We start from the raw sequence: 56183 nt of genomic DNA on the forward strand, positions 1-56183 counted from the left end.
CGACTCGATCAGCCAGGTCGAGCTGCCGCGCTGGTCGTCCGGCCGGGTGGTGCTGCTCGGCGACGCGGGCTATTGCCCGTCACCCGCTTCGGGTCAGGGCACCAGCCTGGCCCTGACCGGGGCGTTCGTGCTCGCCGCCGAGCTGGCGAAGGCGGACGGCGAACACACCGCCGCCTTCGCCTGCTACGAGACGGCCATGCGGCCGTACGTCGCGAAGAACCAGGCCTTCGGCCGGAAGATGGTCGGCGACATGGTCCCCGGCAGCCGGCTCGCCATCGCCTTCCGCAACTACGGCATGCGGACCCTGCGGTTCCACCCCGCCAAGGAGAAGGTGATCGACAAGGTCCTGGCCCCGCTGCACGAGGCGGCCGACGCCATCGTCATCTAGCCAGGGCGTGCTCCTTGCGGACGGCTTCGGCCAGGTGCGGGGGCATCGGCTCGTGCCGGATGTAGCGGCGGGTGAACGTGCCGGTGCCCGAGGTCAGGGCGCGCAGCTCCACCACGTACCGGACGAGTTCGGTCGCCGGGACCTCGGCCCGCACCACGCTGGCCTCGCCCGCGCTGCCGGATTCGCTGCCCAGCGGCCGGCCGCGGCGGCCGGAGAGGTCGCTCATGACCGCCCCGACGTACGCCTCCGGCACCCGGACCTCGATCTCGTCCACCGGTTCGAGCAGGGTGATCTGCCCGCTCTCGGCGGCCGCGCGCAGCGCCAGCGCGCCCGCCGTCTGGAACGCCGCGTCCGAGGAGTCGACGCTGTGCGCCTTCCCGTCGTAGAGCGTGACCTTCAGGTCGACCACCGGGTAACCGGTGGCCAGCCCCTTCTCCAGCTGGGCTCGGACACCCTTCTCCACCGACGGGATGTAGTTGTGCGGCACCGCGCCGCCGACCACCTTGTCGACGAACTGGAAGCCCTCGCCGCGGGGCAGCGGCTGCACCTCGATGTCGCAGACGGCGTACTGGCCGTGGCCCCCGGACTGCTTGACGTGCCGGCCGTGGCCCTTCGCCCCGCTGCCGAACGTCTCCCGCAGCGCCACCTTGACCGGCTCGGTGTCCAGTTCGACGCCGCCGGCCCGGAGCCGCTCCAGCACCACGTCGGCGTGTGACTCGCCCATCGTCCAGAGCACCAGCTGGTGGGTCTCCGGGTTGCGCTCCAGCCGCAGCGTGGGGTCACCGGCGACCAGCCGGCCCAGGTTCTTGGCGAGCGCGTCCTCGTCGGAGCGGGTCTTGGCCACCACCGCGATCGGCAGCAGCGGCTCGGGCATCGTCCACGGCTCCATCAGCAGCGGATTGTCCTTGCCGGAGAGGGTGTCACCGGTCTCGGCGCTGCCCGACTTGGTGATCGCGCAGATGTCGCCGGCCACCGCCTGGCCGATCTCGCGCAACTGGGCGCCGAGCGGGGAGTACACGTGCGCCACCCGCTCGTCGGCGTCGTGGTCGGGGTGGCCGCGTTCGGCCATCCCGTGGCCGGAGACGTGCAGCGTCTGGTCCGGGCGCAGGGTGCCGGAGAAGACCCGGACCAGCGACACCCGGCCGACGTGCCGGTCGATCGTGGTGCGGACCACCTCGGCCACCAGCGGGCCGTCCGGGTCGCAGGCCAGCGGGGCGCGCGGTGAGCCGTCCACGCCGGTGACCACCGGCAGGTCGTGCTCCAGCGGCGACGGGAAGCCGCTGACCAGCAGGTCGAGGAGGGCGTCGAGGCCGACGCCGGTGCCGGCGCAGACGGGGATGACCGGGTAGAAGTTGCCCTTCGCGACGGCCTTCTCCAGGTCCGGGATGAGCGCGTCGGTGCTGATCAGCTCGCCGCCGATGTAGCGGTCCATGAGGGTCTCGTCCTCGCTCTCGGCGATGATGCCCTCGATCAGCGTGTTCCGGTCGTCGGCGATCGGGTTGAGGTGCTCGCGGTCGGCCTCCCGGGCCACCGGGGGATAGCCGGCGGAGTAGTCCAGCACCCGCAGCGTGACCAGGCCGATCAGGCCGGCGACCGACTGGCCGTCGTCGCCGAGCATCGGCTGGAAGACCGGCAGCACGTTGTCGCCGAACGCCTCCTGGCAGTCCTGCAGCGCCTCGTCGTAGTCGGCGCGCGGGTGATCCAGCCGGGTGATCGCGACCGCTCGCGGCATGCCGACCGCGGCGCACTCGTCCCACAGGGCGATGGTGGAGTCGTCCACCCCGTCGACCGCGGAGACGACGAAGAGCGCGGCGTCCGCTGCCCGCAGGCCGGCGCGCAGCTCCCCGACGAAGTCGGCGTAACCGGGGGTGTCCAGCAGATTGATCTTGACGCCGTCGTGCACGAGTGGCGCGCAGGCCAGCGCGACCGAGCGCTGCTGGCGGATCGCGGCCGGATCGTGGTCGGTGACCGTGGTGCCGTCGGTGACAGTGCCCGCCCGGGGGACCGTGCCGGTCGCTGCGAGCAGCGCCTCGGCCAGGGTCGTCTTCCCGGAGCCGGAGTGGCCGACCAGCACCACGTTGCGAACTCTGCCGGGGTCTGTCACCACCGGCGCGCCCGCGCCGGCAATCCCCTTCTCCGAAGTCTTCTGCGCCATGCCGAGCGCTCCCGTCGTGTCCAGTTCGTTACGCCGTTGGTCTTTGAATCCCACACCCGGCGAGGTAGTGGTCGCAAGGACCTTCAGCCCTGCAAAGGTGCCGGATGGTGACGATACGGCCACTGCCGGGGTCGGGCCGTACCACCACTGGTCGTGCGCCGTTATGGTGGGACGGCCATGGCAAAGATCGTTCAAAGTACGGCCCGCGCCGTCGTCGCGTACGGCGTCGACCCGCTCGCCCGTCTCCTGCTCCGGATCGGCGTGTCCCCCAACGCGGTCACCATCGCCGGAACCGTCGGCGTGCTGATCGGCTCCTATTTCGGCGCCCGCGGACACCTCTTCTGGGGCACCGTGATCGTAACCGCGTGCGCTCTCACCGACGTCCTCGACGGCACAATGGCCCGGATGCGGGGCGGGTCCGGCAAGTTCGGGGCGCTCCTCGACTCCTCGATGGACCGGATCGCCGACGGCGCGGTCTTCGGCGCCGTCGTCTACTACCTGGCCACCGAGGGCAACCCGTACAACGGCGTGGTCGCCGCCCTGATCAGCGTCGTGTTCGGCCAGGTCGTGTCGTACGTGAAAGCCCGCGCCGAGAGCCTCGGGCTGAACGCCGACGTCGGCATCGCCGAACGCCTGGAACGGCTGCTCATCGTCGGCGCCGGCGGCCTGCTCGGCGCCGCCGATCAGGACTGGGGCTTGCCCGCGGCGATGTGGGTGCTCGCCGTCCTCTCCGTGATCACCGCCTTCCAGCGGCTGATCCACGCGGCCCGGACCGAGGTGCCGGCGGCGTGAAGGACAGGCTGACCGAAATCGGGTACCTCGCCGCCTGGCGGCTGGTCCGCGCGATGCCCCTGCCGGTGGCGAAGAAGCTGTTCACCACGGTGGCCGACCGGGCCTACCGGAGCAACGGGCCGGCCACCCGGCGGCTGCGGAGCAACCTTCAGCAGGTGGCCGGACCGGAGATGCCGGACACCCTGGTCCGGGACGGCCTCCGGTCGTACGCGCGGTACTGGATGGAGGCGTTCCGCCTGCCGGCGCAGACCCGCGAGCAGTTCCTCGACGGGTTCTTCATGGAGCCGGAGAGTTACCAGCAGTTGAAACAGGCGGTCGCCGATGGCAACGGGGTGATCCTGGCGCTGCCGCACATGGGCAACTGGGACGCCGCCGGGGCCTGGGTGTGCTCGCACGACTGGCCGCTGATCACGGTGGCCGAGCGCCTCAAGCCGGAGGGTGTGGCCAGGCAGTTCCTGGCGTACCGGGAGAAGCTCGGCATGAAGATCCTCCCGCACGCCGGCGGGGACCGCCCGCCGCTCGACGTGCTCGAGGAGCACCTCGGCAAAGGCTGGGTGGTGCCGCTGCTCGGCGACCGTGACCTGTCCCGCCGGGGCGTCGAGGTGGAGTTCTTCGGCGGGCGGACCCGGATGCCGGCCGGCCCGGCGATCCTCGCCGCCCGTACCGGAGCGCCGGTCTTCGTGGTCGACCTCTGGTTCGACGAGCAGCGCACCGTGTCCCGGATGCGCCCCATCGTCCCGGCCACCGAGGGACCGCTCGACGAGCGGGTCAAGCAGACCACCCAGCGGATCGCCGACGCCTTCGCGGCCGGGATCGCCGACCACCCGCAGGACTGGCACATGCTCCAGAAGGTCTGGATCTAGGAGGGTTCGTGCGGATCGGGATCGTCTCGCCCTACTCGTTCGACGTCCCCGGCGGTGTGCAGAACCACATCATGGACCTGGCGGAGGCGCTGCTCGGCCTCGGTCACGAGGTGAGCGTCCTGGCGCCCGCCGACGACGACGCCGAGCTGCCGCCCTACGTGGTCTCCGCCGGCCGGGCCGTGCCGCTGCCCTACAACGGCTCGGTCGCCCGGATCGCGTTCGGCCCGGTCTCCACCGCCCGGGTCCGCCGCTGGCTGCGCCGCGGCGAGTTCGACGTGTTGCACGTGCACGAGCCGCTGTCGCCGAGCCTGTCGTTCCTGGCGGTGCTGTCGGCGCGCGGCCCCGTCGTGGCCACCTTCCACACCGCGATGACCCGGTCCCGGGCGCTGGCCGGCCTGCAGAACTTCCTGCAACCGGTGATGGAGAAGATCACCGCCCGGATCGCGGTCAGCGAGCTGGCCCGCAAGGTGCAGGTGGAACACCTCGGCGGCGGCGCGGTGGAGATCCCCAACGGGGTCGCGGTCCGCAAGTTCGCCGCGGCGCCGCCATTGCCGGGATGGCCCGGCGAGGGCGGCGCGATCGGTTTCCTCGGCCGTTTCACCGAGCCCCGCAAGGGCTTCCCCCTGCTGCGTACGGCGTACGTGTCCCTCGCCGCCGAACGGCCCGGCCTGCGGCTGCTGGTGGCCGGGCCGGGTGACCGCGACGAGCTGTACGACGACATCCCCAAGGAACTCCACGACCGGGTGGAGTTCCTCGGCCTGGTCTCCGAGCCGGACAAGGCCCGGATGCTGCGCAGCGTCGACGTCTACGTGGCCCCGAACACCGGCGGCGAGAGCTTCGGCATGATCCTCACCGAGGCGATGGCGGCCGGCGCGGCGATCGCCGCCAGTGACCTGGACGCCTTCCGCCGGGTCCTGGACGGCGGCCGGGCCGGCGCTCTTTTCCCTAATGGCGACGCGGACGCCCTGACCCGGCTGCTCGGCGAGCTGATGGACGACCCGGCCCGCCGGGCCGACCTGTCATCGTGCGCCCGGACCGTCGTCGGCGCGTTCGACTGGCCGAGGGTGGCCGATCGGGTGCTCGAGGTCTACGCGACCGCGATCGAGGCCGCCGACGGGCGGGTTTTCGACGAGGAGTGGTCCTCACCACAGGAGCGGTGAACGGCGGGCACTACGATGCCCCGCATGTGGTGGGTGGTGGGAGTCGTCGTGCTGGCCGCGATCTTCTCGGCGTACCTCGGCTGGACCGCCCAACGGGTGGAGCGTCTGCACACGCGGGCGCGGTCGGCCGAGCGCGCCCTGGACGCGCATCTGTTGCGCCGGGCCGCGGCGGCGGCGGTGGTCGCCGAGCAGTCCGACGCGGTCGAGCTGTACGCGGCCGCCCGTCTCGCCCTGGACGCCGAGCCGGGGGAGCGGGAGACCGCGGAGAACGACCTGACCCGGCAGTTGCAGGCGGTCGCCCTGGACCCGGCCGACCCGGCGGTGCGCACCCTGGCCGCGACCAGCCGGCGGGTGGTGCTGGCCCGGCAGGTGCACACCGATCTGGTCCGGGACGCGCTGAGCGCCCGCCGCCGGGTCTTCGTCCGGCTGCTCCGCCTGGCCCGCCGTTACCCCCGCCCGTACTACTTCGACATCGTCGAGCCGTCCCTGCCGGAGATCCCGGTCACGGTCCCGACCCCCGCCCCGCCCCCGGAGGACGTGCTCCCCGTCCGGGCGGTGTGAACCCCGGCCGGCCTTCGCGCCGGCCGGGATTCGAGGGGCCTCACCAGCCGCGCTCGGACAGGCGGTGCGGGACCGGCTCGTCCTCGACGTTGATGCCGACCATGGCCTCGCCCAGGCCCCGCGACACCTTGGCGATCACGTCCGGGTCGTCGTGGAAGGTGGTGGCCTTGACGATCGCGGCGGCACGCTGCGCCGGGTTGCCGGACTTGAAGATGCCGGAGCCGACGAACACGCCCTCGGCGCCGAGCTGCATCATCATCGCGGCGTCGGCCGGCGTCGCGATGCCGCCGGCGGTGAACAGCACCACCGGCAGCTTCCCGGCCTCGGCGACCTCCTTGACCAGCTCGTACGGCGCCTGCAGCTCCTTGGCCGCGACGTACAGCTCGTCCTCCGGCAGCGTCTGCAGCCGGCGGATCTCCGCCCGGATCCTGCGCATGTGGGTGGTGGCGTTCGAGACGTCGCCGGTGCCGGCCTCACCCTTCGACCGGATCATGGCCGCGCCCTCGGTGATCCGGCGCAGCGCCTCGCCCAGGTTGGTGGCGCCGCAGACGAACGGCACGGTGAACTGCCACTTGTCGATGTGGTTGGCGAAGTCGGCGGGCGACAGCACCTCGGACTCGTCGACGTAGTCGACACCGAGCGCCTGCAGCACCTGCGCCTCGACGAAGTGCCCGATCCGGGCCTTGGCCATCACCGGGATGGAGACGGCGCCGATGATGCCGTCGATCATGTCGGGGTCGGACATCCGGGAGATGCCGCCCTGGGCGCGGATGTCGGCCGGGACGCGTTCCAGCGCCATGACCGCGACGGCGCCGGCGTCCTCGGCGATCTTCGCCTGCTCGGCGTTGACCACGTCCATGATCACGCCGCCCTTGAGCATCTCGGCCATGCCGCGCTTGACGCGGGCGGTTCCGACGGCGGGCTGGTTCTCAGACATGGGGCTCGGCTCCTCGGTGCGGTTGGCTGATGAACGGGATCCTATGAACGGGTGAAGCGTGTTCCGATAGCCAATCGGCTCCCCAGTGGCCTGCTTGAACCCCTATGGCGAACCCCTGCCTATTGTGGGAGCCGTGAACATCGGAGTGCTGGCCCTGCAGGGCGACGTGCGCGAACACCTCTCCGCCCTGGCCGAGTCGGACGTGCTGGCCCGCCCGATCCGCCGTCCCGAGGAATTGGCTGACATCGACGGCCTGGTGCTGCCCGGCGGCGAGTCCACGGCGATCAGCAAGCTGGCGGTCACCTTCGGGCTGCTCGACCCGATCCGCAAGCGGATCGCCGACGGCATGCCGGTGTACGGGTCCTGTGCCGGCATGATCCTGCTGGCCACCAGCGTGCTGGACGGGCGGCCCGACCAGGAGTCGTTCCAGGGAATCGAGATGACGGTGCGGCGCAACGCGTTCGGCCGGCAGGTCGACTCGTTCGAGGCCACGGTCGCGATCGACGACATCGACGGCGGCCCGTTCCACGCCGTCTTCATCCGCGCGCCGTGGGTCGAGGAGGTCGGCCGCGACGTGCGGGTGCTGGGCCGCGTGGCCGAGGGTGCCGCCGCCGGTAGGATTGTGGCCGTTCGGCAGGGGAACCTGCTCGCCACGGCTTTCCACCCGGAGCTCACCGGCGATCTTCGCGTTCATCGGTACTTCGTCGAGATGGTCCGCCAGGCCCTTTGATCCAAGCGGAGGTTACGCATGTCCGGCCACTCCAAGTGGGCGACGACCAAGCACAAGAAGGCCGTCATCGATGCCAAGCGCGGCAAGATGTTCGCCAAGCTGATCAAGAACATCGAGGTCGCGGCGCGCACCGGCGGTGGAGATCCGGCGGGTAACCCCACGCTCTACGACGCCATTCAGAAGGCGAAGAAGTCGTCGGTCCCGAACGACAACATCAACAACGCGGTCAAGCGCGGCTCCGGCCTGGAGGCAGGCGGCGCCGACTGGCAGACGATCATGTATGAGGGGTACGGCCCGAACGGCGTCGCCCTGCTCATCGAGTGCCTGACCGACAACCGGAACCGGGCGGCCACCGAGGTGCGCACCCGGCTCACCCGCAACGCCGGCACGTTCGCCGACGCGGGCTCGGTCTCCTACCTGTTCAACCGCAAGGGCGTCGTGATCGTCCCGAAGGGCGAGCTGACCGAGGACGACCTGATGCTGGCGGTGCTCGAGGCCGGCGCCGAGGAGATCAACGACCACGGCGACTCGTTCGAGGTGGTCAGCGAGCCGAGCGACCTGATCGCGGTGCGGACGGCGCTGCAGGCTGCCGGCATCGACTACGACTCGGCGGAGTCGCCACTGGTGCCGACGATGTTCGTGCCGGTGGACGAGGAGGCGGCCCGCAAGGTGCTGAAGCTCGTCGACGTCCTGGAGGACTGCGACGACGTCCAGGAGATCTACACCAACGCCGATATCTCGGACGAGGTAATGGCGCTCATTGACGAGTGACAGGTTGATACGGAGCTAGTAGAGTGAGGGGGTGTTGACCGCCATGACTGAGATCAATAGGTCATTGTTCGAGGACCTGGATGTCGAAGACCTCATTCACCTGCCCGAAGGTCTTCGCTACGAGCTGCACGACGGAAACCTTGTCATCATGACGCCGTCCACGTTCTGGCATAAGGACATTTCAGGGCGTCTCTACTTCATGCTCCGTGTGGCTGGTCTCCGCGTGTTCCAGGACCCTGGAGTGCGCGGAGTCCGGCCGCGAGACTGCCGCCTTCCGGATGTCGGTGTGGTCACGCACCTGCCGGCGGGTGCGACGGACTACTCGAATCTGCACCCCTCGTTCTACTCGCTGGTAGTCGAGGTCGTCTCGCGGAGTTCTCCCAACGGGGAATACTCCGACAAGAAGGCCTGGTACGCCGAACATCGCATCCCGGAATATTGGATCGCTGACGAGACCCCGGATCGGTCAGACGATGACGCGGTCGTCACGATCTTCCGCCTGAACGAGTCCCGCGACAAACCGGACTACACCAAGGTGCGGTCTCTCTTGCTGTCCGAACTCGAACTGGAGTACCGCGGCTAGAGCGGGTCGGTGCTCAGCCAGGCCAGGTACTGGATCATGGTGAGCACCAGGAGCATGCTGCCGATCGCATAGGCGAGACCACGCCGCCACTGACTGCGGAGGTACGCGTGCACCCACGCGATCTCGGCGTCCGCCAGGGCGTCCAGGGAGGCTCTGGCCGTACCGGGAAGGACCGCGGCCTTGCGCAGCGCCAGGCTGCCGCCCGGCCGGCTGACCGGAACCACCGGGGACGGTGGCCGCAGCACCCGTACCTCGACGTCGTAGACCTGATCCTCGCGCCACTGCTTCGTCCGTGCCGCCAGGCGCTGCCGCATGCAGGTCTCGGTCCTGCCGAGCCACCGCAGCCGCCGCCACCGCCCGGCCAGATCGGTGAGCACGTCACGATAGATCTCCTCGAACACCGGCGCCCCGCCGACCAGGCGATACGCCTCGGCGCGCAGCTCCTGCTGGTGGGACGTGACGAAGGCGACGTAATCCGGTGGCGGCTCGTCGTCCATCGGCGGAATGAGGTGCATGGCGGACCTCCCGCATCCATCGTCGAGGCGTGTCGCCGGAAGCCGCAAGTGATGCGCGTACTAGGGTGTCGAACACACGTACGCGAGGGGAGACAGTTGGTGCGCGTGCTCGGCATCGACCCGGGGCTGACCCGATGCGGCGTCGGCGTCGTCGAGGGGGTGCCGGGCCGGCTGGGCAGACTCGTCGCCTACACCGTCGTGCGCAGCGAACCGGACGAGGACATCGCCCAGCGCCTGCTGCACCTGGACCGCTCGCTGGCCGCCCTGGTCGCCGAGCACCAGCCGGAGAGCGTCGCCGTCGAGCGGGTGTTCTCCCAGCACAACGCCCGGACCGTGATGGGCACCGCGCAGGCCAGCGGGGTCGCGATCCTGGCCGGGGCGCGGGCCGGGCTGCCGGTGCAGACCTACACCCCGAGCGAGGTGAAGGCGGCGGTCACCGGGTCCGGCACAGCCGACAAGGCGCAGGTCACGTCCATGGTGACCCGCCTGCTGAAACTGGACGCCCCGCCGAAGCCGGCGGATGCCGCCGACGCGATCGCCATCGCCATCTGTCACATCTGGCGCGGGGGCACCCGCGCCCGCCTCCAGGCCGCGGCGCAGGCCGCCGCCGTGTCCGCAGCCCGGTCCGCCGCCCGCAGGAGCAGCCGATGATCGCCAGTGTGCGCGGTGTGGTCACCGCGATCCTCCACGACAGCGCCGTGGTCGAGGTGGGCGGTGTCGGCATGCGGGTGCTCTGCACGCCGAACACGCTCGCCGGGCTGCGCACCGGCACGGAGGCGCGGCTGGCGACCACCCTGATCGTGCGGGAGGACTCGCTCACCCTGTTCGGTTTCGCCGACGAGGACGAGAAACAGCTCTTCGAGCTGCTCCTGACGGCCAACGGCGTCGGCCCGCGGATCGCGCAGGCGGTGCTCGCGGTCCACCAGCCCGACGTGGTACGCCGTGCGCTGGCCAACTCGGAGGTCGCGGTCCTGACCGCCGTCCCGGGCATCGGCAAACGGGGCGCCGAGAAGATGATCGTCGAGCTGAAGGACAAGATCGGCCCGCTGGGCGCCGCCGGCGCCGGGCCGTCCGGCCTGCTCAACGGCGCCTGGCAGGAGCAGGTCCGGCAGGGCGTGCTCGCGCTCGGCTGGACGGCGTCGCAGGCCGACCAGGCGGTGGCCGCGGTCGGTGAGACGATCGACGGCGAGGCGCCGCCGGTTCCGGTGCTGCTGCGCCAGGCGATCCGGCTGCTGGGCAAGACCCGATGATCTCCCCGGAGGGCGACGGCCTCGTGTCGCCGGACGCCTACGACGAGGACCTGGACGCCGAGGCCAGTGTCCGGCCCAAACGGCTGGCCGACTTCATCGCCCAGCACCGGGTCCGTGACCAGCTGGAACTGCTGCTCAAGGCGTCCCTGGGCCGGGGCACGCCCCCCGACCACATCCTGCTGTCCGGCCCGCCCGGTCTGGGCAAGACCACCCTGGCGAACATCGTCGCCGCCGAGCTGGGCACCGGGATCCGGACCACCAGCGGCCCGGTGATCGAGCGGTCCGGCGACCTGGCGGCGATCCTGACCGGTCTCGCCCCCGGCGACGTGCTGTTCATCGACGAGATCCACCGGATCGCGAAACCGGCCGAGGAGCTGCTCTACAGCGCGATGGAGGACTTCCGGGTCGACGTGGTGGTCGGCAAGGGTCCGGGCGCCACCGCGATCCCGCTCGACGTGGAGCCGTTCACGCTGGTCGGCGCGACCACCCGGGCCGGTCTGCTGTCCGGGCCGATGCGGGACCGGTTCGGTTTCGTCGCGCACCTCGACTTCTACTCCCACGAGGACCTGGACGCGCTGCTGCACCGGTCGGCCCGGATCCTCGGGGTGCGGATCGACCCGGACGGCGCCGCCGAGGTCGCCCGCCGGTCCCGCGGCACCCCCCGGATCGCGAACCGGCTGCTGCGCCGGGTGCGCGACTTCGCCGAGGTGCGCGCCGACGGCGTGATCACCGAGGCGGTCGCCAAGGCCGCCCTGCAGGTGTACGACGTCGACGCGCTCGGCCTGGACCGCCTGGACCGGGCCGTGCTGCGGGCGCTGATCGAGTCGTTCAAGGGCGGGCCGGTCGGGCTGTCCACGCTCGCGGTCGCGGTGGGGGAGCAGTCCGACACCGTGGAGGAGGTGTGCGAGCCGTTCCTGGTCCGGGCGGGACTGCTCGCCCGTACCCCGCGGGGCCGGGTCGCGACCGAGGCCGGCTGGGCCCACCTGGGGAAGACGCCGCCGTCGGACGGCCGGGGCGGAGTGTTCCAGGGCGACCTGTTCGCCCGGGACACATGACCTCCGACCGGCGCTTACAGCCCGTCACGGGAGCCCCGGCACAGGGTTTTCCCTCGTGATGTGAACGTGACGTGTGCCGCATTCGTTATCTCCAGGTTGACCTATTAGACTCGCCGCCGTTCCAACCGGAATCTGCATATCGCCCCGGCGCCCGCCCATCCGTCGCGCCGCGGCCTACGGAAGGCTTTCTTCGTGCTAGTGGCAGCTGACCAAGCGAGCGGCGGCAATTACTCCTTCCTGCTGATCATCGCGCTCCTCTTCGGGTTCATGTACTTCGTGATGATCCGCCCGCAGCAGAAGCAGCGTCGCAAGGCGGCGGAGATGCAGAACTCGCTCGGTCCGGGCGACGAGATCGTGACGATCGGCGGCCTGCACGGCACCGTTCGCGGAGTCGCCGACGACGCCGTTCTCCTGGAGATCGCGCCCGGTGTCGAGGTCCGTTTCGCGCGTCCCGCGATCGCCCGGGTCGTTCAGAAGTTCGACGAGGTCGTCCCGGAGCCGGACGCCGCCCCGCCGGTCGCCGACGTGGAGACCCCGGCGACGACGCCGGAGAGCCCCGTCACCGAAGTGCGCAAGCAGGACTGATCCGGATACCCCCACGCACCGGCCGGCGATGATCACGCCGGACCGGTGCGTCAGCCCGCCGTTCGACCGTCGACGGCCGGTCACCGACAGATAGCGCCGCGCGGTCGCGCGGCCGGAACACAGGGAGACCAAGAACCGTGGCACGACCACCACAGGGACAGATGCATCCTGGACGCCAGCTAGGCGTGCTCGGTCTGGTCTTTGTCGTCCTGTATCTGGCCGTCTTCTTCGCCGCCGGCGCGAAGGGAAGCTGGAAGGACCGGCTGGAGCCGAAGCTCGGCCTCGACCTGATCGGCGGCACGCAGGCCACCTATGTCGCCTCCCAGCTGGGCCAGCCGCCCACGAAGGAGGCGATGGAGACCGCCCAGGAGATCATCGAGAGCCGGGTCAACGCTCTCGGCGTCTCCGAGGCCGAGGTGGTCATCCAGGGCAACAACACCATCGTCGTCTCGCTCGCGGGCAAGGCCGACGACCAGCTCAAGGACCTGTCGAACGCGGCGAACATGCGGTTCCGCCTGCTCACCGGCGTGACCGGGGACGTGGCCGAGCCCGCGCTGAACCCGACGACCCCCGCCCCGAGCGCGTCGGCGAGCGGCAGCGCCGCCCCGAAGCCGAGCGGCAGCGCCGCGGCCCCGGCCGTGAGCGGCAGCGCCGCACCGAAGGCGTCGACCGGTGGACAGGGCGGCGGCCAGGTCGCGCCGACCCCCGGCGTCACCGGTTCCGCCGCCGCTCCGGCGGCGTCCACCTCGGCCGGCGCGCCGGCCCCGGCACCGTCCGCGTCCGCCGCGGCTCCGGCCCCGGTCACCCAGGACGTCAAGGAGCAGCGCGCCGCGGTCGAGAAGAAGGTCGGCGCCGCCACCTGGGCCGCCGCCGAGAAGCTGACCGCGCCGGTGGACCTCAGCACCGACCCGAAGGCCGGCCTGCCGTTCAAGGCGTTCGCCTCGCTGAACGGCGTGGAGGTCAACGCGCTCGGCCCGCAGATGCAGTTCAACATCCCGACGATCAGCTGCGCCCAGCTCGACCAGCGGCCGAACGGCGCGATCGACGCCGTCGACTCCGAGGTCGTCGCCTGCTACAACGGCGTCAAGGTGAAGCTGGACAAGGCCGAGGTCGTCGGTGACGACATCGCCGAGGCGAGCCACCAGCTCGACCAGACGACCAACCAGTGGGTCGTCGCGCTCGACTTCAAGAGCGAGGGGCAGAAGAAGTGGGCGGCGCTGACGCGTAAGGCGTACGAGGCCACCCAGACCGACCCCTGCTTCGTCGCCGCGAGCATGCTCTACAGCAGCGGCAGCGCCGAGCACTGCTCGGTGGCCGTGGTCCTGGACAAGACGATCATCTCGGCGCCGACCATCCAGGCCGTGCTCACCGGCCAGTCGCAGATCACCGGCGACTTCAACGCGGCCACCGCCAAGGAACTCGCCGACCAGCTGAACTTCGGCGCCATCCCGGTCACCTTCACCGCCGGCCCGGCCCAGACCGTCTCCGCGACCGTCGGTGGCCAGCAGCTGGAGGCGGGTCTGCTCGCCGCCGCGATCGGCCTGGGCCTGGTGGCGGTCTACTCGTTCTTCTACTACCGCATGCTCGGCCTGGTGATCTTCCTGAGCCTGGGCCTCTCCGCCCTGCTCACCTTCGGCGCCCTGGTCTTCCTGGGCCGCTCGATCGGATTCACCCTGACCCTGGCCGGCATCGTCGGTTTCATCGTCTCGCTCGGTGTGGCGGCGGACTCGTTCATCATCTACTTCGAGCGTCTCAAGGACGAGATCCACGAGGGCCGGAGCCCGCGCGCCGCGGTTCCCCGCGCGTGGACCCGGGCCCGCCGCACGATCATCTCGGCGAACGCCATCACGATCATGTGTGCTGTGGTTCTCTACATCGTGTCGATCGGCCAGGTGCAGGGTCTCGCCTTCGCGCTCGGCCTGTCGACCGTGCTCGACCTGCTCGTGGTGTTCCTCTTCCGTCACCCGATCATGACGATGCTCGCCAGCACGAAGGCGTTCCTGTCGCCGACAGTCAGCGGCCTCGGCCGTGTCCTGCGCCGCAGCCAGACCGAGGAGCCCGTCTCCTCGCGCGTGAAGGAGGCCTGACATGGCCCGTCCCGGACTCGCCACCCGTCTGTACCAGGGCGAGGCGAACCTCAACATCGTCGGCCGCCGCAAGATGTGGTTCACCATCGCGGCCACCATGGTGATCATCGCGATCGGGGCGGTCCTGATCCGCGGCTTCAACCTCGGCATCGAATTCGCCGGTGGCAGCGAGTTCGACATGCCGGGGCAGGTGGCGGGCAAGACGCTCACCCAGGAGGAGATCACCCGGGCGGTGACCGAGGCGGTCGAGTCGGTCAAGCCGGACGCCGAGGTCAAGACGGCGCAGCAGGTCGGCGACGGCGCCGAGGTGAGCTTCAAGATCCGGACCGCGGAGCTCAGCCCGGACGAGATGCAGCGGGCGAAGTCGGCGCTCGCGGCGGACCTGGGCGTGGAGGCCGGCCAGATCAGTGACCAGCAGGTCTCCTCGGCCTGGGGCGGCACGGTCATCAACAAGGCCATCCTCGGCCTGGTGATCTTCCTGGCCCTGGTCACGGCGTACCTGGTCGTCCGGTTCGAGTGGCGGATGGCCGCCGCGGCGTTCGCCTCGCTGCTGCTCGACCTGACGTTCACGATCGGTGTGTACTCGCTGGTCGGTTTCGAGCTCACGCCGTACACGGTGATCGGTTTCCTGACGATCCTCGGTTATTCGCTGTACGACGTGGTGGTCGTCTTCGACAAGGTGCAGGAGAACACCCGCGGCATCACCGCGGGCAGCACCCGCACCTACGGCGAGGCGACGAACCTCGCCATCAACCAGACCCTGATGCGTTCGCTGAACACCAGCCTGGTGGCGATGCTGCCGGTCGGTGGCGTCCTCTTCATCGGCGCCGGCATGCTCGGCGCGGGCACCCTGAAGGACCTCGGTCTGGTCCTCTTCGTCGGCATGGGCATCGGCGTCTACTCGTCGATCTTCTTCGCCGCGCCGTTCCTGAGCTGGCTCAAGGACCGCGAGCCGAAGATCAAGGCGCACAACGCCCGGGTGCTGGCCCGCCGGGCGCAGCGCTCGGAGGACGTGTCCCGGGGCGAGCGGAGCGGTCGTGGCGCCAACCTGACCGCCTCGGACGAGGTCCCGGCGTTCGCCGGCAGCACCGCCCCGCGGCCGGGCGCCCGCCCGGTGCAGAAGCGCAACGTCAACCGGCCCGGGGGCAAGCGTCCCTGACCGCTGACGGTCCGGCGGCCCGCCACCCCACCGGGGTGGCGGGCCGCCGTCATCTAGGCTGTCCGCCGTGAGTAGCGAGAACCCGCCGGTGACCGGCGACAGCGGCCCGGAGCTGGCGGCACTGGTCGCCGGTGGCACCGTCGACGTGCTGGACTTCCCGAAACCGGGCATCGTGTTCAAGGACCTGATGCCGTTCTTCGGGGACGGCCCGGCGTTCCGGAGGGTCGTCGACGGCATCGTCGCGCACTACGGGCCGGAGTCGTTCGACGTGGTGGCCGGGGTCGAGGCGCGCGGGTTCGTGCTGGCGGCCGCGATCGCGTACGCGACCGGCCGTGGCGTGGTCCCGGTGCGCAAGGCCGGCAAGCTGCCGCGGCCCGCCTTCTCCGCCTCGTACGCGCTGGAGTACGGCGAGGCCACCCTGGAGGTGCACGAGGGCGCGTTCACGGCCGGACAGCGGGTTCTGGTGGTCGACGACGTGCTGGCCACCGGGGGCACCGCCGCCGCGACGATCGACCTGGTCGAGCAGGCCGGCGGGGTGGTGGCCGGGTTCACCGTGCTGATGGAGCTGGGCTTCCTGGACGGCAGGGAGCGGCTGGCCGGGCACGAGGTTCACGCGCTCTTGACCGTTTGATCCGTCTTCGATGTCATCTGCCCGGCCGGGCCTGCTCATTCGTAGGTTCGGCCGGGGCAATCAGCTGGGCGGTGCGGGTAGGATGGGCGTTCCAGGCAGGCAAGAAGATCCCGGCGAACTGGTGAGGAGGCCGGTGTCCAGCGACGTCGCCCCTCCGGCGGAGGGCACGGTGCAACCGACCCAGGACCCGGGCGATGTGACGCCCGGCGATCTCGAAAGCACGCAGCCTCTTGTCCCGGCCGATGAGTCGGGCAACGGCTTCGGCGGTCTCGCCAGCGCGCCGACCGGGCGCCGGGTGCGGGCCCGGCTCGCCCGCTTCAACGCCCCGTGGCAGAGCACGCAGGTCAGCGAGGTTCTCGAGCCGCTGATCGCGACTCACCGCGCCAGCCATCCGAAAGCCGACGCCCGCGCCCTGCAGAAGGCGTTCGACGTCGCCGCCCGCTGGCACTCCGGGCAGTACCGCAAGTCCGGCGACCCGTACATCACCCATCCGCTCGCCGTGGCGACCATCCTGGCCAACCTGGGCATGGACACCACGACGCTGGTGGCCGCGCTGCTGCACGACACCATCGAGGACACCGACTACTCGCTGGAGAACATGCGCAACGACTTCGGCGCCGAGGTGGCGCTGCTGGTCGACGGCGTGACGAAACTGGACCGGGTCAAGCTCGGCGACGCGGCCAAGGCGGAGACGATCCGCAAGATGGTCGTGGCGATGGCGAAGGACCCGCGGGTCCTCGTGATCAAGCTGGCCGACCGGCTGCACAACATGCGCACCCTGACCTTCCTGCCCCGCGCCAAGCAGGAGCAGAAGGCCAAGGAGACCCTCGAGATCCTGGCCCCGCTGGCCCACCGCCTCGGTATGAACACGATCAAGTGGGAGCTGGAGGATCTCGCCTTCGGCACCCTCTTCCCCAAGCGGTTCGAGGAGATCAACCGCCTGATCGGGGAGCACCAGCCGCAGCGTGAGGCGCTGCTGCGCCAGGTGACCAACCGGGTCAGCCTCGATCTCAAGTCGGCGAAGATCAAGGCCGAGACCACCGGCCGCCCCAAGCACCTCTATTCGATCTATCAGAAGATGATCGTCCGGGGCCGCGACTTCAACGACATCTACGACCTGGTCGGCGTCCGCATCCTGGTCGACACGGTCCGCGACTGCTATGCCGCGCTGGGCGTCATCCACGCGAACTGGCAGCCGGTGCCGGGCCGGTTCAAGGACTACATCGCGATGCCGAAATTCAACATGTACCAGTCGTTGCACACGACGGTCATCGGCCCGACCGGCAAGCCGGTCGAGATGCAGATCCGCACGTTCGCGATGCACCGCACCGCCGAGTTCGGCATCGCCGCGCACTGGAAGTACAAGGAGCAGAAGGGCGCGACGATCGTCGGCCCGCCGGCGCACATCGACGAGATGACCTGGCTGCGGCAGCTGCTGGACTGGCAGCGGGAGGCGAGCGACCCGTCCGAGTTCCTGGACGCGCTGCGGTTCGACCTCTCCAGCCAGGAGGTCTACGTCTTCACGCCGAAGGGCGACGTGATCCCGCTGCCGACCGGCTCGACCCCGGTCGACTTCGCCTACGCGGTGCACACCGAGGTCGGGCACAAGTGCATCGGCGCCCGGGTCAACGGCAAGCTGGTGCCCCTGGAGTCCCCGCTGTCGAACGGCGACGTGATCGAGATCTTCACGTCCAAGTCCGCGACGGCCGGCCCGACGCAGGACTGGCTCGGCTTCGTCAAGAGCCCCCGCGCCCGGACGAAGATCCGCCAGTACTTCAACAAGGAGCGCCGCGAGGAGGCGATCGAGGACGGCAAGGAGGCGATCGTCAAGGCGATGCGCAAGCAGGGCCTGCCCCTGCAGCGCATGCTCACCGGCGAGAACCTGATGACGATCGCCCGCGATCTGCATCTGCCGGACGTCGCCTCGCTCTACGCCGCGGTCGGGGAGAACACCGTCTCCGCCCAGTCGGTCGTGCAGAAACTGGTCGCCGGATTCGGTGGCGAGGAGGGCGCGGTCGAGGACATCGCCGAGACCGCCGTCGCCACCCGCCCCCCGCGCAACCGCAGTTCCACGCAGGACCCCGGCGTGGTGGTGAAGGGCGTCTCGGACGTCTGGGTGAAACTGGCCCGCTGCTGCACCCCGGTGCCGGGCGACACGGTGTTCGGATTCGTCACCCGCTCCGGCGGCGTGAGCGTGCACCGGGAGGACTGCGCCAACGCCGAGGACCTGCGTGAGCAGTCCGAGCGGATGGTCGAGGTCAGCTGGAAGCCGACGTCGGCGTCCACGTTCCTGGTGGCCATCCAGGTGGAGGCGCTGGACCGGCACAAGCTGCTGGCCGACGTGACCCGGGTGCTGTCGGAGGAGCGGGTCAACATCCTGTCCGCGACGGTCACCACCACCCGTGACCGGGTGGCGGTCAGCCGGTTCACGTTCGAGATGGCCGACCCGAAGCACCTCGGTCACCTGGTCGCGGCGGTGCGCAAGGTCGACGGCGTGTTCGACGCGTACCGGGTCACCTCGGGCGCCTGACCGAGCGTACGAAAAAGGCCCCGGGATCTCCCGGGGCCTTTCGCATGGCGTTCGTTACGCCGGGGTCATCGTCAGGGTCTTGATGTTGACCTCGGTCTTCGGGTGGCCGTCACCCTGGGCGTTCGAGTTGTCCGTGCCGTCCTTGCCGACCTTCTCCACGATGTCGAGACCCGCGGTGATCTTGCCGAGGACGGTGTAGTTCGGGGGCAGGCTCTCCGCCGAGATGTCCTCCCAGACGATGAAGAACTGGCTGCCCGTGGTGGCTTCCATCTGGGTCCGCGCCATCGCGAGGGTGCCCTTCGGGTAGCTCGGGTTCTGGTTGGCCGGGAGGTTCTCCTCGGCGTACATGAAGTTGGGGCCGCCCTGGCCGTCGGTGTCGCGGTAGCCGTTGCCGGTCGCGAACGGGTCACCGCACTGCAGCACCTTGATGCCCTCGGTGGTGAGGCGGTGGCACTTGGTGTTGTCCCAGAACTTCTTGGAGGCGAGGTAGTCGAAGGCGGCGACGGTGCACGGCGACTTCGCCTTGTCGACAGCGGCGGTGATCTTGCCGAGGTTGGTGTCCAGCGTCCAGGTCTCCGCGCCGGAGTTCGGCACGGTGGTGGGCGGGGTGCCGCCGGTGTCCTTGACCTTGCCGCCGGTGGACTCGTCCGACTTGATCCAGTTGCAGGTGGCGCCGGCGGCGACCGGCTCCTTCTTCGGGTTCAGCCAGCGGACGATGAAGACCGCGGCGCCCGCGATGACGACCACAGCGAGCGCCGAGCCGATGATCGCCTGACGTTGCCGGCGTTTGCGGGCGGCCGCCGAGCGCTCGGCCATCTCCTTCTCGAGACGGGCCCGCGCCGCCGCGCGCTGCCGGTCCTTGGTCGACGACACGGTCTCCTCCATGATGCTTCTGCCTTTACGACTGGACGCTGGACGACGGGGCGGCGCTGGAGGCGGCCGGAGGGGCCGTGCTCGTGGCAGCCGTGCCGACGGTCAGGGTCTTGATGGTGATCTTGTCTTTGGGCTTGACCTTGTCGCCTGCCGAGTTCGCGACGGTCGGGATCTTGGCGATCGCGGCGACCGTGTCCAGGCCGCCGGTGACCTTGCCGAGGATCGAGTAGACCGGCTGAGCGGGGGCGAAGTCCTTGTGGAAGATCAGGAACTGGCTGCCGTTGACGCCCGGCGGGTTGCCGACCACGGCGACCGTGCCCTTCGGGTAGACCACGGCGCCGGCGGTGGCCGCCGTGCCGGGTGACGCCGAGGGCGCCGGAGCAGCCGGGATGTTCTCGTCGTAGTAGCTGTAGGTCGGGCCGCCCTGGCCGGTGCCGCTCGGGTCACCGCAGCGCAGCGCGCCCTCGGTGGTGAGCTCGTGGCACTCGGTGTTGTCGAAGAAGCCCTTGCCCGCCAGGTACGAGAAGCTGGTGGCGGCGCACGGGGAACTGGTGACGTCGACGCTCACCACGATCGGCGCACCCTTGTCGGTGGTGATCGTCATGGTGTCGGTGCCGTCCAGCGGGATGTCCTTGGTGGGCGGTGTGCCGGCCTCCTTGAGGTCGGTGTTGCTGGTCGTGCTCAGCGGCGACCACAGGCAGTCGTCGGCGGCGGTGGCCTCCGGGGCCTTCTCGTCGAAGGCGCCGCCGATCCAGGCGCCGCCGAGGGCGACGAGCAGGACGGCCACGGTGGTCGCGACACCCGCCGAGATCCGGCGGCGACGGCGCTCACGCTCGGCGCGGCGGACCTGCTGCCGGTCGTATTTGGCCCGCGCGAGCTTGCGCTGCCGGTCCTTGCTGGAAGCCACCGAACGCCTGTCCTTCCCTGTGCCCGTTTGATAAGGCCTTGTCTGTCAAGGGGTGCGGCACGCCACACGCCCGCAAGAGTGTACGGGTACCTCCTGAGAAAGTGGCGTGCGGCCGCCCGGCTAGGCTCGTTACGATTTGCGCCCGCTTGGAGGAAGGTTGCCACCGTGCTCGTCACCGGCTTTCCGGCCGACGCCTTCGGCACCAATTGCTACGTGGTCGCCACCGGCGTGGGCGAGCAGTGCCTGATCGTCGACCCCGGCATCGGCGTGCTGGACCGGCTCGAGGCGACGCTCGCCGAGCACCGGCTGCACCCGGCCGCGGTGCTGCTCACGCACGGGCACCTCGATCACACCTTCTCGGTGGCGCCGGTCTGCGGCGCCCGCGGGATCACCGCCTACGTGCATCCGGCCGACCGGGAGATGCTGGCCGACCCGTCGAAGGGCCTGAGCGCCGACCTGACGTCGATGTTCGGCGGCCGTCTGCAGTACACCGAGCCGGACGACGTCGCCGAGCTGGCCGACGGCGGGGTGCTGAGCATCGCGGGCCTGGAGATCACCGTCGACCACGCTCCCGGCCATACCGGCGGGTCGGTGCTCTTCCGGCTGCCCGGCGCGGGCTCGTCCTGGGAGGCGGAGCAGATCTGCCTCTCCGGTGACGTGCTCTTCGCCGGATCGATCGGCCGCACCGACCTGCCGGGCGGCAGCACGCGCACGATGATGTCCAGCCTGCGCGACAAGATCCTGCCGCTGGCCGACGACACCGTCGTGCTGCCCGGCCACGGACCCGAGACCACCATCGGCCGTGAGCGCGCGTCGAACCCGTACCTGCGGGAGCTGACCGCGGCGCCCGGCCGCTTCCTGTAGCGCTTCCTGTAGGAGAAGACACAAAGTGCCCATTTCCGGCTTCCCCGAGTGGCTGCCCCCGCAGCGCATCATCGAGCAGCAGATCCTCGACAAGATCCGGTCCACCTTCGAGCTGTACGGGTACGCCCCGCTCGAGACCCGTGCCGTCGAACCGCTCGACACCCTGCTGTCCAAGGGCGAGACCTCCAAGGAGGTCTACCTGCTGCACCGCCTGCAGGAGGACGAGAACACCAAGCGCGAGGACCAGCTCGGCCTGCACTTCGACCTGACCGTCCCCTTCGCACGGTTCGTCGGCGAGAACAACGGCAAGCTGCAGTTCCCGTTCAAGCGCTACCAGATCCAGAAGGTGTGGCGCGGCGAGCGCCCGCAGGAGGGCCGGTACCGCGAGTTCCTGCAGGCCGACATCGACGTGGTCAACCGGGACACCCTGCCGTTCCACTTCGACACCGAGATGCCCCTCGTCATCGGGGACGTGTTCCGGTCGCTGCCGATCCCGCCGGCCACCATCCTGGTCAACAACCGCAAGATCTGCGAGGGCTTCTACCGCGGCCTCGGCCTGACCGACACGCCACAGGTTCTGCGTACGGTCGACAAGCTCGACAAGATCGGCCCGGACAAGGTGGCCGCCGCCCTGGTGGAGACGGCGGGCGCCACCGACGCGCAGGCCGCGCAGTGCCTGAGGCTCGCGGAGATCTCCACGACCGACGCGTCCTTCGTGGACCGGGTGCGCGGGCTCGGCGTCACCGACCCGATGCTCGACGAGGGCCTGGACGAGCTGTCCCAGGTGATCGAGGTGGCCAACCAGCACGCGCCGGGCCTGGTCCGGGCCGAACTCAAGATCGCCCGCGGGCTGGACTACTACACCGGCACCGTCTACGAGACCCTGCTCCAGGGGTACGAGCGCTTCGGCTCGATCACGTCCGGCGGCCGCTACGACAACCTGGCCTCGGTGGGCAACACGCGGTTCCCCGGGGTCGGCATCTCGATCGGGGTGTCCCGGCTGCTCGGGCTGCTGTTCGGGCAGGGCGCGCTGACGGTCTCCCGGTCGGTGCCCACCTGTGTGGTGGTGGCGGTGCCGAGCGAGGGCCGGCGCCTGGAGTGCGACCGGATCGCGTCGGCGCTGCGCAAGCGCGGGATCCCGACCGAGGTGTCGCCGACGGCGGCGAAGTTCGGCAAGCAGATCCAGTTCGCCGACCGGCGCGGCATCCCGTACGTCTGGTTCCCGGGGGAGACCGACACGGTCAAGGACATCCGTTCCGGCGAGCAGGTCGAGGCGGACGCGCGGACCTGGCAGCCGCCGGCCGCCGACCTGACCCCGATCGTCTCCGCCGGCTGACAGCGTGTGGAGTTCGGCCGCGTAGCGCGCCCGAACTCCACACGCTGCTCCGGCTCACGGTGTGTTGAGTTCGGGCGTCATGCGCGGCCGAACTCAACACGCTGATGTGGCCTGGGCGTGTCCGACCGTACGATAAGCCGGATGTTTCGGTTTTGTTCCGTTTAACCTCAGCAGTGTGGAGGGGAGCGGGCGGCTTCTGATCATGGGGGGCGCGGCCGGGGACGCGCTGCTCGGCCGGTTCGTCGAGCTGGCCGGAGCGGCGGCGGCCCGGATCGTGGTCATCGCGACGGCCAGTGAGTCGCCGGAGACGGCCGAGAAGACGTACGCCGAGAGGTTTCACGCCCTGGGCGCCGGCCGGGTCCGCGCCCTGCGTCTCACCTGCCGCACCGCCGCGAACGCCCCGGAGACCGCCGCCGTCCTCCGCGACGCCACCGGCGTCTTCTTCACCGGCGGCGACCAGGAGCGGATCACCGGTGTCCTGGGCGGCACCGCCACCGACAGCCTGCTGCACGAACTGGTGGACTCCGGCGGGGTGGTGCTCGCCGGGACCAGCGCGGGCGCGGCGATGATGTCCGGCACCATGATCACCGGCGGTGACCGGCCCGGCGTGGCGGCGGACAGCGTCCGCACCGGCCCCGGCCTGGAGTTCCTGCCGTGTGTGCTGATCGACCAGCACTTCGCCGAGCGGGGCCGGCTGAACCGGCTGCTCAGCGCCGTCGCCCGCTACCCGCACGAACTGGGCGTGGGCATCGACGAGGACACCGCCATCCTGACCGGGAACGACGGTTTCGAGGTCCTCGGCAGCGGGGCGGTGACGGTGGTCGACGCCGGCGCCGCCACCGACATCAGGGTTCCGCCGGCCGGGCCGATCGCGCTCGCCGGAGCCCGGATCCACGTGCTGCCGGCCGGCTGCACCTTCCACCTCGCGGGCCGCCGACCCGTCACCGGCCCGCCCGAACCCGAACGGGAACGTGCCGCTTGACGCCATCCCCATGGATGAATCCCTGGGGGTTTCCCGCTCAGATCGCATCCGACCCACCGCCTTCGAAGAGAGGCCAGCCGCATGCCTGACATCGTCAGCACTGGCACGGTCACGCTCCGCCGTGCCGAGGTTGCCCTCGCGTCGCGGATCCCTCACCAAGGGGATGGCGCGGATCAAGGCCCAGCCCTGGTGACGCCCATCCGCCCTGACGGCGAATCGGCTACCCCCGCCCTGCTCCGCAGGGAACCCGATTCCTCCTCACGGCTGACGCCGGGGGCTCCCACGGAGGTTTTCCGATGAAGATCGAGAGTCTGCGCCGCCTTCGCGGCCCCAACGTCTATCTCTCCCGGCCCGCGGTGGTGGCCCGGCTGCGCCTGGCGGACCTGACCGGGGTGGAGACCACCGACGTCACCGGCTTCACCGAGCGCCTGCTGCGCGCGGTGCCGGGCCTGGCCGAGCACCACTGCGCGGCGGGCGCCCCCGGCGGGTTCGTCAGCCGACTGCGGGGCGGCACCTACTTCGGCCACGTCACCGAGCACGTCTGCATCGAGCTGTCCCAGCTCATCGGCCGCGACGTCAGCTTCGGCCGGACCGTCGCCGCGGGCGAGGCCGGCGTCTACGACGTGATCATGGAGTGCCCGGTCGACGAGTCACCGGAGTCCTCGATCCCGGGCGAGCTGCTGACCGCCGCGATCGACCTGGTCCGGGAGGTGCACGGCGGGTCCGGGCCGTCCGCTGCGGCGCTGGCCGGCCGGCTCGCCGGGCTGGCCGCCCTCGCCGAGCGGGAGGCGACCGGCCCCAGCACCCGGTCGATCATCGCGGCCGCCCGGCGCCGTGGCATCCCGGTGGAACGTTTCGACGACCTCAGCCTGGTCCGGCTCGGCTGGGGTCACCGCCGGCGGCTGCTGTGGGCCGCGATGACCGACCGGACCAGCGCGGTCGGCGTGGACATCGCCGGGGACAAGCACGTCACCCGGCGGCTGCTCGACGAGGCGGGCATCCCGGTCGCCCCGGGTGGCGCGGCGGGCACCGCCGAGGAGGCCGTCCGGCTGCTCGGCGAGCTGGGCGGGCCGGTGGTGGTCAAGCCGCGGCACGGGCGGCACGGCCGTGACGTGGCGCTGCACCTGACCACGCCGGACGAGGTCGCGCGGGCGTTCACCGAGGTCGGCGGGGAGGTGGTGGTCGAGCGGCAGCTGGACGGCCGTGACTACCGGGCGCTGGTGGTGGCCGGTGAGGTGGTGGCGGTGGCCGAGCGGGTCGCCGCGCACGTGACCGGGGACGGCCGGGCCACCGTCGCCGACCTGGTCGCCCGGGTCAACGAGGACCCGCGCCGGGGGACCGGCCACTCGCGGGTGCTGACCCGCATCGAACTCGACGAGACGGCCCTGCGGGTGCTGCGCCGCCAGGGCCGCCGGCCCACCTCGGTCCCGGCCGACGGCGAGGTGGTCCGGCTGCGCGACACCGCGAACCTCTCCACCGGCGGCACCAGCCGGGACGTCACCGACCAGGCGCATCCGGACGTGACCCGGCTCTGCCGCCGGGTCGCCGCGCTGATCGGCCTGGACATCGCCGGCATCGACCTGCGGCTGCCGGACGTGTCCGCCCCGGTGCCGCCCGGCGGCGGCCCGGCCACCGCCGGGGTGATCGAGGTCAACGCGGTGCCGGGACTGCGGATGCACCTGGCCCCGGCGCACGGCAGGTCCCGGGACGTGGGCGACGCGATCGTCCGGGCGATGTTCCCGAGCGGCTCGGACGGGCGGATCCCGGCCGTCGCGATCACCGGCACCAACGGCAAGACCACCGTCACCCGGCTGATCGCGCACCTGCTCAGCGGCAGCGGCATGCGGGTCGGCGCGACCAGCACCGACGGCGTCACCATCGAGGGCCGGACGATCCAGGTCGCCGACGCCACCGGGCCGCGGTCGGCGCAGATGGTGCTCGGGGATCCGCAGGTCGAGGTGGCGGTGCTGGAGACGGCCCGGGGCGGGCTGCTGCGGCGCGGCCTCGGCTACGACTGGACCGACGTCGGCGTCGTCACCAACATCACCGCGGACCACCTCGGGCAGGACGGGCTCGGCTCGATCGAGGACCTGGCGCACGTCAAGGCGGTGGTGGCGGAGCGGGTCCGGGACGGCGGGACGCTGGTGCTCAACGCCGATGACCCGTGGGTGCGCAGCCTGGCCGACCGGCCCCGGGTGCGGGCCGACCGCAAGCGGCTGGTCTGGTTCTCGCTGGACAGCGAGAATCCGGTGCTGACCGAGCACCTGGCCCGCGGTGGCGCGGCGTACGTGCTGGAGGACGGCTGGCTGGTGCAGGCGACCGGGGCGCGGCGGACGCCGCTGGTGCGGCTGGCCGAGGTGCCGGGGGCGTACGGCGGGGCCGCCCTGCACATGGCCGGCAACGCGCTGGCCGCGATCGCCGCCGCCCGGGCCCTGGGCGCCCGGCCGGAGGGCCTGGCCGACCGCCTCGGCGAGTTCGACCCGAGCGTGGAGAACCCGGGCCGGGGCACCCTGTTCCGGCTCGGTGACGTCTCGCTCTTCGTGGACTACGGGCACAATCCGGCGGCCCTGGCGGCCACGCTGCGTACCCTGCACCGGCTGTGGGGCCCGGAGCGCTGCGTGGCCGCCGTCACGCTGCCCGGCGACCGGCGGGACGACCTGCTGGCCGCCTCGGCGCAGGTGCTCGCGGACGGCCTGACCCGGGTGGTGCTCTACGAGGACGCCGATCCGCGTGGCCGGGCCCCGGGGGAGGTCTCCACCCTGGTCGAGCGGGAGATGCGGGCCCGCCGCCCGCAGCTGACCGCGAGGCGGGCGGTGGGTTTCCGCAGCGCGGTGGCCGAGGCGCTGGGGCTGGCCGCGCCCGGCGAGGTGGTCCTGGTGATCTACGAATCGTGGGCGCCGATGCGGGCCTATCTGGCCGAGCTCGGGGCGGCGCCGGCCGGCGGGGCGCCGGTGCCCGCCGGGTTCGTGCCGATGCGGTCGGTGGCGCCCGGGGCGACCCTGCAGGTGGCCCGCCGGCTCACCCGGACCACCGGCGCGAAGCTGACCACGGTGACAGATCATGGACACCTTTGATCTCTCTCCGTAGCGTCCTCATGACCACAAGTCACCTGGGTCATTGTGGGCTTCCTCCAGAGGTTGAAGGCGCAAGTTCCGACGAAGCGGGCATTCAGGGGGAGAGGTGGCGTCCGGAAGCGCGTGATTTACCCGTGCGAGTGACAGCAGCGCCCCAACTGACGGTAATGAGCCGCAGGTAGATCGCGGTGTGACGGGTCGAACTACGGACTGATAGGGACTAACATCCTCGCCGTCTATGGGGGATGCTCGGAGTCCGACGGTGGGGTCCGACTCGCCCGGCGGCGGGCGGCATGGCGGTGCGGCCCGGCGTTTTTCTCGAAGCGCGCATGTGGGGGCACATGAGCACGGCGGACCTGCCCGGGTCAGGGTTGCTCGCCGGTCGTTACCGACTGGTCGAGCGGCTCGGCGCCGGCGGGATGTCAGTGGTGTGGCGAGGATTCGACGAGGTCCTCGGGCGGCAGGTGGCGATCAAGGTCCTCCCGCCGTCGACCAGCGCCGACCCCTCGTTCCGGCGCCGCCTGCGGGCCGAGGCGCAGGCCGCGGCGCGGCTCACCCACCCCAACATCACCAACGTGTACGACTACGGCGAGGCCACCACGGTCGACGGCGAGCCCGTGCCCTACGTCGTGATGGAGCTCGTCGACGGCGAGTCGCTGGCGGCCGTCCTGGCCCGGGTGCGGACCCTGCCCTGGCCGACCGCGGTGCGGATCGGCGCCGAGGTGGCGGCCGCGCTGGCGTCGGCGCACGCCCGCGGCATCGTGCACCGTGACGTCACCCCGGCCAACGTGATGCTCACCCCGTCCGGCGCCAAGGTCGTCGACTTCGGCATCTCGGCCCTGATCGGGGAGAACGACACCGACCCGGACGGCAGCCTGATGGGCACCCCGGCGTACCTCGCCCCGGAGCGCCTGGAGGGCGGCCAGGTCAGCCCGGCCACCGACGTGTACGCGGTCGGCCTCCTGATCTACCGGATGATGATCGGCCAGCTGCCGTGGGACGTGGGCACCACCACCGCCCTGCTGCGCGCCCATCAGTACCAGGAACCCGAGCCGCTGCCGCCGGTGGACGGCCTGCCCGCCACGGTCGGCGTGCTGATCGGCCGGTGCCTGGAGAAACGGCCGTCGGACCGGCCGTCCAGCGCCGAGACGGCGAGCGTGCTGGCCGGGGTGTCGGCCGGCGCGCCGCTGGTCACCTCCGGTTTCGACGCGGACTGGGAGGACGGCGAGGACACCTTCATCCTCCCCTCCGGATACCCGTACTCGGGATTCGGCCCGGCGGCCGCCGCCACCGTCGGCCGGGACGGCCCGACCGACCCGGACGCCGTCCACCCGTTCGCCGCCTCCGCGGTCACCGAACCGGGCCGCCCGCCCGCCCCGCCGTTGCGGCCGGGCGCCGGGTCGCCCCCGCCCGGCCCGCCCGCCGGCCGCCCGCCGAACAAGGCCCGGGTGCGGATGCGCAGGGTCGCGGTGGTGGCCGGCACGGTCGCCGCGCTCAGCGGCCTGACCTACGGCTGGACGCTGATCGGCAGATCGGAGACGCCGTCGAAGGCGGCCGGCGCGGCCGGGCAGCCCAGCGTGGTCCCGGCCTCCGGCGAGTGCGTGATCAGTTACGCGGTCTGGTCGGACACCGGCGGCGACTTCAAGGCGCAGGTGACCCTGGCGAACCGGGACGACGTCCCGGTCGACCGGTGGAGCCTGTGGTTCCTGATGCCCGGCGACCAGATCCTGTCCGGCAACGGGAAGGTCGCGCTGGAGCAGGACGACCGGTCGGTCCGGGTCTCCTCGACCGCCGGCATCGCGCCGCAGCGCACCACCACCCTGCAGATCACCGGGCGGTACACCGAGAGCAACACGCCGCCGATGTTCTTCAAGCTCAACGACAAGACCTGCGAGACGTACGTGTCCGGCGAGCCCGGTGAGCCGTCCCGCCCGGTCGAGGTGCTCGAGGACGGCAACGTCCGCTTCGGTGACCCGGCGACCTCGCCGGGCGTCTCGATCGGCCCGGGCGGCACCGTGCACATCACGCCGACCCCGACGCCCCGCCGCAGCACGTCCCGGCCGGTGATCCGGCCGAACCCGGGGACCAGCACGTCGAAGACGACGACCCCGCCGGCCGGTGGGGGTGGCGGCCCGTCGAACTCGGTCGACCCGGTCCCGCCGTCGCACGAGCAGTCGACCCCGGTGGAGGGTGGCGGTGGCACCGACCCGACCGGCAACCCGCCGGTGTCGCAGATGCCGGTGCTCTGCGACGAGGAGGCCGGCGAGTGCCCCGCGGGCGGCGACTGAGGGTTTCCCGCGTGAGCGGTGGATAAACGACAGACAGAGTGTCCGGCAGCCGAAATTCGGAGGCCGGACGCCCTTTACCGGGGCTACGGTGAACTCAGACCGACAGGCGCTTCCGTCCGATCCGGAGGTCCGGATTGCGGCACTTTGGCACGGCGTGGCTGCCGGCCCGGTCGGCACCCGTGTGGATGATGGGCGTGAGCCCGGGTAATCCGATGGGTGTCAGCCGAGTTCAAGCAGGTCGTCGACATCGGGGAGTTCGACAGAAATGATCAGCACAGTTAAGGACCTGGCCGCCGAGGCGCTCTTCGTCTCGTACCTGCAGCCGTCCCAGAGCCCCAACCGTGCGGCTCTGGAGCAGGCGATCACCACGATGATCCTGCGGTACGGCAGCGACGGCTGCGCCGCCGGCGTGGCGGTGGAGTTCGGCGATCACCCGGACTGCGCGGTGCAGCGGATGGCATGGGTGCAGGAGGAACTGGCCGAGGTGCTGGCCCTGCGGGCGCCGGTGCGGACGCCGGTTCTGCACTGACCCCCTCTTTCGGCGAACCCGGTCGTGGTCACGGCCGGGTTCGTGGTTTAAACGGCGTGGGTCCGTTCTGGTCCTCCCCGGCCTGAGGTTTTTCATGAAAAAACTCCACAAATACAACCGAGTTCGGCCGCCGCTGCACCTTTAGGCGGCCACTGTTCTTCTCGTCAGCCGGTATTCACCTGCCGGTTAGTACCAGCGAGGAGGACCACGTGACCACCACGACCGAACTCCCCGCCACCATCGGCGTCATCCACGACGCGCCCTCCGCGCGTGACATCGAGGACCTGATCCGCGAGAACATGCCGATGGTTGGCCATCTGGTCCGGGAATTGCTCAATCGGGTGCCCGGCCATGTCCACTCCGACGATCTCTCGTCAGCCGGCTTCGCGGCCCTGCTCGGCGCCGCCCGCTCCTTCGACGTGACCCGGGGCATCCCGTTCCACCGGTTCGCGGCCGTCCGGATCCGGGGCGCTCTGCTGGACGAGCTGCGAGGCCAGGACTGGGCCAGCCGATCGGTGCGGGCCCGGGCCCGGCGCGCCGCCACCGCCCGCCAGGAACTGACGGCGGCGCTCGGGCGCACCCCCAGCGACGCCGAGGTGGCCGAGATGCTCGGTGTCGGCGTCAACGAGCTGGCCAGTGTCGAGGACGACGTCCAGAAGGCCTCCCTGCTCAGTCTGCAGGGTTTCCCCACCGGGGCGGCCGAGGAGATGGTGCCGGAGACGTCCGACGGGCCGGAGGACCTGCTGCTCAAGCGGGAACGCCTGGGCTACCTGCACCAGGCGATCCAGGCGCTGCCGGAACGCCTGCGCCAGGTGGTGCAGGAGTCGTTCCTGCAGGAGCAGCCGCTCAGTGAGGTGGCGGCCCGGCTCGGCGTCACCGAGTCACGCATCTCCCAGCTGCGCACCGAGGCGCTGCGCCTGCTCCGGGAGGGCCTGAACTCGTCGCTCGCGCCGGAGCTGCTCACCGTCGCGGCCGGGGGGCCGCGTACCCGGAAAGGGTGTCTGCAGCGGCGGCGCAGCGAGTACTTCGCGAAGGTCGCGCAGCAGGGCAGTCTGCACACGCGGCTGGCGCTGACCGACAGTCACGGCGTGCCGATCGCGGTCGCCGCCTGAGAACCCGGCGATGCGCCGTGCCGCTCTCAGCGCGCGGCGCGGCGCATCGCCACGGCGACCAGCTCGGTCCGCGACCCGGCCGCGAAGTGCGCCCGCAGCTCGACGATCTCGCGTTGCACGGTGCGCTTGCTGGCGGACACCCGGGCGGCGATCTGATGATCGGTGGCGCCCTCGCAGAGGAGCCGCAGAACATCCCGCTGCCGTTCGGTCAGAACGTCGTTGTCCGGCAAGGACTCTCCCTGGAACGCGTACCTGATCCATCGACTTCCGGCGATACTATACGGCGCGGATGGCGACATCTCGCCAACATGTGACGCAGCCGTTGATCGATCCCTGCCACTCCGGCTAGCTTGAGCCCCGCATCCATGGTCACGCATCCGGGTCGGGGGAGGCACTATGCGTAAGGTGATGATCGGTCTCGGCGCCGTGACGCTGGCGCTGACCGGTTCGCTCGTGGTGGCCGCGCCGGCGAGCGCGCTGCCGGTCCGGGCCCTCGGTGACTACACCGGCACCAACGCGCGGATCCGCCACTCGCAGTACCTCAGCGACCCGGTGATCAACGGGATCGGCCAGCCGGGCCACCGGACCGAGCACTACTGCCGCGCGTACGGCAGCTCGGTCAGCGGCAACACCTACTGGCAGTACCACACCAACCGCCGCACCCGGGTGACCGGCTACACCTCCGAGACCCTGCTCAACACCCGTACCGCCTGGGCCTGCTGACGGTGCTCCGCCCACGCCGGGCGGCCGTGCTGGCCGCCCTGTTCCTCGCCGCCGGCTGCGACAGCGGCGCCGCTCCGCAGACCGGAACGCCGCTGACCCCGCCCAGCATCGCCCCCGCCTCGGCACTGCCCCGGGTCTCCGCCGGGGCGGCCCGCTCCCTGCCGCTGATGGCCTACCGGTACTCCGACGAGGAGTTCGCCGTCCTCGCCCGCGCCGAAGGCCTGCTCGTCCAGCAGTGCATGCGCCGGCTCGGCTTCACCGGCCACCAGCCACCGCCCGCCCCGGCCACCGGCGGCGACTGGAGCACCGGCCTCCCGCTCGGCCTCGTCGACGCCGACCACGCCGCCCGGTACGGCTACCACACCCCCGAGTCCGCCGGTCAGCCCGCCGGCCCGGAACAGGCCAACACCCCCGAGGACCGGATGGAACTCGCCGTGCTCCTCGGCAAGAGCGAGTTCGGCGACATCTCCGGCAAGGGGGTGCCGGAGGGCGGCTGCCAGGGCGAGGCGATCCGGAAACTGAACGAGGGCGGGCCCGACGCCGACGTCGAACTGGACGGCAGGCTCGGCCAGCAGGCGAGCGACGCCACCGAGGCGGACCCGCGGGTGACCGGGGCGATGGCCGCGTGGAGCGCCTGCATGGCGGCCGCCGGTCACCACTACCGCACCCCGATGGAGGCCTCCGGCCAGGAGTGGGCGCCCGCCCCCAGCGCGGCCGAGCGGGCCGTCGCCACCGCGGACGTGCGCTGCAAGGAACAGACCCGGCTGGCCGAGATCTGGTTCACCGTGCAGAGCGGCTACGAGAACCAGCTCATCGCCCGGAACCGGGAGGCCCTCGACGCCGGCCGCGCTCAGATCGACAACGAGATCAAGCGGGCCGCCGACCTGCTGGCGTCCGGCGGCTGACATGCCGCCACGTGCCGTCCTCCCGGCGCTGGCGGTGGCCGCGGCCACGCTGACCGCCTGCGCCGCCGCGGAGCCACCGGCGCCGTCCCTGCCGGACGACGTCCGGGCGGCGTACGACCGGTTCTGGGCCGCCTGGACCGAGGCCAGCGCGACGTCCGACCCGGATCTGCCGCTGCTGGCCGAGCACGTCGCCGAGCCGCTGCTGTCCACCCTGCGCGGCAACCTGGAAGCCACCCGGACCGCCGGGCGGGTGACCCGCGGCCAGGTCGGCCACCGCATCGAGGGGTGGGAGACGGACGCCGGCGCCCGCCGCGTGGTGGACTGCGTCGACCTCGGCCGGTGGCTGCTGCACCACCGCTCCACCGGGGAACTGCAGGCCGGGCAGCTGACCGGCGACCGCTCCCAGTTGACCGAGATCGTGCTCCGCCCGTACGACGGCCGGTGGAAGGCGACCAACATGTACATCCTGGCGGACCGGTGCTGAACCCGGCGGCCGCCCGTCGCCGGCTGCTCACCGCCGTCGTCGTGTCGGTGCTGGTCACGGCCGGCGCGCTGGCCGTCTCCACGCAGCTGCGGTCGCCGGCCCAGGTCGCGGCCGAGGCGGCGCCGCCACCGCCGTCGGTGCTCACCGAGCCGGTCCGGCGGCGGGTGCTGACCGCCACCGTGGTGCTGCGCGGCCGGGTCAGCGCCGAGCAGTCCGTCGACGTGGTGGCCCGCGGCAGCGGCGACGGGGTGCCGGTGGTCACCGCGGTGCGGTCCGGGTACGGCGCCACCGTCCAGCCCGCCCAGGTGCTGCTGGAGATCTCCGGGCGCCCGGTGTTCGCGCTGCCCGGCGCCATCCCGGCCTACCGTGACCTGCGGCCCGGCGCGACCGGGCGGGACGTCGCCCAGTTGCAGCGGGCCCTGGACACCCTCGGGTTCGGCAGCGGCGGGGATCGGGACGGTACCTACGGCGCCGGGACCGAGGACGCGGTCCGTGAGTTCTACCGGTCGAAGGGGTACGAGCCCCTGCCCGCCGGCGCCGACGACGAGGACCTGCTCCGGCAGGCGGAGACCGCGCGGACCGCCGCCGAACGGGCCCTGCGCGACGCCCGCATCGCCCACCGGACCGCGCCCGCCGCGGTGAAGGCGTCGGCCGCGCTGGCCGTCCGGGACCGTGAGGAGGACTACGCGGCCGCCGAGGAGGACCGGGACCGGGTCGCCGCGCGGACCGGGCCGATGGTGCCGGCCGGCGAGACGGTGTTCCTCAGCGGGTTCCCGGCCCGGGTCGGCGAGGTGACCGCCACGGTCGGCGCGGAGGCCAAGGACACCCTGCTCACCGTCGCGGCGGGACGGCTGGTGGTGACGGGGCGGCTCACGGCGTACCAGAAGGATCTGATCAGGCCCGGGATGCCGGTGGAGATCCTCGCCGAGACCACCGGAACCACCGCCGGCGCCGCGGTCAAGGCCGTGGCCGAGACACCGGCGCAGCCGGGGCCGGGCGCCGAAGCCGCGCCACCCGGCTACGAGATGGTGGTCGCGCCGAACGAGGCGCTCGACGCCGAGCTGGCCGGCGCGGACGTCCGGCTCACCGTCACGGCCGCGTCCAGCGGGAACGAGGTGCTGGTGGTGCCGCTCGCCGCGGTGTCGTCCGGCGCCGACGGCAAGACCTCGGTGACCGTGGTCGACGGCGCCGCCCGTACCCGGATCGAAGTGACCCCGGGCCTCGTCGGAGACGGATTCGTGCAGGTCACCCCGGTCGGCGGCGGACACCTCGAGCCGGGCCGGACCGTGCTGGTGGGCTCGTGACCGGACCGGTGATCCGGTTCGCCGGGGTCGGCCGGACCTACCCGGGACCGCCGCCGGTGCCCGCGCTGCGCCCCTGCGACCTGGTGATCGAGCGGGGCGAGATGGTCACCGTGGCCGGGCCGTCCGGCTCCGGCAAGTCGACCTTCCTGAACGTGGCCGGGCTCCTGGACCGGCCCACCGAAGGACGCTACGAACTCGACGGCGTCGACACCGGCCCGCTGCCCGACCGGGACCGGACCGCGCTGCGCGGCCGCCGGATCGGGTTCGTCTTCCAGGCGTTCCACCTGCTCGGCAACCGCAGCGCCGAGGAGAACGTGGCCCTCGCCCTGCTGTACCACGGGGTGCCGGCGGCCGAGCGCCGCAGCCGGGCCCGGGACGCGCTGGACCGGGTCGGGCTCGACCATTGGCGGACCGCGTGGCCGCGCACCATGTCCGGTGGCGAACGCCAGCGGGTCGCCATCGCCCGCGCCCTCGTCACCCGGCCCAGCCTGCTGCTCTGCGACGAACCGACGGGCGCGCTCGACACCGCCACCGCGGAGACCGTGCTGGAGACGCTGTCCGGCCTGCACGCCGGCGGCCTGACCATCGTGGTGATCACCCATGATCCGGTCGTGGCGGCGCGCGGCTCCCGGACGATCCGGATCGTCGACGGTGTGGTGTCGTGATCGAGATGACCCGGCTCGGGGTCCGGGATCTGGTCGCCGAGGCGCTCGCCGGGATCCTGCAGCGGCCCGGCCGGTCCCTGCTCACCTGCCTCGGCACGGTGCTCGGCGTCGGCGCGTTCGTGGCCGTGCTCGGGCTCACCGCGACCGCGTCCGGCCAGATCGGCAGCCGGTTCGACGCCCTCGCCGCGACCGAGGTCACCGTCGAGGACTCCGGCAAGCAGGACCCGAACCTGGCCGTCACCCCGTTCCCGGACGACGCCGAGGCGCGGCTCGCCCGGGTGCGCGGGGTGACCGGCGGTGGCGTCTGGTGGGCCGTGCCGGGCGCCGGAGTGCGGGCCGCCCCGGTCGGCGCGGCCGCCGCCGGACAGCCGATCCCGGTGCTGGCCGTCACCCCCGGGCTGTTCACCGCGGTCACCCCGCGGATGACGACCGGCCGGACCTTCGACGCGTACCACGAGAAAGCCGGCGCCCGGGTCGCCGTGCTCGGCGCCGGCATCGCCCGGCAACTCGGCATCGGCTCCCTCGCCACCCACCCCGCGATCTTCATCGGCGACGTGCCCTACAGCGTGATCGGCATCGTCGACGCCGTCGAACGGATGCCCGCGCTCCTGCTGTCGGTCACCATCCCGGCCGGTTCGGCGCCCGCGCCACCCGGCGAGGAACGCCCTCGCATGCTCATCAGCACCGAACCCGGCGCGGCCCGGCAGGTCGCCGCCGAGGTCCCGCTCGCCCTGCGTCCCGACGCGCCGGACGTGTTCACCGCCGTCGCCCCGCCCGACCCGCGTACCCTCCGCGACCAGGTCGACGGCGACCTCGGCGCCCTCCTGCTGATACTGGCCGGGGTGTGCCTGGTGATCGGCGCGGTCGGCATCGCCAACACCACCCTGGTCGCCGTTCTGGAACGGGTCGGCGAGATCGGCCTGCGCCGCTCGGTCGGCGCCCGCGGCGTGCACATCGCCGCCCAGTTCCTCACCGAGTCGGCGGCGCTCGGCGTCCTCGGCGGCCTGTTCGGCTGCAGCCTCGGCGCCGTCACGATCGTCACCACGGCGGCGATCCAGGGCTGGACCCCGATCGCGGATCCGGTGACGATCGTGCTGGCGCCCCTGATCGGGCTGGTCACCGGCGTGCTGGCGGGCGCCTACCCGGCCTGGCGCGCCGCCCGGATCGAGCCGGTCGAAGCACTGCGCCGCTGACCGGCCAGCGTCACGCCGAGCGCGGCGATCCACAGGCCCCAGGCGGTGCTGCCGACCAGCCCGGCCGGCGCCCACACCGGGAAGCCGGGGACCGCCGTCGCCAGCACGTCACCCTGATTCAGCAGGTAGAGCGCCGAGGCGGCGAGCCCCGCCACGCCGATCCACCGGGGCAGCGACCGGGTCCGCAACGCCACCACGCTCACCGTCACCGACCAGACGATCGCCAGGACCTGCCCGAGATGCTCGCCGAGGAGCGCGCCGCCGAACTGGTGCTGGGCGGTCCAGGCGGCCTCCACCGCCTGCCGGGCCGCCGGATCGCCGGCGGTCCAGGCCGTGGCCAGCGGCGGCACCACGAACACCCAGCGCAGGAAGCCGATCAGGCTGAGCAGGGCGGAGGCCGCGCCGATCACGCCGGCGGCCCGCAGCACCGGGTCGGTCCCGCGGCTCAGCGCCGCCGGGAGCAGCAGCATGGGCACGCCCACGAGCGCGTAGGCCCACCCGACGGCGAACCACGTGCCGACCAGCGCCGCCCCGCCGTCCCGGAACGCGGCGAGCACCACCGGCGCCGGCTCGCGCAGGATGTCCGGCCAGCCGAAAGTCGCCGCGAGCAGGCTCGACGCGGCGGTGAAGGCCGCGACCGCCACGAGGAAGAGCCAGCCTGTCGTTCTCCGCAACACCATCGGACACCATCCCTGTACGCCGTGCAGAGTTAATGACACCCCGAATGCTGTACGGTGTGCGGAGATAAGTCAAGGGAGCCGGCATGAGCGAACGAGGACGCCCCGGGCCGAAACGGGCTCTCAGCGAGGACGCCGTCCTGGACGCGGCCCGCGGCCTGATGGACACCGGCGGGCCGGCCGCCGTCTCGATCCGGCGGATCGCGGCGGCGCTGGGCGTCTCACCGAACGCGGTCTACACCTATTTCCCCGACAAGGCGGCCATCGAGCAGGCGCTCGTCGAACGGCTCCTCGGCGACCTCAACCGGGCCACCGCGGAGAGCCCGGACTGGCGGGCCGATCTGGAAGCGCTCGCCCTCGACCTGCGGCAGCGGCTCACCGCCCACCCGGGGGCCGTGCCGCTGCTGCTCGGCGGCGCGATGAACGGGCCGGAGGCGCTGCTGCTCGGGGAGCGCCTGCTGGCGGTCCTGGCCCGGGGCGGGCTGGAGCCCCCGGCGGCGGCGCGGGCGGCGTACCTCGTGATGGTCTATGTCCTCGGCGCGGTGGCGCTCGAGGTGGCGGACGTGCCGCACACCGGCGCGCTCGCCCCGGAGACGGACCGCATCGCCGTACGCCGGGCGGCGATGGCCCAGGTCCCGGCCGGGATGTTCCCCCGGACGGCGGCCGCGGTGGACGTGACCGCCGCCTGGGTCGGCACCGGCCAGTACCTGTGGGGGCTGCGGCGGATCCTGGACGGCCTGACCGGCACCGGCCCCGCCACCTGACCGTTTGTCAGGCGGCGCGGGCCGGGACGCGCTCGCGGCAGAGTGGATCCAGTGCCGCCTGGACTGCGCGGATGTCGGCGCCGACCGCGGTGGCCAGGACGCCCGGGCCGGCCAGCGGCATGACCGCGGCATCCGGGCCGGCGGCGGACGGCGGCGGCAGATCCGGGCCCGCGGCGATCAGCGTGCCGACCGCCCGGCCGCCGCCCAGCACCGCGGCGCCGTCCCAGCCCGGCGCGCCCGGGCCGACGGTGAGTTCGTGCCGGTAGAGGGTGACCCCGCCGTACCGGATCGTGGTGTCCGCCCGGACCGCCCCGGACGGCTCGTCGTGCCGGCCGCACACCAGGTCGTCGCGCCACAGCAGGGATCCGCCGGCGGCCACCTCCACCCGGGTGACCGCGACGTGGTCGCATCCGGCGGCGGCGATCAGCGGCTCCGGCAGCCAGCGCAACGTGCCACCGGCCGCCACCGTGGCGGTGATCGTCAGACGGGACGGCGGGCCGGGCCGGCCGGGCAGCGCCAGCGACGCGGCGACACTGAGCATCTCCAGCGCGGCGCCCGGGCCCACGGCGATGTCCAGCCGCAACTCGTCGCCGCGCAGCGGGCCGGCCGCCCCGCCGACCAGGTGCACCGTCATGCCGCCGGTCCGGGGGCCGGTCCGCCGCAGCAGCAGCGGCGACTCGCCGCGCAGGACCGCGAGCCGGGTGCCGCCGCGGCCGTCGGACTCCGCAACGACCTTCGCCTCCGCCCGCATGAACCGGCCGGGCGGCCTGTCCCCGATCTCCGGGGAAGCCGCCCGGCCGGCCGAGATGCCGAGGTCAGGCACCGGCGGGGGCGGTGCGGGCGGCGACCAGGCCGCGGATCCAGTCGGCGACCGGTGCGGCCTTCTTGTCCTCGGCCAGGGACAGGAACACCGTCGGCAGGTCGTGGCGGCGGGCCCGGGCGTCGCGGTCCATCACCGACAGGTCGGCGCCGACCAGCGGGGCCAGGTCGGTCTTGTTGATCACGAGCAGGTCGGCGGTGGTCACGCCGGGGCCGCCCTTGCGGGGGACCTTGTCGCCGCCGGCCACGTCGACCACGAAGATCTGCTGGTCGATCAGGCCCTTGCTGAACGTGGCGGTCAGGTTGTCGCCGCCGCTCTCCACCAGCACCAGGTCCAGCGGGCCGAGTGAGGCCTCGAGGTCCTCGACGGCGTCCAGGTTGGCGGAGATGTCGTCGCGGATCGCGGTGTGCGGGCAGCAGCCGGTCTCCACCGCGCGGACCCGCTCCTGCGGCAGCACGCCGTTGCGGAGCAGGAAGTCGGCGTCCTCGGTGGTGTAGATGTCGTTCGTCACCACCGCGAGCCGCAGTTCCTCGCCGAGGGCCCGGCACAGCGACGCGACCAGCGCGGTCTTGCCGGAGCCGACCGGCCCGCCGATACCGATCCGCAGGGCGCGCGGCCCGGCGTGCAGCGGCGCGTGCGGGTCGACACCCGGCTCGGGGTGCGTGTGGGGAACCTCATCAGGGCCGTGTTCGTGCGGTTCAGGATGCAAAGAGACGCACCTCCCAGGTGGCGTGGTGCTCGGCGCCGATGTCGAGCAGGGGAGCGCCCGCGGCCGGCAGATCGTCGACCGGGTCGCCGGAACGGGCCGCGGCGGCTGCCGCGATCCGGTCACATTCAGGAGCGAGCCGCGCCAGCAGCGCGTGTACCGCGTACGGGTCAAGGCCGAGAAGCCGGACCCCCGCGCTCGCCGAGCCGGTGATCGTGCCGTGCGCCGCGGCGACCGCCGCCTCCGCGGGCGTCAGCCCGGCCGCCGCGGCCAGGGCGCCCAGCGCGACCGGCTGATGGGGTTCCCGGCCGACGTCGGCGACCGGCCACATCGCCCGGCCGGCTCGCAGCAGCGCCCGGCCCTGGGCCCGCGACGCCTTCCGCAGCGCGGGTGACGGTGTCCGCGCGTCCAGGCCGGCGTCGAGTTCCGCGTGGCGCGTGACATCCGCGCAGGCCGCCGCCGCGAACGCCGCCGACACGAGCCCGCTGGTGGCGAGCTTCCCGCGGAGGAACCCGCCGAGGCCGCCGACGTCACGGACCCGCCCGGTGGCGATCTGCGGCTCCAGCCCGCCGGAGTGCGCGTGCCCACCGGAGGGCAGCCGCCCGTCCGCGACCAGCAGCAACGTGGCCAGGCTCATCAGAACAGGAAGTAGCGCTGGGCCATCGGGAGCACGTCGACCGGGTCGGGTTCGATGACCTGGCCGTCGATGCGTACCTCGAAGGTGTCGGCTTTGACCTCGATGTGGGGCATCGCGTCGTTCAGGGTCATGTCGGCCTTGCCCACCGAGCGGGTGTCGGCCACCGGCACCAGGGCCCGCTTGACGCCGATCCGGTCGCTGAGCAGGGCGTCGATGGCGGCCGGGGCGACGAAGGCCAGGGAGGTCTGTGCCGGGACCACCCCGTACGACCCGAACATCGGCCGCGGCAGCATCGGCTGCGGGGTGGGGATGGAGGCGTTCGCGTCGCCCATCTGCGCGTAGGCGATCATGCCGCCCTTGAGGACCAGCGCCGGGCGTACGCCGAAGAACGCCGGATCCCAGAGCACCAGGTCGGCGAGTTTCCCGGGTTCGACCGAGCCGACCTGCTCGGCCATGCCGTGCGCGATGGCGGGGCAGATGGTGTACTTCGCGACGTAGCGGCGGGCACGGTTGTTGTCGGCCGTGGTGTCGCCGGGCAGGGAGCCGACGCGGGCCTTCATCACGTGCGCGGTCTGCCAGGTACGGGTGACGACCTCCCCGACCCGCCCCATCGCCTGCGAGTCCGACCCGATCATCGAGATCGCCCCGAGGTCGTGCAGGTAGTCCTCGGCGGCCATGGTCGACGGCCGGATCCGGCTCTCGGCGAACGCCAGGTCCTCCGGCACCGCCGAGTTCAGGTGGTGGCAGACCATCAGCATGTCGAGGTGTTCGCTGAGGGTGTTGCGGGTGTACGGCCGGGTCGGGTTCGTCGACGACGGCAGGATGTTCGGTTGTGACGCCACGGTGATGATGTCCGGCGCGTGCCCGCCGCCGGCGCCCTCGGTGTGATAGGCGTGGATGGACCGCCCGGCGATGGCCCGCAGCGTCTCCTCGACGAACCCGGCCTCGTTCAGCGTGTCGGTGTGGATCGCCACCTGCACCCCGGACGCGTCGCACACCTTGAGGCAGGCGTCGATCGCGGCGGGCGTGGTGCCCCAGTCCTCGTGCAGCTTGAACCCGCCGGCGCCGCCGCGCAGCTGCTCCCACATGGACTCGGCGGACATCGTGTTGCCCTTGCCGAGCAGCAGCACGTTGATCGGCCAGGTGTCGATGGCCTCCAGCATCCGGGCGAGGTGCCAGGCGTTCGGGGTGACGGTGGTGGCCTTGGTGCCCTCGGCGGGCCCGGTGCCGCCGCCGATGATCGTGGTGATGCCGGAGGCGAGCGCGGTGTCCAGGATCGTCGGGCTGATCAGGTGGACGTGGCTGTCGATCGCGCCGGCCGTGAGGATCTTGCCGTTGCCGGCGATGATCTCGGTGCCCGCGCCGATGACCAGGTCCGGGTGCACACCGTCCATGGTGTCGGGGTTGCCGGCCTTGCCGATCGCGACGATCCGGCCGTCGCGGATGCCGACGTCGGCCTTGACGATGCCCCAGTGGTCGAGCACCACCACGCCGGTGATCACGGTGTCCGGGGTGCCCTCGGCGCGGGTGGCGCGGGACTGGCCCATGGATTCGCGGATCACCTTGCCGCCGCCGAAGACGACCTCGTCACCGGGGACCGGCCCGGCGCTGCGGTCCTCCTCGATCTCGATCAGCAGGTTGGTGTCGGCGAGCCGGATCCGGTCGCCCTTGGTCGGGCCGAGCAGCGCGGCGTAGCGACGGCGGTCCAGAGATGTCATCGGGGGCTCCCGTTGTGCTCGCCCTCACCGGTGTCCTCGTCGAGGGAGCCGGCCGGCTCGATGTCGGTGGGGTCGTGCGCCGGCGCCGGTGGGGTCCGGTCGAGCGGCCCGCCGGCCAGCCCGCGCAGGCCCGGCACGATCCGCCGGCCGGTGAACGCGACGAGCGTGACGTCCCGCGGGATGCCGGGTTCGAACCGGACGGACGTGCCGGCGGGGATGGCGAGCCGGTGGCCCCAGGCGGTGTCCCGGTCGAAGTCGAGGGCGGCGTTCGACTCGGCGAAGTGGAAGTGCGAGCCGACCTGGACCGGGCGGTCGCCGGTGTTGCGGACGGTCAGTGCGACAGTCGTACGCCCGGCGTTGATCTCGATGTCGCCCTCGCCGAAGAGGATCTCCCCGGGGATCACGAGATCGGCCCGTGCACGGTGACGAGTTTGGTGCCGTCCGGGAAGGTGGCTTCGACCTGCACCTCGGCCAGCATCTCCGGCACCCCTTCCAGGACGTCGTCGCGGGTGAGCACCCGGCGGCCGGCGTCCATCAGCTCGGCGACGGTCCGGCCGTCCCGCGCGCCTTCCAGCAGGAAGGCCGTGATGATCGCCGTGGCCTCGGGATAGTTGAGCTTCAGGCCGCGGTCGCGGCGACGCTGGGCGACGTCGGCCGCGACGTGGATGAGCAGGCGTTCCTGCTCGTGCTGGCTGAGGAACAAAGGGACCTCCTGATCGCGCCCGGGAATGCTGTCAGGTGGAAGTTTCGGACGTGTAACCCCTCTGTGATCAAAACACTCTCGCGGCGACTCCGTCGATCAAAAGGTCCACGGCCAGGGCGAAACCGGTGTCGTCGGCGCCCATCAGGCGGTGCATGGTCCCGTTGACCTCGGTGTGCAGCAGGCCGCCGACCAGGGCGACCAGGACCGCGCCGGTGCGCTCGACCTCGGGTTCGGGCAGGCCGGCGCCGCGCAGCACGGTGCAGAGGGCCCGCCACATCGGGCCGTCACGCTGGATGAAGTCGTCGCCGGCGAACGCGTACCGGATGAGGTGGCGGTGGGCGAGGCTGAGGGTGCGGAACTCGTACGCCAGTTGCCGCAGTTGATCCTGCCAGGGCCCGTCGGAGACCGTGACGTGTCTCGCTCCGTCGGTCACCAGGCGGGTGACGCCGTCCAGCAGCGCGGCCTTGTTCTCCACGTGGTGGTAGATCGACATCGGATTGACGCCCAGGTCAGCGGCGAGCTTGCGCATGCTGAGCGACTCGACCCCGTCGGCGTCGATGAGTCTCAGGGCGGTTTCGAGGATCACGTCCCTTGTCAAACGTTGATCGCCTGAGTTCCCGGTTTCAGCCATACGCCGTATGGTAGCTGCCATACACCGTATGGCTGAGGAGGATCACCTCGTGACCGCCGCGATTCCGACCCCCCGCGGACTGCCCGTCGTCGGCAACGGCCTGCAGGTTCCGGTGGAGGGCACCCACCGGTTCTTCGCCGACCTGGCCGCGCAGCACCCGGGCGGCCTGTTCAAGCTCAACCTGGCCGGCCGGCACGTCGTCTTCGTCTACGACCCCGACCTGGTCGCCGAGGTCTGCGACGAGACCCGCTTCTACAAGCCGATCGACCCGCCGCTCGCGCACGTCCGTGACTTCGCCGGCGACGGCCTCTTCACCGCCCGCGAGGAGGAGGAGGTGTGGGGCCAGGCGCACCGCATCCTGCTGCCCGCTTTCAGTCAGCGGTCGATGAAGGCGTACTTCCCGCAGATGCTGGAGATCGCCACCAACCTGACCGGCGCCTGGTCGCGGCGTTCCGAGGTGGACGTCTCCGACGACATGACCCGGCTCGCCCTGGACACCATCACGCTCGCCGGGTTCGGCAGGCGGTTCGAGTCCTTCGAACAGGCCGAGCTGCACCCGTTCCTGCAGGCCATGGGCAACGCGCTGACCGAGGCGATGAACCGGACCCGCCAGCTGCCGGTCGTCACCGGCCTGAAGAAGAAGGCCGGCGCGGCGTACCAGGCCGACATCGCCGTCATGCAGGACACCGTGGACGAGGTGATCCGGGCCCGCCGCGCCTCCGGGGAGAAGCTGAACGACCTGCTCGGGCTGATGCTGGAGGCGTCCGACCCGGTCACCGGCGGGCGGCTGTCCGACGAGAACATCCGCAACCAGGTCCTCACCTTCCTGATCGCCGGGCACGAGACGACCAGCGGCACGCTCTCGTTCGCCCTGCACCACCTGATGCGCAACCCGCACGTGCTGGCCCAGGCGTACGCCGAGGTGGACCGGCTCCTGCCGGGTGACACCGTGCCCACCTACGAGCTGATCATGAAGCTGGACGTGATCCCGCGGATCCTCGACGAGACGCTGCGGCTGCACTCGCCGATCACCGCGATCGGCCTGGCCGCACGGTCCGCGACGCTGCTGGGCGGCCGCTACCCCATCGCGGCGGACCAGAAGGTCGCCGTCGTCCTCCGGCCGCTGCACACCCATCCGTCGGCCTGGGCCGATCCGGAGACCTTCGACATCGACCGGTGGCTGCCGGAGGCCAAGGCCGGGCACCACCCGCACGCGTACAAGCCGTTCGGCAACGGCGAGCGCGCCTGCATCGGCCGCCAGTTCGCGCTCACCGAGGCCCGGCTCGCGCTCGCCATGCTGCTGCAGCGGTTCGCGATCTCCGACCCGGCCGGGCACCGGCTGCACATCAAGCAGACCCTGACCATCAAACCGGACGGCTTCCGGTTGCGGGTCCGCCCGCGGCACGAGCACGAGCGGATCGCGGCGGGTCCCGGTCTGCCGGACGCCGCGGCGTCCGAGGTGGCCGAGGTCCAGGCTTCGGGGGTACGGCTCCGCGTCGCCTACGGCTCCAACCTGGGCACCTCCGAGGACCTCGCCCAGCAGGTCGCCGACCGGGCCCGCCGGTCCGGGTTCGACGTGACCGTGCAGACCCTCGACGAGCTGGCCGCCGACCTGCCCGGGGACGGGCTGCTGACGGTCGTCACGTCCAGCTACAACGGCAAGGCGCCGGACAACGCGCAGGCCTTCGACGACCTGGAGATCCCGGCCGGGAAACTGGCCGGGGTGCGGTACGCGGTGCTCGGGAACGGCAACACCCAATGGGCCACGTACCAGGCGTACCCCAAGCGGGTGTCCGAAAAGCTCGCCGCGGCCGGGGCGACGGCGCTGGTGGACCGCGGTGAGACGGACGCGTCCGGCGACTTCGACGGGATGGCGTCGGCCTGGCTGAACGGGCTGTGGTCGGCGCTGGCCACCGAGTTCGGCGCCGCCGCGCCGGCCGGGACGGGCGGCCCGCGGTACAGCGTCGAGGTGCTCGGCGAGGACCAGATCCGGCCCGCCGTCGTGTCCGCCCAGGCCCGCCCGGTCACCGTCGTGTCGGTGCGGGAGCTGGTCGGCGACCCCACCGGGTTGTGGGACTTCTCCCGGGAGGCGCCCCGGCCGGGCGTCAAGGCGATCACGGTACGGCTCCCGTGCGGTGTCTCCTACTCCGCCGGCGATCACCTGGCCGTCTACGCCAAGAACGACCCGGAACTCGTCGACTGGGCCCTGCACACCCTGCGGATCTCCCGTGACCTGGTGATCCGTCTCGGACAGGACGGTGAGCGGCCGTCCGGACTGCCGATCGGCGTGCCGGTCACCGCCGGGCTGCTCCTGACCGACTTCGTGGAGCTGCAGGAACCGGCCACCCGTACCCAGATCGCGGTCCTCGCAGAGCACACCCAGTGCCCGTGGACGACCCGGCAGCTCGGCGCGTGGACGTCGGCGCCGGACGCGTACGCCGACGAGATCCTCGCGAAGCGGGTGTCGGTGCTGTCCCTGCTCGAACGGTTCCCGGCGATCGAACTGCCGTTCGGCGTGTTCCTGGAACTGGTCGGCACGATCAGACCGCGGTTCTACTCGATCTCGTCCTCGCCGCGGGTCGACCCGTCCCTCGTGACGATCACGGTCGGGCTGGTGGACGGGCCGTCCCGCGCCGGGAACGGCAGGTACCGCGGCATGTGCTCGCAGTACCTGGCACGGCTGACGCCCGGCGACGTGTTCTACGGTCACGTGCGGGTGCCGGCGCCGCCGTTCCGGATGCCGGCCGACCCCGCCACCCCGATGATCCTGATCGGACCCGGGACCGGGTTCGCCCCGCTGCGCGGCTTCCTGCAGGAACGGGCCCTGGAGCCGTCGGCCGGGCCGGTCACGCTGTTCTACGGCTGCCGGCACCCGGAGCACGACTGGCTCTACCGCGACGAGGTCCGGCAGTGGGCGGCGGACCGGGTGACCGATCTGCACGTGGCGTTCTCGGCGGTTCCGTCTCACCCGTACCGGTTCGTCCAGGAAGCCCTCGCCGCGCAGGGCGACGCCGTGTGGGAACTGCTGGAACAGGGCGGGCACATCTACCTGTGCGGTGACGGGGCGCGGATGGCGCCGGCGGTCCGGGCCGAGCTGTACGCGATCTTCCGCCGTCACACCGGCGGCACCGCGGAGCAGGCGGAGACGTGGTTGCGGTCCCTGGAGGCGGCCGGCCGTTACCAGCAAGACGTCTTCGCCTGACCGGTCCAGCCGGGGCTCTTGTCCGGCTGGACCTCTCGTCCCGCCGGGTTTCTTGCTCGGCCGGGCTTCTCGCTCGGCCGGGCTTCTTGCTCGGCCGGGCTTCTCGCTCGGCCGGGCCTCTTGCTCGGCCGGGCTTTCGCTCAGCTGGGCGGGGGGCCTGAGTCGTCGGATTCCTCCTCGTCGGGCGGCTCGATCGGCGGTTTCTCCGAGATGGACTCGGAGGCGGAGCCGCCCGGCTTCGGTTCCGCCGGCGGACGGATGCGGGTGCGGGTGGCGGTCCTCGGCGGGTTCTTCCTGGTGGTGACGGGGGCCGTCCGCGTCGGTGACGGGGTCACCGACGCCGTCGGGACCGGCGCGCCCGAGAAGGACGCGGGCGCCACCGGCGACGACGGAGCCGGGAACCAGCCGAACGGGTCCATGAGACCGATCGCCGCCCCCGTGCCGGCGAGCACCACGAGCGCCGCCACCAGTAACGGGAGCCAGGGCGCCGGGCGCCGGGCCGGCCCGGGGAACGGGTCGGCGGGCGGCGGCCCCGGCGGCTGCCACGGCCGCGGCGCGGGAATCGGCGTGTGCGGGATCGGGTCTTGACGGGCGAGCGGCGCGGTGACGACCTCGGTGGCGAGCGGCGCGCCGGCCCCGGCGCCCGCCGCTCCGGTTGCGGCCGCCGCCATCGCCGCGGCCGACGGCGGCCGGTCCGCCGGATCCTTCGCGAGCGCGCGTTCCACCAGGACACGGACCGCCGGGGGAACCGTCGCGGGCAGCGGCGCCGGCTCCTCGGTGACGTGCCGCAGCGCGATGGCGACCGCGTCGGCCCCGGTGAACGGCGGCTCCCCGGTGAGGCAGTGGTAGGCGACGGCGCCCAGCGCGTACACATCGGCGGCCGGGCCGATGGTCTGCTTGGTGACCTGCTCCGGCGCCATGTAGCAGGCGGTGCCGATGATGTTGTGGGCGCCGGTCAGGGTCTCCGAGGTGGCCGAACGGGCCACCCCGAAATCGACGAGCACCACATTCCCGTCCGGCTCGATGATCAGATTGCCCGGGGTGACGTCCCGGTGCACGATCCCGGCCTGATGTGCCGCGTGCAGCGCCCGGGCGGCCTGCGCCACGACCGACATCGTCTCGGCCGGTGGCAGCGGCCCGCGGTCGGCCAGCCGGCGGCTCAGGGACTCGCCGTCGATCCGGGCCATCACCAGGTAGGCGCCGGCGGGGGTGGCGCCGTAGTCGTACACCGCCGCGATCCCGGGATGCCGCAACGCCGCCATGGTCCGCGCCTCGTGCTCGAACCGCCGCTGGAAGCTCGCCTCCGCGGCCGGCCCCGCCCGCAGCAGTTTCACCGCGACGGTCCGCCCCAGCACGGTGTCCGTGCCCCGCCAGACCTCACCCATGCCACCGGAGGCGATCAGCTCGTCCAGCCGGTATCGCCCGCCCAGCGACTCTCCCGCGTCGGGCATGCCCGAAGCTTACGGGCCATCCGCCACGCTCGATGCCTTCAACCCCGTCCGGCTGATTGTCAGGGCTGTCTCCCGCGGGTCGAGACAGCCCTGACGGCCAGCCGGACAAACCGGTCATCCGGCTTCGTTCTCGGCTCCTTCGTTCTCGTTCTCCTCCGGCTCGCCGGTCTCCTCGCCGCCCGGCGCAGGCTCCGTCGCGGGCGGCGCGCTGGTCGCCGTCCCGGTGCCGGTCGTCGCGCCACCGGCCGGCGCGGTCGTGGCGGGAGCCGTGGTCGCGGCCGGCCTGCTCGTCGCCGGGGCCGCCGGACGGGTCGTGGGATTCGTCTTCGCGGGCTGCGTGGTCTCCGGGCGGTCCCGGTCGTCGCCGCCGGCCGCCTTCCCGGTCTTCTCCGGGCCGGCGGACCGCGGCCCGGACACCACCGGAGCAGCCGGAACACTCGTCGACGGCTTCGGATCCTCCGCGAACAGCCCCAGCGACGACGCGAGCACGAACCCACCCAGCCCGAGCGCGGCGACCGCCACCAGTACGACCACCGGCAGCAGCCATCGAGGTCTGCCCTCTGCCGCCCTCCGTTCTGGCGCTACCTGAGCACCGAGCCCGCGGATCCCCGCCGCGCCGACTCCGACCCCGGCCGCGGCGGCCCCGGTTCGATCCTGGTCGCCGTCGGGCACGAGACCGAACGTTCTGTTCGGGGTGTTGTTGGCTGCGCCGGTTGCGGTTTGGTCCGGGTTGGCGTCGGGCGCGAGACCGAACGTTCTGTCCGGGGTGCTGTCGGCCGCGCCGGCTCCGGGCCGGTCCGTCGGGGTGGGAAGGGCGGCGGTGGCGTCAGGTGGGGTAGCGGTGAGTTCCGGATCGGACGCCGTCGCTTCCGGGGCGAGACTGTCGGAGAAGGAGTCGTCAGCGACAGGGATTCCGGCGATGCCGAACCAGGGCGCGCCGGCCTTGGTCGCAGCCAGCCCTTCCGACCCGGCGCCGAGGGGCCCGGTGACGGGCGGGACGGCGTCGAGCGCGCCGGATGTGGCGCCCGGTTCGGAGACTGCCGCGTCGGCGGCGTCGGCCATGGCGCCCGCGGAGGCGAACCGGGCCGCCGGGTCCTTGGACAGCGCGGTCCGGACCAGGGCACGGACCGGGTCCGGCACGTCGTCCGGCAGCGGTGGCGGCTCGTCCTCGATGTGCTGGAGGGCGACCGCGATCGGGTTGTCGCCGTGGAACGGGGGACGGCCGGCGAGGCAGTGGTAGGCGAGGGCGCCGAGCGCGTACACGTCGGCGGCCGGGCCGGTCTGTTGCCGGGTGACCTGTTCCGGGGCGATGTAGAGGGCGGTGCCGACGACTTCGCGGGCGCCGGTGACGGTGCCGGAGTGGGCGGAGCGGGCGACGCCGAAGTCGACGAGGACGACCGTACCGTCCGGTTCGATCAGCAGGTTTCCGGGTTTGACGTCGCGGTGCACGATGCCGGCGGTGTGTGCGGCCTCCAGGGCGCGGGCGGCCTGCGCGACGACCGACATGGTCTCGCCGGGGGTGAGCCGGCCGCGGCTCGCCAGCACCTGGTTGAGGGGTTGGCCGTCGACGCGGGCCATCACCAGGTACGCGTCCTCGTTGCCGGTGCTGCCGAAGTCGTAGACGGGGACGACACCGGAGTGCCGCAGCGCGGCGAGGGCGCGGGCCTCGTGCCGGAACCGGCGCTGGAAGCCGGGGTCGGTGGCCCGGTCGGCGAGCAGGGTCTTGACGGCGACGGCCCGGTCGAGCACGGTGTCCGTCGCCTGCCAGACCTCGCCCATGCCGCCCGCGGCGATGCGATCGTCCAGCCGATAACGTCCGCCGAGCAGCTCTCCGGGAGAAGACATGGATGTCCCTCTACCCCGGAGAGCGCCGGGCTATCCTCAGGCGCCGGTGTAGAGGACGGCGTCGATCTCGATGTCGAAGCCGACCAGGGCGACCGGGATGGTGGTGCGGACCGGCAGGTGGTCGCCCTTGATGTATTCCCGGTAGATCTCGTTCATCTCCGGGAAGTCGCCGAAGTCGCGCAGGTAGACACCGATCCGGACGGCGTCGTCCAGGCTGGATCCGGCGGCCTCGGCGACGGCTGCCAGGTTGCGGAACGCCGCGTGCGCCTGCTCGGCGAAGGTGCCGGTCACCCGGGTGCCGTCGGGCAGCGCGGGGATCGCCCCGGCCAGGTAGATGGTGTCGCCGGCGACGACGGCGTGCGAGTACGGGCCACCGGCCGGCGCCGCCTTGTCGGTGATCACAGCGCGCTTGGGCATGAGGTCTCTCCTAGGAAACGGTTCGTGGGAACTGTTCGGCCAGCCCGTCCGCCTCCACCAGGGGTGCGGTGAGCAGGGCACGGATGTCGCGTTCACGCCGGGCCAGGGCGGCGTGTTGCGCGTCGGTGAGGGGGATCCACGGCGCCGGCGGGGCGGGCAGCCGCGGGGTGAGGGGACGGCCGGCGACGTACGTGGCCTCGTTGACCAGCCGGACCGGCGAGGTGCGGGTCTGCCGGTGTGCGTCGACGACGGTGAACGGCTCCGCCCGTACCTCGAAGATCGCGAAATCGGCGGGGTCGCCGACCGCGAGCGTGCCGCCGGGCAGGCCCAGCGCCCGCGCCGGGTGTGTGGTGACCGCCGCGACCACGTCGGGCAGCGGCACGCCGGCCGCGAGGAGTTTCGCCATCGTGGTGGGCAGGTCGAAGACCGGGCCGTGCAGGGAGCGGGCGTGCAGGTCGGTGGAGACGGTGTACGGCGGGAGCCCGGCGTCGAGCTGTGCTTCGAGGACGTCGAAGGCGAACCCGCCGGAGCCGTGGCCGAGGTCGAGCAGCACGCCCCGGTCGGCGGCGGCGCGGACGGCCGGGCCGAGCGGGGCCGCGATGCCGCTGGCGCAGTGGGTGACCAGGTCACCGGGCCGGAGCAGGTCGAGGACCTCGTCGAGGGTGGGCGGCGCGGTGCCGATGTGGACCATCACCGGCACGCCGCAGGCTTCCGCGGCGGCGATCCCGCGGCGGAGCGGCTCGACCCCGTTGGCGCCGACGGTCTCCCGGTCGATGCGCACCTTGACGCCGTGGAACAGGTCACGGTTGCCCTGGATCGCGTCGACGGCCAGCGGCACGTCGCAGTTGGCCAGGTCGCGGCTCTCCCCGGTGCGGCCGGCGAGGCCGACGGCGGAGATGTTGAGCAGCGCGCGGACCCGTACCGATGCGGTCTCGGCGACCCGGCGCAGCCCGGCCACCGTGTAGGCGCCCGCCGAGCCGGCGTCGACCCAGGTGGTGACGCCGGAGTACCAGGCGATCGGGTCGGGGTCGATGCCCCAGTAGCCGGGGCCGACGTGGGTGTGCACGTCGATCAGGCCGGGGGTGAGGAGACGGCCGGTGACGTCGAGGATCCGGTGGGCGTCGCGGGGCAGATCCGGTCCGGTCGCGGCGATGCGGCCGCCCTGGATCGCCAGGTCGCCGGATTCCGAACCGGTCAGCAGCAGGTCCCAGGTCATCGGGCGGTCTCCAGCGCTCCGGCGATGGCGAGCCGGTAGAGGCGGGTGGGGCGGCCCTTGCGATGTTCCTGGGCGCTGCCGGTCTCCTCGACCAGGCCGGCGGCGGTGAGTTTGCGGATCAGGCGGCGGCCGCTGGGGTCGGTGATGCCGAGGGTGCGGGCGAGTTCGCCGGGGGAGAGGGGGCGGCCTTCCAGGCTCTTCTCGATGGCGGCGAGCCGGGAGAGGGTGGCCGCGCTGAGCCCGGCCCGGACGGCGAGTTGTTCCAGGCCGCCGTGTTCCCGGTAGGAGTAGGTGAGCGGTGTCCCGGTCGCGCTCATCGGGCCGATCGTCATCCCGTCGGCGGTGAAGAGGTACGCGGCGGGGTCGTCGTCCTGTTCGGCCCGGGCCGCCGCCCGCTCGGCGAGGGTGACGCTGAGCCGGGCCGATCCGCCGATGCCGAAGCCGGCGACGGCCCGGACGCCGAGGGTGTCGCGGGCCTCGGCGAGCACCGGCAGCCCCACCCACTGGTGGGTGACGGTCTCGAAGAGGGCGGCCGGGGCGAACACCAGCACGCCGCGGCTGCCCCGGTGGTCGATCCAGGCGTCGGCGAACTCGGGGGTGTTGAGCAGCAGGTGCTGCAGGCCGACCCGGGCGCGGTCCAGTCCGGGGCCGGCCTCGGGGCGGCCGACGAGGAACAGGCCGGCGGCGAAGCGCTGCCCGTCGGCCCGCTTGTTGCGGATCCGCAGGGCGAGTTCGTGCAGGTCGGCGCGGATGGTGCCGGGGGTGGCCAGGGCGTGCAGGACGGCGGTCCGCCCGTCGAGGGCGGCGGCGACGCCCATCCGGCCGCTGATCACGTACGGCGCTCCGGTCCGGTCCAGGTGCGCCCGGTGGAAGTCGATCACCTCGCTGACCGGCTGGTCCGCGTCGAACGGCAGCGCCGCGATCGCGGTCCGGTCCAGGCCGAGCGCGGCGGCCACCTCGTCGATCGTCTCGCCGGCGAACGTGTCGACGCTGACCGGGGTGGCGGGCCAGCCGTTGCCGCGGGCCCGGGCCCAGGCCAGCGCCAGGTCGAGGGCGGCCGAGCGGGTGACGGTGAACGGCAGGTCGGCGGGGATCATGTCGCGGGCCCGGGCGTACGGCACCAGGCCGAGCAGCAGACCGTCCGGGCGGTGCTCGCGCAGCAGGCCGGCGACCCGGTCGCGGATCTCGTCCTCGCGGTCGTAGACCGCCCAGGCGAACTCGACGCCGGTGAGCGTGCTCGCCGCGTCGGCGAACCGTGCCCGGTGACCGGCGTGCACCACCAATCCGATCACCATGTCGCCGCCTGTTCTCAAGTGGTTCGTTAATCGCCTCGTAGCGTGGCCGACACGGGGCCCCCGGTCAAGTGGAAATTGGGTCTTGACGACGGCTTATTCAAGCAGCACGCTGAGGCGCACTTAAACGAACCATTAACGAACCTAGTTCGTATGGAGTGTGCGTATGAGACTGCGACTCGCGGCAGCCGCCGCCCTCGCTGTGACGATGACCGCGTGTGCCCCGTCCACCTCCGCCCCGGCGACCACCGCCGCCGACGGCGGCCCGAAGACCGGCGCCCTGAAGGTCTGGCTGTTCGACGAGCCGAACCGGGCCCCGAAGGAGGCCGTGGTCAAGGAGGCGATCACCGAGTTCACCGCCGCCCACCCGGACACCTCGGTCGACGTGCAGTACATCCCGGTGGACACCCGCAGCGAGCGGTTCAAGGGCGCCTTCAACGACCCGGCCAGCGCGCCGGACGTCGTCGAGTACGGCAACACCGACCTCCCCGAGTACGCCGTCGCCGGTGGCCTCGCCGACCTGGGCCCGGCCGTGTCCGGCTGGTCCGAGGGCGCCGACCTGACCGCCGACGCCAAGGCCAGCGCCACCTACCAGGGCACTCTGCTCGGCGTCCCGTGGTACCTCGGCGTCCGGGCGCTGTACTACCGCACCGACGTGTTCACCGAGCTGGGCCTGAAGCCGCCGGCCACCCTGGCCGAACTGGCCACCACCGCCAAGACGATCCGGGCGAAGAAGCCGGAGATGTTCGGGGTCGCGGTCGGCGGCAAGTACACCTTCGGGGCGCTGCCGTTCGTGTGGGCCAACGGCGGTGACATCACCGACATCGACTCGGCGCCGTCGCGGGCGGGACTGACGGCGTACACCGGCCTGATCGCCGCGGACAACTGCCCGCCGCAGAACTGCGCCGACCTGACCGGCGGCAAGACCGTCGAGCTGTTCGCCAGCGGCAAGGCCGCGATGGGCATCCTCGGCAACTTCAACCGCGCGGCGGTCGACGCCGGCGCGGCGAAGGGCAAGTACGCGGTCGTGCCGCTGCCCGGTCTCACCGCGGGCTCGGTCGCCCCGGCGTTCGCCGGCGGCAACAACCTCGGCATCATGAAGAACGCCCAGCGCCCGGCCCTGGCCGCGGACTTCCTGACGCTGCTGGCCGGCAGGAAGTACCAGGCGAAGATGTACGACGCGATGGGCAACCTGCCGACCCTGAAGTCCGCCAGCGACGAGATCGCCGCCAAGGACACGTTCGTCAAGCCGTTCATCGACACGATCGGCGCCGGCACGAAGTTCGTCCCGCTGAACCCGGGCTGGGGCAAGATCGACGCCTCCGCGGTGCTGCCCACGATGATCCAGAAGGTGGCCACCGGCAAGGCGACCGTCGACGAGGCCACCACCGAGGCCGCCAAGCTGATCGACGAGGCCCTTCAGAAGTGAGCCGAGCACGCACCACCCGGGCACCACTGTGGCTGCTCCTGCCGGCCGCGGTGGTGCTCGGCGGTCTCTTCCTCTACCCGATGTACCAGCTCGGCCTGCTCTCCGTCCTGGACTTCACCCAGGCCCAGGTGAGCGGCGGCCAGCCGACCCGGTTCGTCGGCGCGGAGAACTACACCCGGCTGTTCGGCGACGCCCGGTTCTGGTCGGTGCTCGGCGCGACGGTGCTGTTCGCCGCCGCCTGCGTGGTGGCCACCCTGGCCGTCGGCGCCGGGCTCGCGGTCCTGCTGACCAGGGTGAGCCGGATCCCGCGGCTGCTGCTGTCGCTGGCCGCGCTGGCCGCGTGGGCGGTCCCGGCGGTGTCCGGCTCGACCACCTGGATGTTCCTGTTCGACACCGACCTGGGGTTCGTCAACCAGCTGTTCGGCATCGAGGGCTTCAACTGGATGTACGACAGGTACACCGCGTTCGGCCTGGTCGGCGCGGTGGTGGTGTGGGCGTCGTTCCCGTTCGTGATGGTCACCCTGTACGCCGGGATCGAGGCCATCCCGAAGTCCGTGCTGGAGGCGGCGTCCCTGGACGGGGCGGGCGCCTGGCGCACCTTCTGGCGGATCATGGTGCCGATGCTGCGGCCGGTCCTGGCGATCGTGGTCATCCAGTCGATCATCTGGGACTTCAAGGTCTTCACCCAGGTCTACGTGATGACCCACGGCGGCGGCCTGGCCGGCCAGAACCTCACCCTCAACGTGTACGCCTACCAGCAGGCCTTCGCCTCCAGCGAGTACGGCCGGGGCGCCGCGATCGGCGTGGTCATGATGCTGATCCTGCTGGCCGTCACGCTCGTCTACCTCAGGGCCCTGCGCCGATCGGGGGAACAACTGTGAGACTCGGCCGCAGGCTGCTCGACACGGCAGCCGTACTGATCGCCCTGATCACGATCTTCCCGATCTACTGGATGGTCCTCGCCGCGGTGAAACCGGCCGGCGAGATCCAGTCCCTGAACCAGAGGCCGTGGACGCTCGCGCCGTCGCTGGACGCGTTCCGCCGGGTTCTCGCGGTCAACGACTTCGGGCGTTACCTGCTCAACAGCGTCCTGGTCGCGCTCGCCGTGGTGCTGATCTCCGGGCTGATCGCGTTCCTCGCCGCCGTCGCGCTGACCCGCTTCAGGTTCAGGTTCCGCACCACCATCCTGGTGACCTTCCTGATCGCCCAGATGGTGCCGATCGAGGCCCTCACGATTCCGCTGTTCTTCCTGGTCCGTGACATCGGCACGGCGGTCCCCGGGATCGGCCTGAACACGCTCGGGTCGCTGGTGCTGGTGCACACCGCGTTCACGCTGCCGTTCGCGATCTGGATGCTGCGCGGTTTCGTGGGCGGGATCCCCGACGAGCTCGACGAGGCGGCGCAACTCGACGGCGCGAGCCGGTTCACCGTGCTGTGGCGGATCCTGCTGCCGCTGGTCGCCCCGGGACTGGCTGCCACCAGCGTGTTCTCGTTCATCCACGCGTGGAACGACTTCCTGTTCGCGCGTACCTTCATCATCAGCGAGGCCGACCACCAGACCCTCCCGATGGCGCTGCTGGTCTTCTTCAAACCCGACGAGAACGACTGGGGTGCGATCATGGCGGCGTCGACGCTGATGACCGTACCGGTGCTGATCTTCTTCATGGTGGTGCGCCGGCGGCTGGTGGCCGGGCTCGGCGGGGCGGTGAAGGATTGATGATCCCTCAACCCCTTGCGGTGGTACGGGCGGAGCACGGCACCGTGACCGTCCGGCCCGATGACGTGCGCGCCCGGATCGACCCGGCGCTGCCCCGCGAGGGCTACGTCCTGGACTGTGCTTCGGGTGGCGTCGAGCTGACCGGAGGTTCCGCGGCCGGTCTCTTCTACGGCCACCAGACCCTGCGCCGGCTGCTGCCCGTGGACGCCGTCGAGGGCGAGATCGCGCGGGTACGGATCGAGGACGCGCCCCGGTTCGGCTGGCGGGGTGTGCTGCTCGACGTGGCGCGCCACTTCATGCCGGTGCACGACGTGCTCCGGTTCGTCGACCTGCTGGCCTTCCACAAGCTCAACGTGCTGCACCTGCACCTCACCGACGACCAGGGCTGGCGTGTCGAGGTGCCGGGATGGCCGCGCCTGACCTCGACCGGGGCCTGGCGGGCCGAGAGCATGCTGGGCTCCCGGATCCACCACCGGTACGACGGCCGGCCCCACGGCGGCTTCTACACCACCGCCGACCTGCGCCGGATCGTCGCGTATGCGGCCGAACGGCACATCACCGTGGTGCCCGAGGTCGACATGCCCGGGCACATGCAGGCGGCGATCGCGGCGTACCCGGAACTCGGCAACGGCTTCACCGGGCCGGTCCGGACCGGCTGGGGGATCTCCGAGCACGTGCTCAACCTGGAACCGGCCACCCTGGACTTCTGCCGGCAGGTCCTCGACCACGTCTGCGACGTCTTCCCGTCCGAGCTGATCGGCATCGGCGGCGACGAGTGCCCGACCGTGGAGTGGCCCGGCGGCCGGGAGCTGCAGGTCGCGTTCACCGCCGAGATGGCCGCGCACCTGGCGACCCGGGGCCGCCGGATCTACGGCTGGGACGAGATCCTCGCCGGCGGCGCCCCGCCCGGCGCGGTGATCGCCGCCTGGCGCGGCACCGAACCGACATTGATCGCCGCGCGGGCCGG

Annotated in this window: 54 protein-coding genes (2 of these 54 only partly in view); 35 read left to right on the forward strand and 19 right to left on the reverse strand. The window is 72.0% G+C overall.

What is annotated here, in order from left to right; translation table 11 throughout:
- Nucleotides 1-388 carry the end of an FAD-dependent monooxygenase gene (locus tag ACZ3II_RS24680; RefSeq protein WP_465520077.1) on the forward strand. It extends 797 nt beyond the left edge of the window, so only the last 388 of its 1185 coding nucleotides appear in the window; the start codon falls outside the window, past its left edge; it ends in the stop codon at nucleotides 386-388.
- Here the strand turns inward: ACZ3II_RS24680 and ACZ3II_RS24685 are convergent.
- A complete protein-coding gene (locus tag ACZ3II_RS24685) occupies nucleotides 381-2543 on the reverse strand; it encodes an elongation factor G-like protein EF-G2 (RefSeq protein WP_465520078.1) in 2163 nt (720 codons plus the stop codon). The two genes, ACZ3II_RS24680 and ACZ3II_RS24685, sit on opposite strands and share 8 nt — an antisense overlap.
- A gap of 177 nt (nucleotides 2544-2720) precedes the next feature.
- Here ACZ3II_RS24685 and pgsA point away from each other — a divergent pair, with 177 nt between their 5' ends.
- From pgsA to ACZ3II_RS24705, 4 genes are read left to right on the forward strand one after another with little or no spacing between them, the layout of a single operon-like run.
- Nucleotides 2721-3335: a phosphatidylinositol phosphate synthase gene (pgsA, locus tag ACZ3II_RS24690; RefSeq protein WP_465520079.1), complete on the forward strand. Its 615-nt coding sequence runs from the start codon at nucleotides 2721-2723 to the stop codon at nucleotides 3333-3335.
- Nucleotides 3332-4198, forward strand: coding sequence for a phosphatidylinositol mannoside acyltransferase (locus ACZ3II_RS24695; protein WP_465520080.1), 867 nt, complete (start codon nucleotides 3332-3334; stop codon nucleotides 4196-4198). Before pgsA ends, ACZ3II_RS24695 begins: the two co-directional genes overlap by 4 nt.
- Nucleotides 4199-4206: 8 nt before the next feature.
- Complete coding sequence (locus ACZ3II_RS24700) at nucleotides 4207-5358, forward strand: glycosyltransferase family 4 protein (protein ID WP_465520081.1); 1152 nt, start codon at nucleotides 4207-4209, stop codon at nucleotides 5356-5358.
- 24 nt (nucleotides 5359-5382) lie between these two features.
- Complete coding sequence (locus ACZ3II_RS24705) at nucleotides 5383-5919, forward strand: hypothetical protein (RefSeq protein ID WP_465520082.1); 537 nt, start codon at nucleotides 5383-5385, stop codon at nucleotides 5917-5919.
- A gap of 40 nt (nucleotides 5920-5959) precedes the next feature.
- Here ACZ3II_RS24705 and pdxS read toward each other — a convergent pair whose 3' ends face one another.
- Nucleotides 5960-6856: a pyridoxal 5'-phosphate synthase lyase subunit PdxS gene (pdxS, locus tag ACZ3II_RS24710; RefSeq protein WP_465520083.1), complete on the reverse strand. Its 897-nt coding sequence runs from the start codon at nucleotides 6854-6856 to the stop codon at nucleotides 5960-5962.
- A 124-nt stretch (nucleotides 6857-6980) separates the two neighbouring features.
- Here pdxS and pdxT point away from each other — a divergent pair, with 124 nt between their 5' ends.
- Genes pdxT through ACZ3II_RS24725 form a run of 3 tightly spaced genes read left to right on the forward strand, consistent with a single transcriptional unit; the run spans nucleotide 6981 to nucleotide 8940 of the window.
- On the forward strand, nucleotides 6981-7586 hold the full coding sequence (pdxT, locus tag ACZ3II_RS24715) for a pyridoxal 5'-phosphate synthase glutaminase subunit PdxT (protein WP_465520084.1): 606 nt from the start codon (nucleotides 6981-6983) through the stop codon (nucleotides 7584-7586).
- A gap of 18 nt (nucleotides 7587-7604) precedes the next feature.
- Nucleotides 7605-8357, forward strand: a complete 753-nt coding sequence (locus ACZ3II_RS24720) for a YebC/PmpR family DNA-binding transcriptional regulator (RefSeq protein ID WP_465520085.1) — start codon at nucleotides 7605-7607, stop codon at nucleotides 8355-8357.
- Nucleotides 8358-8388: 31 nt separating this feature from the next.
- Nucleotides 8389-8940, forward strand: a complete 552-nt coding sequence (locus ACZ3II_RS24725) for a Uma2 family endonuclease (protein ID WP_465520086.1) — start codon at nucleotides 8389-8391, stop codon at nucleotides 8938-8940.
- On the opposite strand, the gene ACZ3II_RS24730 is transcribed toward ACZ3II_RS24725, so the two are convergent.
- Nucleotides 8937-9455 carry a hypothetical protein gene (locus tag ACZ3II_RS24730; protein WP_465520087.1) on the reverse strand — a complete coding sequence of 173 codons (519 nt, stop codon included), beginning with the start codon at nucleotides 9453-9455 and terminating at the stop codon, nucleotides 8937-8939. The two genes, ACZ3II_RS24725 and ACZ3II_RS24730, sit on opposite strands and share 4 nt — an antisense overlap.
- Before the next feature lie 99 nt (nucleotides 9456-9554).
- On the opposite strand from ACZ3II_RS24730, the gene ruvC reads away from it, so the two are divergent.
- The 8 genes from ruvC (at nucleotide 9555) to ACZ3II_RS24770 (ending at nucleotide 18752) form a co-directional block, all read left to right on the forward strand.
- A complete protein-coding gene (ruvC, locus tag ACZ3II_RS24735; protein ID WP_043528584.1) occupies nucleotides 9555-10106 on the forward strand; it encodes a crossover junction endodeoxyribonuclease RuvC in 552 nt (183 codons plus the stop codon).
- The gene (gene ruvA / locus ACZ3II_RS24740; protein ID WP_465520088.1) at nucleotides 10103-10705 is read left to right on the forward strand and encodes a Holliday junction branch migration protein RuvA; all 603 of its coding nucleotides are present in this window, start codon (nucleotides 10103-10105) and stop codon (nucleotides 10703-10705) included. Before ruvC ends, ruvA begins: the two co-directional genes overlap by 4 nt.
- Nucleotides 10702-11760, forward strand: coding sequence for a Holliday junction branch migration DNA helicase RuvB (ruvB, locus tag ACZ3II_RS24745; RefSeq protein ID WP_465520089.1), 1059 nt, complete (start codon nucleotides 10702-10704; stop codon nucleotides 11758-11760). Before ruvA ends, ruvB begins: the two co-directional genes overlap by 4 nt.
- A gap of 198 nt (nucleotides 11761-11958) precedes the next feature.
- Nucleotides 11959-12345: a preprotein translocase subunit YajC gene (gene yajC, locus ACZ3II_RS24750; RefSeq protein WP_465520090.1), complete on the forward strand. Its 387-nt coding sequence runs from the start codon at nucleotides 11959-11961 to the stop codon at nucleotides 12343-12345.
- 161 nt (nucleotides 12346-12506) lie between these two features.
- A complete protein-coding gene (gene secD, locus ACZ3II_RS24755) occupies nucleotides 12507-14432 on the forward strand; it encodes a protein translocase subunit SecD (protein WP_465520091.1) in 1926 nt (641 codons plus the stop codon).
- Between the two features lies 1 nt (nucleotide 14433).
- A complete protein-coding gene (secF, locus tag ACZ3II_RS24760) occupies nucleotides 14434-15591 on the forward strand; it encodes a protein translocase subunit SecF (protein WP_465520092.1) in 1158 nt (385 codons plus the stop codon).
- 67 nt (nucleotides 15592-15658) lie between these two features.
- Complete coding sequence (locus ACZ3II_RS24765) at nucleotides 15659-16222, forward strand: adenine phosphoribosyltransferase (protein ID WP_465520093.1); 564 nt, start codon at nucleotides 15659-15661, stop codon at nucleotides 16220-16222.
- Nucleotides 16223-16355: 133 nt separating this feature from the next.
- On the forward strand, nucleotides 16356-18752 hold the full coding sequence (locus tag ACZ3II_RS24770) for a RelA/SpoT family protein (protein ID WP_465520094.1): 2397 nt from the start codon (nucleotides 16356-16358) through the stop codon (nucleotides 18750-18752).
- A 54-nt stretch (nucleotides 18753-18806) separates the two neighbouring features.
- On the opposite strand, the gene ACZ3II_RS24775 is transcribed toward ACZ3II_RS24770, so the two are convergent.
- Both ACZ3II_RS24775 and ACZ3II_RS24780 read right to left on the reverse strand, forming a co-directional pair.
- Nucleotides 18807-19637 carry a peptidylprolyl isomerase gene (locus ACZ3II_RS24775; protein WP_465520095.1) on the reverse strand — a complete coding sequence of 277 codons (831 nt, stop codon included), beginning with the start codon at nucleotides 19635-19637 and terminating at the stop codon, nucleotides 18807-18809.
- A gap of 13 nt (nucleotides 19638-19650) precedes the next feature.
- Complete coding sequence (locus ACZ3II_RS24780; RefSeq protein WP_465520096.1) at nucleotides 19651-20532, reverse strand: peptidylprolyl isomerase; 882 nt, start codon at nucleotides 20530-20532, stop codon at nucleotides 19651-19653.
- A gap of 165 nt (nucleotides 20533-20697) precedes the next feature.
- Here ACZ3II_RS24780 and ACZ3II_RS24785 point away from each other — a divergent pair, with 165 nt between their 5' ends.
- From ACZ3II_RS24785 to ACZ3II_RS24815, 7 genes are all read left to right on the forward strand, one after another.
- Nucleotides 20698-21396 carry an MBL fold metallo-hydrolase gene (locus ACZ3II_RS24785; RefSeq protein WP_465520097.1) on the forward strand — a complete coding sequence of 233 codons (699 nt, stop codon included), beginning with the start codon at nucleotides 20698-20700 and terminating at the stop codon, nucleotides 21394-21396.
- Between the two features lie 25 nt (nucleotides 21397-21421).
- Nucleotides 21422-22732, forward strand: coding sequence for a histidine--tRNA ligase (hisS, locus tag ACZ3II_RS24790; protein ID WP_465520098.1), 1311 nt, complete (start codon nucleotides 21422-21424; stop codon nucleotides 22730-22732).
- A 175-nt stretch (nucleotides 22733-22907) separates the two neighbouring features.
- Nucleotides 22908-23714 (forward strand): cyanophycinase, encoded by an 807-nt coding sequence (locus ACZ3II_RS24795; RefSeq protein WP_465520099.1) that lies wholly within the window; start codon nucleotides 22908-22910, stop codon nucleotides 23712-23714.
- 296 nt (nucleotides 23715-24010) lie between these two features.
- Complete coding sequence (gene cphA, locus ACZ3II_RS24800) at nucleotides 24011-26788, forward strand: cyanophycin synthetase (protein ID WP_465520100.1); 2778 nt, start codon at nucleotides 24011-24013, stop codon at nucleotides 26786-26788.
- Between the two features lie 341 nt (nucleotides 26789-27129).
- The gene (locus tag ACZ3II_RS24805; protein ID WP_465520101.1) at nucleotides 27130-29076 is read left to right on the forward strand and encodes a serine/threonine-protein kinase; all 1947 of its coding nucleotides are present in this window, start codon (nucleotides 27130-27132) and stop codon (nucleotides 29074-29076) included.
- A gap of 265 nt (nucleotides 29077-29341) precedes the next feature.
- Nucleotides 29342-29605, forward strand: coding sequence for a hypothetical protein (locus ACZ3II_RS24810; RefSeq protein WP_465520102.1), 264 nt, complete (start codon nucleotides 29342-29344; stop codon nucleotides 29603-29605).
- Between the two features lie 209 nt (nucleotides 29606-29814).
- Nucleotides 29815-30717, forward strand: a complete 903-nt coding sequence (locus ACZ3II_RS24815) for a sigma-70 family RNA polymerase sigma factor (RefSeq protein ID WP_465520103.1) — start codon at nucleotides 29815-29817, stop codon at nucleotides 30715-30717.
- A 26-nt stretch (nucleotides 30718-30743) separates the two neighbouring features.
- Here the strand turns inward: ACZ3II_RS24815 and ACZ3II_RS24820 are convergent, their stop codons facing one another.
- On the reverse strand, nucleotides 30744-30947 hold the full coding sequence (locus ACZ3II_RS24820) for a LuxR C-terminal-related transcriptional regulator (protein WP_465520104.1): 204 nt from the start codon (nucleotides 30945-30947) through the stop codon (nucleotides 30744-30746).
- A 166-nt stretch (nucleotides 30948-31113) separates the two neighbouring features.
- Between ACZ3II_RS24820 and ACZ3II_RS24825 the strand changes: the two genes are divergently transcribed.
- From ACZ3II_RS24825 to ACZ3II_RS24850, 6 genes are read left to right on the forward strand one after another with little or no spacing between them, the layout of a single operon-like run.
- Nucleotides 31114-31440, forward strand: a complete 327-nt coding sequence (locus ACZ3II_RS24825) for a hypothetical protein (protein ID WP_465520105.1) — start codon at nucleotides 31114-31116, stop codon at nucleotides 31438-31440.
- 2 nt (nucleotides 31441-31442) lie between these two features.
- Nucleotides 31443-32345, forward strand: a complete 903-nt coding sequence (locus ACZ3II_RS24830; RefSeq protein ID WP_465520106.1) for a hypothetical protein — start codon at nucleotides 31443-31445, stop codon at nucleotides 32343-32345.
- A 1-nt stretch (nucleotide 32346) separates the two neighbouring features.
- Nucleotides 32347-32829, forward strand: coding sequence for a hypothetical protein (locus ACZ3II_RS24835; RefSeq protein WP_465520107.1), 483 nt, complete (start codon nucleotides 32347-32349; stop codon nucleotides 32827-32829).
- On the forward strand, nucleotides 32823-34133 hold the full coding sequence (locus ACZ3II_RS24840) for a peptidoglycan-binding protein (RefSeq protein ID WP_465520108.1): 1311 nt from the start codon (nucleotides 32823-32825) through the stop codon (nucleotides 34131-34133). Before ACZ3II_RS24835 ends, ACZ3II_RS24840 begins: the two co-directional genes overlap by 7 nt.
- The gene (locus ACZ3II_RS24845) at nucleotides 34130-34798 is read left to right on the forward strand and encodes an ABC transporter ATP-binding protein (RefSeq protein WP_465520109.1); all 669 of its coding nucleotides are present in this window, start codon (nucleotides 34130-34132) and stop codon (nucleotides 34796-34798) included. Before ACZ3II_RS24840 ends, ACZ3II_RS24845 begins: the two co-directional genes overlap by 4 nt.
- Before the next feature lie 5 nt (nucleotides 34799-34803).
- Complete coding sequence (locus tag ACZ3II_RS24850; protein ID WP_465520271.1) at nucleotides 34804-35991, forward strand: ABC transporter permease; 1188 nt, start codon at nucleotides 34804-34806, stop codon at nucleotides 35989-35991.
- On the opposite strand, the gene ACZ3II_RS24855 is transcribed toward ACZ3II_RS24850, so the two are convergent.
- Complete coding sequence (locus ACZ3II_RS24855; RefSeq protein WP_465520110.1) at nucleotides 35937-36671, reverse strand: DUF4386 domain-containing protein; 735 nt, start codon at nucleotides 36669-36671, stop codon at nucleotides 35937-35939. The two genes, ACZ3II_RS24850 and ACZ3II_RS24855, sit on opposite strands and share 55 nt — an antisense overlap.
- A gap of 83 nt (nucleotides 36672-36754) precedes the next feature.
- Here ACZ3II_RS24855 and ACZ3II_RS24860 point away from each other — a divergent pair, with 83 nt between their 5' ends.
- Entirely contained in the window at nucleotides 36755-37432 is a 678-nt protein-coding gene (locus tag ACZ3II_RS24860) for a TetR/AcrR family transcriptional regulator (RefSeq protein ID WP_465520111.1), read from the forward strand.
- A gap of 7 nt (nucleotides 37433-37439) precedes the next feature.
- Here ACZ3II_RS24860 and ACZ3II_RS24865 read toward each other — a convergent pair whose 3' ends face one another.
- The 7 genes from ACZ3II_RS24865 to ACZ3II_RS24895 all read right to left on the reverse strand — a co-directional run bounded on the left by ACZ3II_RS24865 (nucleotide 37440) and on the right by ACZ3II_RS24895 (nucleotide 42602).
- Entirely contained in the window at nucleotides 37440-38255 is an 816-nt protein-coding gene (locus ACZ3II_RS24865; protein ID WP_465520112.1) for an urease accessory protein UreD, read from the reverse strand.
- A complete protein-coding gene (gene ureG / locus ACZ3II_RS24870) occupies nucleotides 38248-38961 on the reverse strand; it encodes an urease accessory protein UreG (RefSeq protein ID WP_465520113.1) in 714 nt (237 codons plus the stop codon). Before ureG ends, ACZ3II_RS24865 begins: the two co-directional genes overlap by 8 nt.
- Complete coding sequence (locus ACZ3II_RS24875) at nucleotides 38951-39595, reverse strand: urease accessory protein UreF (protein ID WP_465520114.1); 645 nt, start codon at nucleotides 39593-39595, stop codon at nucleotides 38951-38953. Before ACZ3II_RS24875 ends, ureG begins: the two co-directional genes overlap by 11 nt.
- On the reverse strand, nucleotides 39595-41313 hold the full coding sequence (locus tag ACZ3II_RS24880; RefSeq protein ID WP_465520115.1) for an urease subunit alpha: 1719 nt from the start codon (nucleotides 41311-41313) through the stop codon (nucleotides 39595-39597). The genes ACZ3II_RS24875 and ACZ3II_RS24880 overlap by 1 nt, the downstream gene beginning before the upstream one ends.
- A complete protein-coding gene (locus ACZ3II_RS24885) occupies nucleotides 41310-41717 on the reverse strand; it encodes an urease subunit beta (RefSeq protein WP_465520116.1) in 408 nt (135 codons plus the stop codon). The genes ACZ3II_RS24880 and ACZ3II_RS24885 overlap by 4 nt, the downstream gene beginning before the upstream one ends.
- Nucleotides 41714-42016: an urease subunit gamma gene (locus ACZ3II_RS24890; RefSeq protein ID WP_465520117.1), complete on the reverse strand. Its 303-nt coding sequence runs from the start codon at nucleotides 42014-42016 to the stop codon at nucleotides 41714-41716. Before ACZ3II_RS24890 ends, ACZ3II_RS24885 begins: the two co-directional genes overlap by 4 nt.
- Before the next feature lie 67 nt (nucleotides 42017-42083).
- The gene (locus ACZ3II_RS24895) at nucleotides 42084-42602 is read right to left on the reverse strand and encodes a TetR/AcrR family transcriptional regulator (RefSeq protein WP_465520118.1); all 519 of its coding nucleotides are present in this window, start codon (nucleotides 42600-42602) and stop codon (nucleotides 42084-42086) included.
- A 94-nt stretch (nucleotides 42603-42696) separates the two neighbouring features.
- On the opposite strand from ACZ3II_RS24895, the gene ACZ3II_RS24900 reads away from it, so the two are divergent.
- Nucleotides 42697-45849, forward strand: coding sequence for a bifunctional cytochrome P450/NADPH--P450 reductase (locus ACZ3II_RS24900; RefSeq protein ID WP_465520119.1), 3153 nt, complete (start codon nucleotides 42697-42699; stop codon nucleotides 45847-45849).
- Nucleotides 45850-45989: 140 nt separating this feature from the next.
- On the opposite strand, the gene ACZ3II_RS24905 is transcribed toward ACZ3II_RS24900, so the two are convergent.
- The 5 genes from ACZ3II_RS24905 to ACZ3II_RS24925 all read right to left on the reverse strand — a co-directional run bounded on the left by ACZ3II_RS24905 (nucleotide 45990) and on the right by ACZ3II_RS24925 (nucleotide 52073).
- Nucleotides 45990-47300, reverse strand: coding sequence for a serine/threonine-protein kinase (locus tag ACZ3II_RS24905; protein WP_465520120.1), 1311 nt, complete (start codon nucleotides 47298-47300; stop codon nucleotides 45990-45992).
- A 114-nt stretch (nucleotides 47301-47414) separates the two neighbouring features.
- On the reverse strand, nucleotides 47415-49145 hold the full coding sequence (locus tag ACZ3II_RS24910; RefSeq protein WP_465520121.1) for a serine/threonine-protein kinase: 1731 nt from the start codon (nucleotides 49143-49145) through the stop codon (nucleotides 47415-47417).
- Nucleotides 49146-49181: 36 nt separating this feature from the next.
- The gene (locus ACZ3II_RS24915; protein ID WP_465520122.1) at nucleotides 49182-49562 is read right to left on the reverse strand and encodes a RidA family protein; all 381 of its coding nucleotides are present in this window, start codon (nucleotides 49560-49562) and stop codon (nucleotides 49182-49184) included.
- 10 nt (nucleotides 49563-49572) lie between these two features.
- Complete coding sequence (locus ACZ3II_RS24920) at nucleotides 49573-50778, reverse strand: amidohydrolase family protein (RefSeq protein WP_465520123.1); 1206 nt, start codon at nucleotides 50776-50778, stop codon at nucleotides 49573-49575.
- Entirely contained in the window at nucleotides 50775-52073 is a 1299-nt protein-coding gene (locus ACZ3II_RS24925; RefSeq protein WP_465520124.1) for a helix-turn-helix domain-containing protein, read from the reverse strand. The genes ACZ3II_RS24920 and ACZ3II_RS24925 overlap by 4 nt, the downstream gene beginning before the upstream one ends.
- Before the next feature lie 163 nt (nucleotides 52074-52236).
- Between ACZ3II_RS24925 and ACZ3II_RS24930 the strand changes: the two genes are divergently transcribed.
- The 4 genes in view from ACZ3II_RS24930 to ACZ3II_RS24945 are tightly spaced (each overlapping or abutting the next) and all read left to right on the forward strand, a layout consistent with a single transcriptional unit that may run on beyond the window.
- On the forward strand, nucleotides 52237-53499 hold the full coding sequence (locus tag ACZ3II_RS24930) for an extracellular solute-binding protein (protein WP_465520125.1): 1263 nt from the start codon (nucleotides 52237-52239) through the stop codon (nucleotides 53497-53499).
- A complete protein-coding gene (locus tag ACZ3II_RS24935) occupies nucleotides 53496-54380 on the forward strand; it encodes a carbohydrate ABC transporter permease (RefSeq protein ID WP_465520126.1) in 885 nt (294 codons plus the stop codon). Before ACZ3II_RS24930 ends, ACZ3II_RS24935 begins: the two co-directional genes overlap by 4 nt.
- Nucleotides 54377-55216 carry a carbohydrate ABC transporter permease gene (locus tag ACZ3II_RS24940; protein ID WP_465520127.1) on the forward strand — a complete coding sequence of 280 codons (840 nt, stop codon included), beginning with the start codon at nucleotides 54377-54379 and terminating at the stop codon, nucleotides 55214-55216. The genes ACZ3II_RS24935 and ACZ3II_RS24940 overlap by 4 nt, the downstream gene beginning before the upstream one ends.
- A protein-coding gene (locus ACZ3II_RS24945) for a beta-N-acetylhexosaminidase (protein WP_465520128.1) crosses the window boundary here: on the forward strand, nucleotides 55216-56183 show its 5' portion. The gene runs 442 nt beyond the window's last position; 968 of the gene's 1410 nt are visible here — the first part of the coding sequence; its start codon is at nucleotides 55216-55218; its stop codon lies beyond the right edge, outside the window. Before ACZ3II_RS24940 ends, ACZ3II_RS24945 begins: the two co-directional genes overlap by 1 nt.

It is taken from the genome of Actinoplanes sp. NPDC019969 (assembly GCF_055562375.1).

What these genes read in the sequence shown, in the direction of transcription:
- ACZ3II_RS24775 (WP_465520095.1), bottom strand. Translation starts at nt 19,637, where the DNA reads ATGGAGGAGACCGTGTCGTCGACCAAGGACCGGCAGCGCGCGGCGGCG.
- ACZ3II_RS24915 (WP_465520122.1), bottom strand. Translation starts at nt 49,562, where the DNA reads ATGCCCAAGCGCGCTGTGATCACCGACAAGGCGGCGCCGGCCGGTGGC.
- ACZ3II_RS24930 (WP_465520125.1), top strand. Translation starts at nt 52,237, where the DNA reads ATGAGACTGCGACTCGCGGCAGCCGCCGCCCTCGCTGTGACGATGACC.
- ACZ3II_RS24720 (WP_465520085.1), top strand. Translation starts at nt 7,605, where the DNA reads ATGTCCGGCCACTCCAAGTGGGCGACGACCAAGCACAAGAAGGCCGTC.
- secD (WP_465520091.1), top strand. Translation starts at nt 12,507, where the DNA reads ATGCATCCTGGACGCCAGCTAGGCGTGCTCGGTCTGGTCTTTGTCGTC.
- cphA (WP_465520100.1), top strand. Translation starts at nt 24,011, where the DNA reads ATGAAGATCGAGAGTCTGCGCCGCCTTCGCGGCCCCAACGTCTATCTC.
- ACZ3II_RS24835 (WP_465520107.1), top strand. Translation starts at nt 32,347, where the DNA reads ATGCCGCCACGTGCCGTCCTCCCGGCGCTGGCGGTGGCCGCGGCCACG.
- ACZ3II_RS24825 (WP_465520105.1), top strand. Translation starts at nt 31,114, where the DNA reads ATGCGTAAGGTGATGATCGGTCTCGGCGCCGTGACGCTGGCGCTGACC.
- ACZ3II_RS24810 (WP_465520102.1), top strand. Translation starts at nt 29,342, where the DNA reads ATGATCAGCACAGTTAAGGACCTGGCCGCCGAGGCGCTCTTCGTCTCG.
- ACZ3II_RS24880 (WP_465520115.1), bottom strand. Translation starts at nt 41,313, where the DNA reads ATGACATCTCTGGACCGCCGTCGCTACGCCGCGCTGCTCGGCCCGACC.
- ACZ3II_RS24850 (WP_465520271.1), top strand. Translation starts at nt 34,804, where the DNA reads ATGACCCGGCTCGGGGTCCGGGATCTGGTCGCCGAGGCGCTCGCCGGG.
- ACZ3II_RS24920 (WP_465520123.1), bottom strand. Translation starts at nt 50,778, where the DNA reads ATGACCTGGGACCTGCTGCTGACCGGTTCGGAATCCGGCGACCTGGCG.
- ACZ3II_RS24925 (WP_465520124.1), bottom strand. Translation starts at nt 52,073, where the DNA reads ATGGTGATCGGATTGGTGGTGCACGCCGGTCACCGGGCACGGTTCGCC.
- ACZ3II_RS24855 (WP_465520110.1), bottom strand. Translation starts at nt 36,671, where the DNA reads ATGGTGTTGCGGAGAACGACAGGCTGGCTCTTCCTCGTGGCGGTCGCG.
- ruvB (WP_465520089.1), top strand. Translation starts at nt 10,702, where the DNA reads ATGATCTCCCCGGAGGGCGACGGCCTCGTGTCGCCGGACGCCTACGAC.
- ruvA (WP_465520088.1), top strand. Translation starts at nt 10,103, where the DNA reads ATGATCGCCAGTGTGCGCGGTGTGGTCACCGCGATCCTCCACGACAGC.
- ACZ3II_RS24860 (WP_465520111.1), top strand. Translation starts at nt 36,755, where the DNA reads ATGAGCGAACGAGGACGCCCCGGGCCGAAACGGGCTCTCAGCGAGGAC.
- ACZ3II_RS24705 (WP_465520082.1), top strand. Translation starts at nt 5,383, where the DNA reads ATGTGGTGGGTGGTGGGAGTCGTCGTGCTGGCCGCGATCTTCTCGGCG.
- ACZ3II_RS24685 (WP_465520078.1), bottom strand. Translation starts at nt 2,543, where the DNA reads ATGGCGCAGAAGACTTCGGAGAAGGGGATTGCCGGCGCGGGCGCGCCG.
- ACZ3II_RS24910 (WP_465520121.1), bottom strand. Translation starts at nt 49,145, where the DNA reads ATGTCTTCTCCCGGAGAGCTGCTCGGCGGACGTTATCGGCTGGACGAT.
- ACZ3II_RS24875 (WP_465520114.1), bottom strand. Translation starts at nt 39,595, where the DNA reads ATGAGCCTGGCCACGTTGCTGCTGGTCGCGGACGGGCGGCTGCCCTCC.
- secF (WP_465520092.1), top strand. Translation starts at nt 14,434, where the DNA reads ATGGCCCGTCCCGGACTCGCCACCCGTCTGTACCAGGGCGAGGCGAAC.
- ACZ3II_RS24730 (WP_465520087.1), bottom strand. Translation starts at nt 9,455, where the DNA reads ATGCACCTCATTCCGCCGATGGACGACGAGCCGCCACCGGATTACGTC.
- pdxS (WP_465520083.1), bottom strand. Translation starts at nt 6,856, where the DNA reads ATGTCTGAGAACCAGCCCGCCGTCGGAACCGCCCGCGTCAAGCGCGGC.
- pgsA (WP_465520079.1), top strand. Translation starts at nt 2,721, where the DNA reads ATGGCAAAGATCGTTCAAAGTACGGCCCGCGCCGTCGTCGCGTACGGC.
- ACZ3II_RS24805 (WP_465520101.1), top strand. Translation starts at nt 27,130, where the DNA reads ATGAGCACGGCGGACCTGCCCGGGTCAGGGTTGCTCGCCGGTCGTTAC.
- ACZ3II_RS24905 (WP_465520120.1), bottom strand. Translation starts at nt 47,300, where the DNA reads ATGCCCGACGCGGGAGAGTCGCTGGGCGGGCGATACCGGCTGGACGAG.